The organism is Streptomyces sp. NPDC026575 (assembly GCF_055567415.1).
Window position 1 is genome coordinate 110857 of the sequence record NZ_JBVHQM010000020.1, and the last position, 45830, is coordinate 156686.

A 45830-nucleotide genomic window follows, 5' to 3' on the forward strand; every position below is an offset into this window, starting at 1 on the left:
TTCAGGACCCGGGAGTCCGGCTGCAGCTGGCGGCGGGTCATCTGGTCCGGCTTGAGCGCCGCCTCGAACAGCCGCGCCCGGCCCTCCCAGTTGAGGAACGTGCCGGCCTTCTCCACCACGGCCGCCACCGGCAGGACCACATCGGCCCGCTCGGTGACCTGCGAGGGCCGCAGCTCCAGGCTGACCAGGAAGCCGACCTCGTCCAGGGCGGTCAGCGCGCGCGCCGGGTCCGGTAGGTCGGCGACCTCGACGCCCGCTACCAGGAGCGCGCTGAGTTCACCGGTCGCGGCGGCCTCGACGATCTGGCCGGTGTCCCGGCCGTGCCGCTGCGGCAGCGTGGCCACGCCCCAGGCGGCGGCGACCTCGTCGCGGGCCCTCGGGTCGGTGGCCGGCCGCCCGCCGGGCAGCAGACCGGGCAGCGCGCCGGCCTCGACGGCGCCGCGGTCGCCCGCCCGCCGCGGGATCCACACCAGGCGGGCGCCGGTCGCGGCGGCGGCGCGCACCGCGGCGGTCAGCGCGCCGGGCACCCCCGCCAGCCGCTCGCCGACGACGATCACCGCACCGTCCGCGCGCAGCGCCTCGGCCGCCGACCGCCCCTCGCCCTCCAGGCCGACGCCGCCCGCGAGCGCGTCCAGCCATTCGGTCTCGGTGCCCGGTGCGGCCGGCAACAGGGTCCCACCGGCCTTGATCAGCCCGCGTGAGGCGTAACTGCCCAGCCCGTAGGTGCGCTGGCCGCTCTTGCGGTGCGCCTTGCGCAGCCGCAGGAAGACGCCCGGCGCCTCCTCCTCGGCCTCGATCCCGGCCAGCAGGACGGCCGGCGCCTGCTCCAGGGCGGTGTACGTGACCCCGCTGCCGTCCAGGTCGCGGCCCCGGCCGGCGACCTTGGCCGCCAGGAAGTCGGCCTCCTCGGCGCTGTGCACCCGGGCCCGGAAGTCGATGTCGTTGCTCTGCAGGGCGATCCGGGCGAACTTGGCGTAGGCGTAGGCGTCCTCGACGATCAGCCGGCCGCCGGTCAGTACGCCGGTGCGCCCCTTGGCCGCGGTCAGCCCGCGGGCCGCCGCCTCCAGGGCCTCGGGCCAGCTCGCCGGCTCCAGTTCACCGGACTCGGCGTTGCGCACCAGGGGGTGCTCCAGCCGGTCGCGCTGCTGGGCGTAGCGGAAGGCGAACCGCCCCTTGTCGCAGATCCACTCCTCGTTGACCTCGGGGTCGTTGGCGGCCAGCCGCCGCATGACCTTGCCGCGCCGGTGGTCGGTGCGGGTCGCGCAGCCGCCGGCGCAGTGCTCGCACACCGACGGCGAGGAGACCAGGTCGAAGGGGCGGGAGCGGAAGCGGTACGCGGCGGAGGTGAGCGCGCCGACCGGGCAGATCTGGATGGTGTTGCCGGAGAAGTACGACTCGAAGGGGTCGCCCTCTCCGGTGCCGACCTGCTGGAGGGCGCCGCGCTCGACCAGCTCGATCATCGGGTCGCCGGCGATCTGGTTGCTGAAGCGGGTGCAGCGCGCGCACAGCACGCAGCGCTCGCGGTCCAGCAGCACCTGGGTGGAGATCGGCACCGGCTTGGCGAAGGTGCGCTTCCTGCCCTCGAAGCGCGACTCCGGGTCGCCGACCTGCATGGCCTGGTTCTGCAGCGGGCACTCGCCGCCCTTGTCGCAGACCGGGCAGTCCAGCGGGTGGTTGATCAGCAGCAGCTCCATCACGCCGCGCTGGGCCTTCTCCGCCACCGGGGAGGTCAGCTGCGACTTGACGACCATGCCGTCGGTGCAGGTGATGGTGCAGGAGGCCATCGGCTTGCGCTGGCCCTCCACCTCGACGATGCACTGCCGGCAGGCGCCCGCCGGGTCCAGCAGCGGGTGGTCGCAGAAGCGCGGGATCTCGATGCCGAGGAGTTCGGCGGCGCGGATGACCAGCGTCCCCTTGGGGACGGAGATCTCGATGCCGTCGATCGTCAGGGTGACGAGGTCCTCCGGCGGGACGGCCGCCTCGCCGCCCCCCGAGGGACCCGCGGCGGAGCCGCTGTTCGACCCAGTTGTCGTGACGGTCATGCATTCACCCCCAGGTGAGCGTCGTTGTCGGCCCACAGGGTCGACTTGGCGGGGTCGAACGGGCAGCCCCTGCCGGTGATGTGCTGCTCGTACTCCTCGCGGAAGTACTTCAGCGAGGAGAAGATCGGCGAGGCGGCGCCGTCGCCGAGGGCGCAGAAGGACTTGCCGTTGATGTTGTCGGCGATGTCGTTCAGCTTGTCGAGGTCGTCCATCCGGCCGTCTCCGGCCTCGATGTCGCGCAGCAACTGCACCAGCCAGTACGTCCCTTCGCGGCAGGGTGTGCACTTGCCGCAGGACTCGTGCGCGTAGAACTCGGTCCAGCGGGTGACCGCCCGTACGACGCAGGTGGTCTCGTCGAAGCACTGCAGCGCCTTGGTGCCGAGCATCGAGCCGGCCGCGCCGACGCCCTCGTAGTCGAGGGGGACGTCGAGGTGCTCGTCGGTGAACATCGGCGTCGAGGAGCCGCCCGGCGTCCAGAACTTCAGCCGGTGGCCGCGGCGCATACCGCCGCTCATGTCGAGCAGCTGGCGCAGGGTGATGCCCAGCGGGGCCTCGTACTGGCCGGGGTTGGCCACATGGCCGCTGAGCGAGTAGAGCGTGAAGCCCGGGGACTTCTCGCTGCCCATCGACCTGAACCAGTCCTTGCCCCTGTTCATGATCGCGGGAACCGACGCGATGGATTCGACGTTGTTCACGACAGTGGGGCAGGCGTAGAGGCCGGCCACCGCGGGGAAGGGAGGACGCAGCCGGGGCTGTCCGCGACGGCCCTCCAGGGAATCGAGCAGCGCGGTTTCCTCACCGCAGATGTACGCGCCGGCGCCCGCGTGCACGATCACGTCCAGGTCGAGTCCCGAGCCGAGGATGTTCTTCCCGAGGAAGCCCGCCGCATGGGCCTCGCGCACGGCCTCGTGCAGCCGGCGCAGGACGGGTACGACCTCACCGCGCAGATAGATGAAGGCGTGGTTCGACCGGATCGCATGGCAGGCGATCACGATCCCCTCGATGAGGGAGTGCGGGTTGGCGAAGAGGAGGGGGATGTCCTTGCAGGTCCCGGGCTCCGATTCGTCGGCGTTGACGACGAGGTAGTGCGGCTTGCCGTCGCCCTGCGGGATGAACTGCCACTTCATCCCGGTGGGGAAGCCCGCGCCGCCGCGGCCGCGCAGGCCGGAGTCCTTGACGTAGGCGATGACGTCGTCGGGCGGCATCGCGAGCGCCTTGCGCAGGCCCTCGTAGCCCTCGTGCCGGCGGTAGGTCTCCAGCGTCCAGGACTCGGGCTGGTCCCAGAAGGCGGACAGGACGGGCATGAGGAGCTTCTCCGGGCTCGCCTCTCCCCCGGCGCGCGGCCGGGAGGTGCCCCCGTACTCGGCTGCCACTGTCATCACTCCCCCTCCTCTGCTGTGGGCCCGGCCGGGTGCTGGTCGTCGGAGGCCGAGGTCTCGTGCGGTGCGTCGTGGGAACTGGGGTGGCCCGAGGGCGCCTGCTCGGCGGAGTGCCCGGAATCGTCGCCGCGGGGCGAAGCCCCTCCATCTGGGGCGGTGGTGGGAGAGGGGCCGGCATCGTCCGTCGGGTGGTCGGTGGTCGTCCGCGGGGCGACGACATGACCGGCGCTGTCGGCGCCGCGGCCCGGTGCGGCCTCGCCCTTGGCCAGGCGCAGTCCGATCAGGGAGGCGGATCCGGCGCCGCCGGTGGCCTCGACGGCGCCCGGCCGCTCGTCCGGGAATCCGGCGAGCATCCGGGCGGTCTCCTTGAAGGTGCACAGCGGTGCGCCGCGGGTGGGCTCGACGGTGCGGCCCGCCCGGAGGTCGTCGACGAGCCGCCGGGCGGACTGCGGTGTCTGGTTGTCGAAGAACTCCCAGTTGACCATCACGACCGGGGCGAAGTCGCAGGCGGCGTTGCACTCGATGTGTTCGAGGGTGACGGCGCCGTCCTCGGTGGTCTCGCCGTTGCCGACGCCGAGGTGCTCCTTGAGCTCCTCGAAGATGGCGTCGCCGCCCATCACCGCGCACAGGGTGTTGGTGCAGACGCCGACCTGGTAGTCGCCGCTGGGCCTGCGGCGGTACATGGAGTAGAAGGTCGACACCGCGGTGACCTCGGCGGTGGTCAGGTCCAGCTGCTCGGCGCAGAAGCGGATGCCGGTGCGGGTGACGTGCCCTTCCTCGGCCTGTACGAGGTGCAGCAGCGGCAGCAGCGCCGAGCGCGCGCCGGGGTAGCGGGCGATCACCTCCTTGGCGTCCGCCTCAAGCCGGGCCCGCACCTCGGCCGGGTAGTCGGGGGCCGGGAGCATGGGCATCCCCAGGCTGGTGGGGGTTTCGGGGGTTCCGCCCCGAGAAGACGCGGTGGTCACCGGTCGACGCCTCCCATCACGGGGTCGATGGACGCGACGGCGACGATGACGTCGGCGACCTGGCCGCCTTCGCACATCGCCGCCATGGCCTGCAGGTTGGTGAAGGACGGATCGCGGAAGTGCACCCGGTAGGGGCGGGTGCCGCCGTCGCTGACCACGTGCACACCCAGCTCGCCCTTGGGGGACTCGACGGCCGCGTAGGTCTGTCCGGGCGGGACCCGGAAGCCCTCGGTCACGAGCTTGAAGTGGTGGATCAGGGCCTCCATCGAGGTGCCCATGATCTTCTTGATGTGGTCGAGGGAGTTGCCCAGGCCGTCCGGGCCGAGGGCCAGCTGAGCGGGCCAGGCGATCTTCTTGTCCGCGACCATCACGGGGCCGGGCTCCAGGCGGTCCAGGCACTGCTCGACGATCCGCAGCGACTGGCGCATCTCCTCCAGCCGGATCAGGAACCGGCCGTAGGCATCGCAGGTGTCGGCGGTCGGCACCTCGAACTCGTAGTCCTCGTAGCCACAGTACGGCTGCGTCTTGCGCAGGTCGTGCGGGAGTCCGGCGGAGCGCACGATGGGGCCGGTGGCGCCGGTGGCCATGCAGCCGGCCAGGTCCAGATAGCCGATGCCCTCCATGCGGCCCTTGAAGACGGGGTTGCCGGTGGCGAGCTTGTCGTACTCGCCGATGTTCTTGCGCATCTTCTTGACGAAGGCGCGCACCTGGTCGACCGCGCCCGGGGGCAGGTCCTGGGCCAGGCCGCCGGGCCGGATGTAGGCGTGGTTCATCCGCAGGCCGGTGATCAGCTCGTAGATGTCGAGGATGAGCTCGCGGTCGCGGAAGCCGTAGATCATGATCGTGGTGGCGCCCAGCTCCATACCGCCGGTGGCGATGCACACCAGGTGGGAGGAGAGCCGGTTGAGTTCCATCAGCAGCACGCGGATGACCGAGGCCCGGTCGGGGATGTCGTCGGTGATGCCGAGCAGCTTCTCCACGGCCAGGCAGTAGGCCGTCTCGTTGAAGAAGGGGGTGAGGTAGTCCATCCTCGTGACGAAGGTGGTGCCCTGCGTCCAGGTCCGGTATTCGAGGTTCTTCTCGATACCGGTGTGCAGATAGCCGATGCCGCAGCGGGCCTCGGTGACGGTCTCCCCGTCGATCTCCAGGATCAGCCTGAGCACGCCGTGCGTCGAGGGGTGCTGCGGCCCCATGTTGACGATGATCCGCTCGTCGTCGGACTTGACCGCGGCGGCCGCGATCTCGTCCCAGTCGCCGCCGGAGACGTTGTAGACCGTGCCCTCGGTGGTCTCGCGGCCCAGCGACTCCTGGGTGTCGAAGTCGCTTGAGGTGCGGTGGCCGTTCGAGGAGTGGGAGTGCGGTGCAGTAGTCATCAGCTGTACGACCTCCGCTGGTCGGGAGCCGGGATCTGGGCGCCCTTGTACTCGACGGGGATGCCGCCGAGCGGGTAGTCCTTGCGCTGCGGGAAGCCCTGCCAGTCGTCGGGCATCATGATCCGGGTCAGCGCCGGATGACCGTCGAAGATCAGGCCGAAGAAGTCGTACGTCTCGCGCTCGTGCCAGTCGTTGGTCGGATAGACCGCCACGAGCGAGGGCACGTGCGGGTCGGCGTCCGGGGCGGAGACCTCCAGCCGGATCAGCCGGTTGTGAGTGATCGAGCGCAGGTGGTAGACGGCGTGCAGCTCGCGGCCGGCGTCCCCGGGGAAGTGCACCCCGCTCACGCCCGTGCACAGCTCGAAGCGCAGCGCCGGGTCGTCGCGCAGGATCTTGGCGACGGCCGGCAGGTACTCCCGCTCGATGTGGAAGGTCAGCTCGTCGCGGTCCACGACCGTCTTGGCGATGACGTTCTCGGGGACCAGCCCCTGTTCGTCGAGGGCGCCCTCCAGCTCGTCGGCGATCTCGTCGAAGTCGCCGTAGCCGCCCCCGTCGGCACCCGGTCCGCCGTACGGCCGCTGGGACGCGCCGGGCAGCCGGACGGTCCGTACGAGGCCGCCGTAGCCGGTGGTGTCCCCGCCGTTGTCGGCGCCGAACATGCCGCGGCGGGTGGCGATCACCTCGCCGGTGTCGTCGCGCTGCGCCGGGACGGCCTCGTCCGGGGCGTCCGGACGCTCGGGGTTCGTCTGCTCACTCACCGCAGCAGCCCCTTCATCTCGATCAGCGGGAGCGCCTTGAGCGCCGCCTCCTCCGCCTCGCGGGCGGCCTGCTGCTGATTGACCCCGAGCTTGGTGTGCTGGATCTTGTCGTGGAGCTTGAGGATGGCGTCCATCAGCATCTCGGGACGCGGCGGGCAGCCCGGCAGATAGATATCGACGGGCACGATGTGGTCGACGCCCTGCACGATCGCGTAGTTGTTGAACATTCCGCCCGATGAGGCGCAAACCCCCATGGAGATCACCCACTTCGGGTTCGGCATCTGGTCGTAGACCTGCCGCAGGACGGGGGCCATCTTCTGGCTCACCCGGCCGGCCACGATCATCAGATCCGCCTGGCGCGGCGAGCCCCGGAAGACCTCCATGCCGAAGCGGGCCAGGTCGTAGCGCCCGGCACCGGTCGTCATCATCTCGATGGCGCAGCAGGCCAGCCCGAAGGTCGCCGGGAAGACCGATGATTTGCGCACCCAGCCCGCGGCCTGCTCGACAGTGGTCAGCAAAAAGCCGCTCGGCAGCTTCTCTTCAAGTCCCATGTGTGACCCCTAGTCCCATTCCAGGCCGCCACGACGCCAGACATAGGCGTAGGCGACGAAGACGGTGAGCGCGAAGAGGAGCATCTCGACGAGCCCGAACAGTCCCAGGGCGTCGAAGGTGACGGCCCAGGGATAGAGGAAGACGATCTCGATGTCGAAGACGATGAAGAGCATCGCCGTCAGGTAGTACTTGATCGGGAAGCGACCGCCACCGGACGGGTGTGGCGTCGGCTCGATTCCGCATTCGTACGCCTCAAGCTTGGCCCGGTTGTAGCGCCTGGGCCCGACGAGGCTGGCCATGACGACGGAGAAGATCGCAAAGCCTGCCCCTAGGGCTCCCAGTACGAGGATGGGCGCGTAAGCGTTCACCGTCCTCGCTCCCTTCAGTCGACGATGACTGGATGGCGGTCCGCTCGGGCCCTCTGATCGCCCCGTGGAGATCGTGCACATGTGAGGCAGTTCACAAGCCCGAGCCGCCTGCATCTTATGCCCGCTGGTGTGTGATCTGCGACACGGGGGTGGACAACGCCTTTGTGATCTCCACCACCCGGCGAAGGATCATGAAGTCGGATGAGCGGTGATCTTCATACGCGAAGCGCGCGAGTGATCACGAGAGGTGACATTCACGCGGGTTACCGCTGGTCAGGGCAGTGGTGTCATTATCAAGTAGTGGCGATCGCAGGCAAATTGGCGCTGGACGGCGCCAACTGCTAGGGGAGTCCGACCCGTCGGCGTGACCCGCTCGTGACCCGGCCGTGATCGTCGGTATGTGCTCCCGTTCACGAGCGGCCGCCCGCGCCAGATCACGGGAACATAACGGACACTCAAGAGTGACCTATCCCACGCGATTTCGGGACGTGAGTTCTTGACGCCTGGGAAGCCTTGGCGTGGCGCGTGAGGAAGTGATAGGCCCCCGCCGGACCCGCACGGAGCAGCAAATGCCGTGCGTAGGAACATGATCGCGAAATTCGGACATCGCGCCGGCGAGCCGACGGGTAGTCAAAAGTCCGTTTTGTTCGCCGTGTACGCGTCAAGTGTGGCGCACTGCACCTTTCTTGGCAGCAACCTCCGGCGCCTGATAGCCGTTATTCCCATGTCCCCGAACGCACTCATACCCAGCCACCGGAAGCCCCGCCGTTCCGCGTCCTCGCGGGCACTGCGTGCGGGCGTGACCGGTGGCTTCCTCACTCTCGCGGTGACCGGCGCGACCGTGCCGGCCAACGCCGCGGAAAAGCCCGTCTCCGAGACCCAGGAGATGCCGACGATCACGACGGCGCTGGCGACCAGCGCCGCCAAGAGCGCCGACACCGCCGAGCAGGTCGCGTTCAACTACGAGCGCCAGGCGCTCCAGGACAGCGTCTTCGCCAAGGCCGCCAAGGCCGCGGAGAAGGACAAGGCCGAGGCGGTAAAGAAGGCCAAGGCCGAGGCGAAGAAGAAGGCCGAGGAGGCCCGCAAGGCCGAGGAGGCCGCCGAGGCCCGCGCCTCGCGCTCCGATGAGCGGACCACCCTGTCCGCGCCGTCGACCTCCAACGCCACCGGCTCCACCGCCACCCTGATCGCCTTCCTCAAGGCGCAGCTGGGCAAGGCGTATGTGCTCGGCTCCACCGGCCCCTCGTCGTACGACTGCTCCGGCCTGACCCAGGCCGCGTTCCGCCAGATCGGAATCGACCTGCCGCGCGTCTCGCAGGACCAGTCCACCACCGGCACCCAGGTCGGCCTGGACAACCTGCAGGTCGGCGACATCCTCTACTGGGGCAGCGCGGGCAGTGCCTACCACGTCGGCGTCTACATCGGCGACGGCAAGTTCATCGGCGCCCAGAACTCCAGCACCGGCATCGTCGAGCGCCCGCTCAGCTACGACATGCCCACCGGCGCGGTGCGCGTCCTGTAGGACCGCCGCACACCAGGTGCTGAAAAGGACCGCCCCTCCCACAGCCCGGGAGGGGCGGTCCTTTGGCGTACGGCCTACGGGGCGGCGGGCCGCTACCAGCCCGCGCCCGCCGGCTGCTTGGTGGTCGCGTTGAGCCGGTTGAACAGGTTGGTGATCCCGATCATCAGCACGATCGCCGCCAGCTGCTGCTCGTCGAAGTGGTCGGCGGCGTCGTCCCACACGGTGTCCGGCACCGGGTCGGAGCTGTCGGCGAGCCGGGTGGCCGACTCGGTGAGCGCGAGGGCGGCGCGCTCGGCGTCCGAGAAGTACGGCGCCTCCCGCCAGGCCGCGACCGCGAACAGCTTGTCGTCGCTCACGCCCGACTTGCGGGCGCTCTTGACGCCGCCGTCGACGCAGAAGCTGCAGCCGTTGATCTGGCTGGCCCGCAGATGCACCAGCTCCAGCGTCTCCTCCGGAACCCCGCCCCGCCGCGTCGCCTTCACCACGTCGAGAAGGGGCTGCATGGCCTCGGGGATGACCACCGCGGGGTTCTTCATGCGTGCTTCCATCACTGCTCTCCTCCGAAGTGCCGTCCGGCGGGACCCCGCCGGGGCCGCGCGCCGGGAGATCCCGTCCGGGAATCTCCTCTCACCGCACTGACGGACGCCGGCCGGAGAATGTGACGGGAGCGGCCGGGAATCTCTCCCCGACCGCCCCCAAGGCCGCCCACCAGGGCTGCCACCAGGACGTCTACGCCTTCGGCGCGACCTTGGGATCACCTACGACACCGAGCTCTCCGGCATCCAGCGTTCGCGCACCTTCTCGGCATCGGATCAGCCGACGATTCGCGACCTGCTCGACAAGCTCGCCAGCGCCGACCGCGGTTTCGAGTGGCGAGTGCGCTGCTACCGCGACCCCGAGTCGGGCGCCCGTCTGAGGCAGCTCGACCTCGGGCACCCCATCCTCACCCGCCCCGGCGACGACATCGTGCTCACCCACCCCGGCCGCCCGCTCGCCTACGAATTCCCGACCGACGGGACGACCGTGGCGAACGTCTGGCAGGCCCGCGGCGCGAGCGACAACCGCAACCAGGCCGCCGCCAGTCGGCCGCTCTTGTCCGAGCCGATCGTCGCCGAGCAGGACCTCGCCGACCGCAGGTGATTCCCGAGATCACCGTGCACCTTGACCCGCAGATCAGCCCCGACCTCTCGGCCGGTACGTCCGGTTGCGCATCCGCGACGACTGGCACCCCGACGGACTCGACACCCGACACCGCGTCGTCGGCATCTCCGTCACGCCGCCCGAGCGCGGCAAAGCCGAGTCCGCCAAGCTCACATCGGAGACCCCCGCCGCACCCTGCGCACCATCGTGCAGACCCTGCTCGGCCTCGCCGCCGCCCTCCCCTTGATCATCTCCGCCGCGGGCATCCCACGGACCGCCATCGGTGTGGGAACCGCTCTTGCCGTAGCGGCCGGCGCAACCCGCGTCATGCAGCTCGACGCCGTGCAGCGGCTCATCCCCCGATAGCTGCGCACCGCCACCCCCGACCCCAGCAACGGCGCTGGCACCCCACCAAGGCCGACCGGCCCACGGACGGGGGCGCCGTGTGACCCAGCACGACGACGTCGCCCTCGAACTGGAGAGGCTCGCGGCAGCGTCGAGGCAGGGTTCGCCCGCCTCGACGGCCGCCTCGACCTCCTCACACAGAAGGACGACCAGACCGACAAAACCCTTGGCGACCACACGCAGCGCCTCACCGCCCTTGAGCGCGCACGCTGGTCCCTGCTGAGCCTCGCCGTTGGCGGTGCCGGCTGCGCCCTATCGGCATGGCAACTCTTCCGCTGAGGCCACGAGTGAACTGATTGCCAACATAGTCGTGCACGCAGCGCTAAGGACTCACCAGCCGCACACCGGCATCGTGGAGGGCGTTGGTTCGATCATTTTCTGTTCATGGGCTGGGGCCTTTCGTGATGGCGCCGCCCTGAAACGACCAACCATGTAGTGATCGCAACATCCATAGGGGGAATCAATGCGCACTCTCACATCAGCCGGAGCCCTCGTCGCCGCCGGCGGCCTCACCCTCGGTCTGATGGCCGCACCGGCATTCGCGGCGCCCGCCACCTCCGCGTCCACCGCTGCCGGCTCCGCGGGCTGGCACATCAAAAACGCGTGGGACGCCTCCGACACCGGTTCGCCGCGTCCGGGCCACAACGGGATTGTCTGCGTTTCGGTCAGGTCGGGCGGGGGCGCGACGAAGCACGGTGATGTGTGTTTCGAGCCGTACGGCGACAGGTTCTGGGTCAGGGACACCAGGGCCGACGGAATGAGCGTCTACATGCGCGCCCTGTACAGCGGCAACCCGCAAACCATCTTCGAGTGCAGGGATTCCCTCAGCACAAGCGCAGGCTGGACGGTTTGCGACTTCCCCAGCGAGATGAAGGAGGGCCGGCACATCAGCTTCATCGCCCTAGCCGTGAACGCAGACGGCCCCAAGTACAAGAGCGTGACCGCAGACGCACAGAACTGAACGACCGAGCGGGGGTAGGACCTCTTGGTGGCCCCCTTTGCCACCGGGTCCGCTGATTGCGGTAGGCAACGACGGGTCCGGCACAGTCGCCTACCGCACATCACTGTGCAGACCAATCAGGCAATCGCCCCCAGCCCACCACCCGCGCCAGTATCTGAGACGGTGCCGTTACGGAACAGCACAACGCCCCCTGTACGGCCCGCACGTGGGCCGTACAGGGGGCGTATTTCTGCGTTCTCGCGGTGACTCGGACGTAGGACGGAAGGGGCGCCCGCTGTGGCAGCGCGTGGCATCGTGTCCGACTAAGGCGGGTCCGTTAAATGCGAGCCCAGACTTCGACGGACGCCCGCCTGCTGAACCGCGACGGCGACGGTGATCCTGCTGATCACGCCGCCGTCGTGCGCCTACCCGGGCGTCACGATGACAGCAGCCCGTCGTCGTCCGCGCGGGCGAGCAGGACGCCGAGCACGATCGCCTCCACAACGCAGCGGTGTGCGGCCCACGGCCTGCCGCGACGACCGGTACCGGAGGGCGGCAGAGGTCGGATGCGGTCCCACTGCCGGTCGGTCAGCCGGGCGTAACGAGGCATCAGGACTAGACCGCAGAGGTGCTGCGCACCCGGGCCGGCGGCCCGGCCGGGATCAGTCAATCGTCTTGATCACCTGGGCGGGCACTCCCGCGACCACGGTGCCGGCAGGAACATCACGAGTGACCACCGCACCGGCAGCGACCACCGCACCGGCGCCGATGGTCACCCCCTGCGTGATCACGGCAGCCGTCCCGATCCAGACGTCGTCCTCGATGACGATCGGGGCGAAGGAGAGGTACTCGCGGCGCTCGGCCGGGGGCAGTGGATGGCCTCCGGTGATGAGGCTGACCTTCGGGGCGATCATGACGCCGTTCCCGATACGGATGCCTCCCTTGTCCATGAAGGTGCATCCCTGGTTGACGAAGACGTTCTCCCCGAACGTCGTGTTGAGCCCGTGCTCGGTGAAGAACGGCGGGTAGATCACCACCGACTCCGGCAGCGGGCCACCGAAAACAACAGAAAGTAGTTCCGCGCGGCCTTTGCTGTCGCTGAACGGAAGCACGTTCAGTCGAGACGTCGCGTCGGTCACCTCCATGATGCGGTCCGCATGACGCGCGAACTCGGGCGTCTGGACGTACATGACCTGCTCTGTGCGGGTAGACATGCGCTGATCCCAGCACCGCGCAGAACACTTGATCAAACAACCCCACACCACACCAGACACAACCAAGGGTTGTGGAATTAGGGTAGAGGCGTGGATGTTGCAGCGCTGCGGACGTTCGTGGCCGTCGCCGAGACCGGCCAGTTCCAGGCTGCGGCCGACGAGCTGGGGATCAGCCAGCAGGCGGTCTCCAAGCGGATCGCGGCCCTGGAGAGGCACATCGAGGTCACGCTCCTGGTGCGGACCTCCCGAGGCTCCCGGCTGAGCCTGGACGGGCAGGTCTTCTTGCCGCACGCCAAGAAGGTCCTGGTGGCCGTCGAGCAGGCCGAGCAGGCCGTGCGCCCCGGAAGCCGTCCCTTGCGGGTCGATGTCCTCAACCGGCGCATCTCCCCGGCCCAGGTCGTCTACCGGTTCTACCGCTCCCACCCCGGGACGGAGCTGGACGCGGTCACGCTGAGCCAGGAGAACGCCGCCCAGGCTGCCCAGGCGGTGCTCGAAGGGACCGTCGACGCGTCCTTTCGTGCCCTGCCGGCAGACCAGGTCCCGGCCGGGATCAGCGCCGAACGACTCCTGGACACACCCCTGGAGCTCCTGGTCGGACCCGGCCACCCGCTGGCCGACGTCTCCTGGGTCAGTCCTGCGGACCTGGGCGGTCACCGCATCTGGATCCCCGGGATCAGGCCGAGCACGGAGTGGGCGGCGTTCTACCAGGCGCTGTCCGGGGCCTTCGGTCTGAGCATCGACGCGCTCGGCCCCGACTTCGGCGACGAGGCCCTGATGGACACGCTGGCCGACTCGGCCTCGCTGGCCACCCTCGTCGGCAGCGGGGACCGGTATCTATGGCCCCAGACCCACGACCTGCGGCGCATCCCGTTGCACGACCCGACCCCGGTCTACCCGCATGTGCTGCTGTTCCGCAGCGGAGACCAGCACCCCGTGCTCACCGCGCTACGCGACCATCTGCGCACCGCAGGTCCGCCCAGCCCGCACGACGTGTGGGCACCGGACTGGGTGGCCCGCTGACCAGATGGCCGGATCAACAGACCCGCCCTGCCGCCGTACGGCATGGTTGCGGCAGGTCAACGCACTGCGGACGCTCGCGCTTGAATCATCATGAACGCGGCGCGACCTTCGACAGGCCGTTGATGATGCGGTCCATCGCGTCTCCGCCCGTGGGGTCGGTGAGGTTGGCGAGCATCTTGAGGGTGAAGCGCATCAGCAGCGGGTGGGTCAGCCCGCGCTGCGTGGCGATCTTCATGACCTTGGGGTTGCCGATCAGCTTCACGAAGGCGCGGCCGAGCGAGTAGTAGCCGCCGTAGGTGTCCTTGAGGATCTTGGGGTAGCGCTGCAGGGCCAGCTCGCGCTGGGCGTACGTGGCGCGCGCCTGGGCCTGGACGACGACCTCGGCGGCGATGCTGCCGGACTCCATGGCGTAGGCGATGCCCTCGCCGTTGAACGGGTTGACCAGGCCGCCCGCGTCACCGACCAGCAGCAGGCCCTTGGTGTAGTGCGGCTGGCGGTTGAAGGCCATCGGAAGGGCCGCGCCGCGGATCGGGCCGGTCATGTTCTCCGGCGTGTAGCCCCAGTCGGCGGGCATCGAGGCGCACCACGCCTTGAGGATCTCGCGCCAGTCCAGCTCCTTGAAGGAGGCGGAGGTGTTCAGCACGCCGAGACCGACGTTGCTCGTACCGTCGCCCATGCCGAAGATCCAGCCGTAGCCGGGGAGCAGCCGGTCCTGCGCGCCGCGCCGGTCCCACAGCTCCAGCCAGGACTCCAGGTAGTCGTCGTCGTGGCGGGGCGAGGTGAAGTACGTGCGGACGGCGACGCCCATGGGGCGGTCCTCGCGGCGGTGCAGGCCCATGGCCAGCGACAGCCGGGTGGAGTTGCCGTCCGCGGCGACGACGAGCGGGGCGTGGAAGGTGACCGGGGTCTTGTCCTCACCGAGCTTGGCGTGCACGCCGGTGATGTGCCCGGTCAGCTCGTTGATGATGGGGGCGCCCACGTTGCAGCGCTCGTAGAGCCGCGCGCCGGCCTTCTGCGCCTGCCGCGCCAGCTGCTCGTCGAAGTCGTCGCGCTTGCGGACGAGTCCGTAGTCCGGGAACGAGGCGAGGTCCGGCCAGTCGAGCTGGAGCCGGGAGCCGCCGCCGATGATCCGCAGGCCCTTGTTGCGCAGCCAGCCCGCTTCCTCGGAGATGTCGATGCCCATGGCGACCAGCTGCTTGGTGGCACGCGGGGTGAGGCCGTCGCCGCACACCTTCTCGCGCGGGAAGGCGGTCTTCTCCAGGAGGAGGACGTCCAGTCCGGACTTGGCGAGGTGGTAGGCGGTCGTCGAGCCGGCGGGCCCGGCGCCGACGACGATCACGTCCGCGCTGTGCTCGGAGCGGGGCGTGGTCTTTGACGCGGTCACGGACTCCGTCACGGCGAGGTCTCCCGGAAGTCGATATCTGGGTGCCGACCGGCACTGGGCACGTGCAGTCTATGGGGGCGTATGTGATCAGAACCTGAAGGGTTGGTCCATGAACAGACCTCCGCAGTCCCTCCCGGCCGTCGAGTTGCGCGTCCCCACCGACGAGGACGCGCTGAACTGGCACCGCGCCTTCGACGAGCCCGACGTGATGGAGTTCCTCGGCGGAGCATCGGCCGAGCTGTCCGTGTACGAGGAGCTGACCGCCCGCCAGCGGCTCCACGACGCGGAACGGGGCTTCTGCCTCTACACCATGCTCGACCCCGCGGACGGCGCGGTCATCGGCTTCACCGGCGCCCAGCCCTGGCCGCGCGAGTGGGGCCCCAAGGGCGAGATCGAGATCGGCTGGCGGCTGGGCCGGGCGTACTGGGGCAAGGGGTACGCCACGGCCGCCGCGCAACTCGCCCTGGAACGCGTACGGAAGGCCGGTGTGCGCCAGGTGGTGGCGGTGGTCGACGCCCGCAACGAGCGGTCCCTCGCGGTGACCCGGCGGCTGGGGATGCGGCGGGCGGAGACGGTGGTCACGCCCGACGGGCAGCGGACGGTCTACTGCCACCGGCTGGAGGTGTGAGTCCCGGCCCGACGCCCGCCCCGCGCCCGATCCGCGCCGCCACGCCTAGGGCCTGTCCGATGGGTCGGGGTCGGAAAGGCCGCGGCGTCTGGTGCGGTGCATCGCAAGGCGCCGGAGCGTCTCGATAGCGGAGCTATCGGGATGATTCGGCAACGCCGCGAGGTGCCGTGCCAGGCGTCGCGGGCCCGGCCAGGACCCATCGGACAGGCCCTAGTCGATGTCCGTGTCGCCGACGGACCAGGTGGCGAGCGCCGTGCTGAAGACCTTGTCGGCCTCCGGGTCGTACAGCGCCTCCAGGCACTCGTAGTAGATGCTGTACTCGGTGCCGTCGGCGGCGAGATACGCCTGGTCGACGGCGTGGACGGTGTTCCCCGTGTCGTTGACGTAGGTGAACTCCCAGCGGGCGCCCGGACGGTCCCGGAAGGTGTTCCGCTTCAGCTCCGTGCGCTGGTAGTTCGTCCGCTTCTCGGCGCCCTTCTCCATGGTCAGGAAGTTGTCGTAGGAGGACTGCGGGGCGTTGGCGATCACGCCGATGCGCAGGTACTGCTTGCCGACCGGAGCCTTGTAGTCGGTCTGGGTGCCCTTGGGCTCCCGCTTCCAGTCGTCCCGTACGGCGACCGAGAAGCCGTTGGGGTCGTACTTCTGGACGAAGCCGTCGGGCAGGCCGGCGGTGGGCCCGTCCGTGGGGGTGCCGGTCGGCTCTCCGCTCGCGGTGGCTCCGGGGGCCGGGGCCGGGGTCGCGGACGGGCCCGCTGTGGGCGGTGCGCTCTTGGCGGGGGCCGGCTTGTCGGCCTTCTTGTCGTCGGCGTGGTCGACGCTCCGGTTGTCGCCGCCGCGATGGTGGCTGAAGTACAGCGCACCGGCGGTCGCCGCGCCGCCGACCAGGAACGCCGCCAGCGCCAGCGCCAGCCACTTCAGCACCCGGCGGCGGGGCCCGGTCGGCTCCGGCGCCGGTTCCTGCCCGGACCGCACGAGCGGCAGATCGGGCGCGGTGGGGGTCGGCGGAGTCGGCGGAGCGGGAGGGGGAGTGGGCTCCTGGGGTGCGGCCGCCAGCGGCGCGCCCGGAGCGGCACCCGGGGCGTGGTACGGCGCGGCCGGGGCGGCGCCGTACGGGCCGGGCGCCGGTGCGGCCGGCCCGCCGCCGCGCCCGACCATCCGCAGCAGATACGGCACGACCAGCACCGCGCCGAACGTCCACAGCAGCGCGAACAGCAGCGTCTCGGCGCCGCCCGCGGCGAGTTCACCGTGCGCGCCGGCGAGGCGGCCGCCGTACCCGCTCCCGTAACCGCCGCCGTAGCCACTGCCGTAGCCGTCCCCGTAGCCGTAGCCGCCGCCGCTCCCGGCACGGAACGTCGCGCTCACGCTCGCGCCCGCGACCGGCACCAGCAGCACCAGCGAGACGACGAAGAAGCCCGCGGACAGCAGCTGTTCGCGGCGGTCGGCGCTGCGCCGTACGACCAGGAAGCCGACCAGCAGCGCACCGACCACAGCGCCGGCCAGCACGCCGAACAGCACCCAGCCGCCGCCCAGACGGCTCAGCTCGCCGTAGCCGAGCGACTCCCGGCCGGAGTCCAGGAACGGGAGGGCGGGGAGGTTCCACTCGGCGTGCACCGGCGCGCCCCAGGCCATCGCGAGCGCCAGCGCGCCGATGTTGGGCAGCAGCACCAGCGCCGCGACCACCTTGCCGCCGTCGAGGTCCTCGGCGTTGGTGAGCAGCACCACGACGGCCACGACGCCTGCCAGGAGGACGACGGCCGGCAGCGCGAGCAGCGCGGTGCGCAGCGCCCCGAGGGCGATCCGCCACCCGGGCCGGGCGGCGAGCCAGGCCCCCGCCCCACCGCGCCCCACCGTGGCGCCGCACACCGCGGCCGCCAGCAGGAAGGACCACAGCAGCGCGAGGAACGGCGCGGAGGACAACTCGACGCCGCTGTAGGAGGGCTGGGCCAGCAGGCCCAGGGCGAAGGTGCCGGCGCCGCAGAGCGCGGCCACCCGCAGCACGGTCTCCAGGACGGCGGTCCGGGCGCCGGGCGCCGGCCCCGTCAGCGGTGCCCCGGGAGCGCCGGCCGGGCGGACGGCGGCGAACCGGCGGGCGCCCGCCGCCAGCAGGCCCGCCCACGCCATCGTGACCACGAGCGGCACCAGCGACAGCGTCGCCTCGCCCGAGAGCCCTTCGCCGAACGGCCCCAGGGACGCCCCGGCGTCTCCGGCGAGGGTGACCCGGCCGCCGACGCTCTGCAGCAGCAGCGCCAGCGCGATCCGCATCCGCACGCCCCAGCCGAGCCCGCCCGAGTGCGCGTCGTCGGAGAAGAACATCGCCAGCACCGAGGCCAGTACCAGCAGCAGCAGCGTCGGCCCGGCGGCGATCTTGGCCGCCGATATCCAGTCGCCCCGCACCGTGCGGGCGAGCAGGGCGCCCACGGCCGAGGGCTGGGCGGGCGCCGGGTACCCGGGAGGGCCGGGCGGTGCGGCGGGGGCCGGCGGCTGCCCCGGGACCGGTGGCCGCGGCGGGGGCGGCGGCCCGTCGGGGGCGGTTGGCGCGACGGCCTGCCGCTCCCGGCCGCAGCCCATGCAAAAGCGTGCCTCGGGTGGCGAGGCGGAACCACAGTCCGGGCAGAACGACGACACAACGGGCTCCGGGAAGGTCAACGGGCAGCGCGATCAGCTGCCGCGGGCGAACGTAGGGACATCACCGCCCCACGCATGGTTCCCGTCGGTGCGCTCTGGGTGATGCGGAGTCACCCGAGCGAGTCCGAGCGGCTGTGCACCCGCCGCCGGGCCCGGGCGCCGCGGTCCGCCGGACCCGCCTCAGTTCGCCGGCTTCGTCCCCCGGTGCAGCGCCACGATCCCGCCGGTCAGATTGCGCCAGGCGACCTTGGTCCAGCCCGCGCCCTGCAGCCGGGCGGCGAGATCGGGCTGGTTGGGCCAGGTGCGGATGGACTCGGCGAGGTAGACGTAGGCGTCCGGGTTGCTGCTGACCGCGCGGGCGACCGGCGGCAGCGCACGCATCAGGTACTCGGTGTAGACCGTCCGGAACGGCGCCCAGGTCGGCTCGCTGAACTCGCAGATCACGACCCGGCCGCCGGGCTTGGTGACGCGGTACAGCTCCGCCAGCGCGGCATCGGTGTCCTGGATGTTGCGCAGCCCGAAGGAGATGGTCACGGCGTCGAACACATCGTCCGCGAACGGCAGCCGGGTCCCGTCGCCGGCGGTGAACGGCAGCCACGGATGCCGCTTCTTGCCCTCGCTCAGCATGCCGACGGAGAAGTCGCACGGCACCACGTACGCACCGGTCCGGGCGAACGGCAGCGAGGAGGTGCCGGTGCCGGCCGCGAGGTCGAGCACCCGCTCGGCGGGCCGGGCGGCCACCGCGCGATCCACTTCCTTCCGCCACAGCCGCGCCTGCCCCAGGGAGAGCACGTCGTTGGTGAGGTCGTACCGTGCCGCCACGTCGTCGAACATCGCGGCGACTTCGTGCGGCTGCTTGTCCAGGGATGCTCGGGTCACTCGGTTATTGTCCACCGTGCGACGGCGGCGCCCCGCACCGGGCACGGCCCTAGAGGGGTGTCTGGTCGGGGACGGCCGGCTGCCCCCCTCAGAACATCCGGGCGGTCGAGCGGTGCGCAGTGCAACGTGAGCGGCCGGCGCCGGCCGTCCCCGCGGCAACGATCCTGCCGCGCCGAATCCCTCGTTCCGCTTGCCTTGACGCCGCCCTGACGTGCGGCGGGGGCGCATTGACGGGGCCTTGACAGCACCGGCCGAGCGGCGGGGCCGCACGGCCGCGCTCAGCGGCGGCGGTGGACCAGGCGGCCGGCGAGGACGGTGGCCAGCGCGCTGCCGTCCGCCGCGAAGACGGCGAAGTCGGCCGGGCCGCCGACGGTCAGTGCGCGGGGCCCGGGGCCCGGCAGCTCCGCGAGCCCGGACCGCTGCACGGCGGTGCGGACCGCGGGCCGGGCGAACGGACCGGTCAGCGCCGTCGTCCCGGCGGCCAGCAGGCGCTGCAGCCCGCGGCGGGCGCTGGCGCCCCAGCGGGCGTCGGTCATGTCGAGGGCCGCGAGCGCCTCGCCCGTGATCGGCTCGCCGCCCAGCTCGTCGGCCTCGCGCGGATCGGGGTGGTAGGCGGCCTCCAGCAGCGCGGCACCGTCCGGTTCGTAGCGCCCGGGGGTCAGCACGCCGTCCCACTCGCGGATGCGCGCCCCGCCCCCGGCCCGCGCAGCGGGCGCGTAGGCCGCCAGCAGCTCCTCGTACGGGCCGATGGCGGCGAGGCGGGCGCCGTCCACGACGACCGCATGCCCTTCGGCCAACTCACCGTCGTGCACGAGCCGGACACCCCGCACACGGTGAAGTGTCAGCACCGCGGGCTCAGTTCGCCTCGACGAACTTCAGCTCGGGGTGGGCCGTGCCGCCCTCGATGGCCGTCGAGGACAGATGGGAGACGACCTTGTCGTCGACGGGGTCGTTGGCCGGGTCGTCGTGCACGAGCAGGTGCTCGTACGTCGTGGCGCGCTGCGCCGGGACCCGGCCGGCCTTGCGGATCAGGTCGATGATCTCCATGCGGTTGGAGCGGTGCTTGGCGCCGGCCGAGGAGACCACGTTCTCCTCCAGCATGATCGAGCCGAGGTCGTCCGCGCCGTAGTGCAGCGACAGCTGGCCGATCTCCTTGCCGGTGGTCAGCCACGAGCCCTGGATGTGCGCGATGTTGTCGAAGAAGATCCGGGCGATGGCGATCATGCGCAGGTACTCGAAGAGGGTCGCCTGCGTCCGGCCCTTGAGGTGGTTGTTCTCCGGCTGGTAGGTGTACGGGATGAAGGCGCGGAAGCCGCCCGTACGGTCCTGGACGTCGCGGATCATCCGCAGGTGCTCGATCCGCTCGGCGTTGGTCTCGCCGGTGCCCATCAGCATCGTGGACGTCGACTCCACACCCAGCTTGTGGGCCGCCTCCATGATCTCCAGCCAGCGCTCGCCGGACTCCTTCAGCGGCGCGATGGCCTTGCGGGGGCGGGCCGGGAGGAGTTCGGCGCCGGCGCCCGCGAAGGAGTCCAGCCCCGCGGCGTGGATGCGCTCGATGGCCTCCTCGACCGACACCTCGGAGATCCGGGCCATGTGCTCGACCTCGGACGCGCCGAGGGAGTGGATGACCAGCTGCGGGAAGGCCGACTTGATGGCGGAGAAGTGCTTCTCGTAGTACTCGACGCCGTAGTCCGGGTGGTGGCCGCCCTGGAACATGATCTGGGTGCCGCCCAGTTCGACGGTCTCCGCGCAGCGGCGCAGGATGTCGTCGAGGTCGCGGGTCCAGCCCTTGGCGGTGTCCTTGGGCGGGGCGTAGAAGGCGCAGAACTTGCAGGCCGTCACGCACACGTTGGTGTAGTTGATGTTGCGTTCGATGATGTACGTCGCGATGTGCTCGGTGCCGGCGTAACGGCGGCGGCGAATCGCGTCGGCGGCCCGGCCCAGCGCGTGCAGCGGCGCGGAGCGGTAGAGGTCGAGCGCTTCCTCCGGCGTGATGCGGCCGCCCTGGGCGGCGCGGTCGAGTACGGACTGGAGGTCGGCGTTCTCGGTCACCGGGGCGTCCCTTTCGCAGGCGGGCATCACGACGGAACCAGCGTACGTCAGGGGTCCGACAACCTCGTTGGCGGCCGGTCCGCCCGCGCCCGGCCCTCGTCCGGGCGCCCGTCCTGCCCCTCGGCCAGCCCTCGGCCAGCCCTCGGCCATCGCTTGGTCAGCGTCGCCTTCGGCGTACCGCCCGCGTCGTCGTCCGAGGTGAACGCGATCGTGGCGCCGCCCTTGCCGAGGGTGTACGTCACCCGGGACTTGTTGCCCGTGCAGCCCGGCCCCTGCTTGCCGTCCGGGCGCTCGACGAGCACCAGCCGGCCGGCCGTGGCCGACTCCAGCTTCGCCTTGGCCTCGCAGCGCACCAGCACCGCGTCGTACACCGTGTGGATGACGTAGTCGCCCTTGCCGCCGGCCTCGATGGTGCTGGTCATCGTGCCGTTGGGGATCCCGTGCGAGGTGGTGATGCTGCCGGTCCAGGTGCCGAGGAACGGCTTGGCGACGGAGGGTTCGGCCCCGGGGCGGGTCGGACCGGCCGTGGGCGTGCCGCCGGCCGGCGGCCTGGCGCCGGTCTGCGGTCCGGCGTCGGCGTCCGCGCCCGTCCCCGGCAGCAGGCGGAAGACGAACGCCGCGGTCGTCGCGGCGGCCAGCGCACCGGCCACCGACAGCACCAGCGTGCAGCTCACTCGCCGCGGCCGGTCCCGCCCCGCCACCGCACCGGTCAGCGCGATCCGCCGCTCCTTGGGCGCGGCGGACCCCGGAGCCCCGGTCGGCAGGTCGGCGATACCGGGGGCGGTCGGGGGATGGGCGGGCCCGGGCGGCGCCGCCCGGCCGCCGGCGGCAGGCCAGGAAGCGGGCCGCGGCGGAGGGCCGGGCGGCTGGGCGGGCGCCTGGGCGGGCGCCTGGGCGGAGACCCCCGAGGCACCCTCGACCTGGGCCTGCGCGTCGAAGGGCACCAGCCCCGACGCCGCCCCACCGGACCCGCCGGACGCGACGCCACCGGAGACGACCCCGCCGGCCGCACCGTACGAAGGATCCGGCGGCCCGAACACCCCGCCGGGCACCCCGGCCGCCGTCCCCGGGTCCGCGCCCGCCCCCTCCCCCGCGTCGAGGTTGAGCAGCTCCACCGCCTGCCGGCTGACCCGCTCCACCAGCGGTCCCGGCAGCCAGCCGGCCCGCACCAGCCCCGCCGCGCCACCGCTGCCCTCCCCCGCGAGACGGGCCGCCAGCGCCTCGGGCGCGGGCCGGTCCGCGGGGTTCTTCGCGAGGCAGGACGCCACTAGCTCCCGCAGCTCACCGGTGAGCCCCGGGCCCAGCTCCGGCTCCTCGTGGACGACCTTGTAGAGCAGTGCGGCGGAGGAGTCCCCCGGGAACGGGCTGGTACCGGTCGCCGCGAAGGCCAGCACCGCGCCGAGCGAGAAGACGTCGGCGGCGCCCGAAGCCCCCTTGCCGAGGATCTGCTCGGGCGCCATGTAGCCGGGCGACCCCACCGACACCCCCGTCGAGGTGAGCGAGGCCGTGCCCTCCATGGCCCGCGCGATACCGAAGTCGATCAGCAGCGGCCCGTCCAGTGTCAGCAGCACGTTGGACGGCTTGACGTCCCGGTGCACCAGCCCGAGCGCATGCACCGCGGCCAGCGCCTCGGCCAGCCCGGCGCCCAGGACCCGTACGGAGTGCTCGGCCAGCGGCCCGACATCGCCGACGGCCTGCGCGAGCGAGGGGCCGGCGACATAGCCGGTGGCGATCCAGGGGATCTCGGCGTCCGGGTCGGCGTCCAGCACCGGCGCGGTCCAGGCGCCGCCCACCCGCCGCGCCGACTCGATCTCCCGCCGGAAGCGGGCCCGGAACTCGTCGTCGACGGCGAAGTGCGCATGGACGACCTTGACGGCGACCGTGCGCCCGCCCGCGCTGCGCCCGAGGTAGACCCGGCCCATCCCGCCCGCGCCGAGCCGGCCCAGCAGCCGGTATCCGCCCAGGACCCGTGGGTCGTTCCCCGCCAGCGGCTCCATAGCGCCTCCCCCTCGATACGGCGCACCCAGCTTATGACCCATGTCATGCCCGGCCCCGTGAACCCGCTCCCCCGCTTTCCCCGTCAAACAGGGCGCAACTCGCCCTTCCTGCCTCCAGCGGCAGCGTGACCGTCCGGAGAGAACGAACCCGTGCACATCCGCAAGACCAGGAGACGGGCGCTCCTCATCGGCGCGATCCTCACGGCCCTGGGGCTCGGCGCCTTCCCCGTCGTCAAATACGGGAACGTCTTCCCCGACACCGGCGAGCCGATGTCCTTCGGCCGTCCGCTCACCGCCCCGCAGCCGCCGTTCCGTACGGCCGACACCCTCGCCGACGGCACCAGGATCGGCGTGACGACACTGCACGGGAAGAAGTCCGGCTTCACCGGAAAGGTGTGGGCCTGGGCGCCCAAGGAGTACTACGAGGAGCGCTACCGCCACAGCGCGTTCCCGGTCCTGATCGCGCTGCCCGGCGGCCGCGGCTACCCGACGAACTACTGGATGCGCGCCGACCTCAAGTTGCCCGGCACCCTCACCGACCTGACCGCGCTGGGCCGCACCAAGCCCTTCATCGTCGTCATGCCGGTCCTCAACCCCGACCGGCGCCACTACTACGACGGCAGCGACATACCGGGGCAGCCGAAGATGGGCAGCTGGCTCTCCGACGACGTCCCCGACCTGGTCAGGGCCACATTCCGGACCTTCCCCAGCCGCGACGGCTGGGCGTTCATGGGCTCCTCGTCCGGCGGTTTCGCCGGCCTCAAGCAGGTACTGCAGCACCCGGACCGCTTCCGGGCGGTGATCGCCAGCGGTCCGGACACCCGCCCGGACTCCCCCCTGTGGCGCGGCCACGAGAAGGAGAAGCAGGCGAACGACCCCGAGCGCCTCGCCGCCCGCCTCGCCCGCCGCCCCGACGCCCCGCCCGTCCACCTCCAGTTCCAGATAGGAACCAAGGAAGGCGGCCGGGCCAACCTGGAGCGCTTCATCCGCCGTTACGCCAAGGGCCCGATCACGGCCGACCTGCACGTCATCCAGGACGGCGGCCACAACGCCAAGGGCTACATCCGGGGCATGCGGGACGGGAGCCTGGAGGCCGTCAGCAAGCTCCTGCGCGGCCCGACACCGACGAACTGACCTCGGGCCTACCGAGCGCCTCCCAGCAGCTCCACCCGCACATCCGCCGGGAACCCGATCGTCGGCCCGACCCGCCGGGCGAACTCCGCCACGCCGCGCAGCTGATCGGCCCCGAAGCGGAAGTCCAGCGTGGTGAAGTAGCGCTCCAGCACCGGCTCGTCGAAGGTCTCCCACCGGGCCGCCTGCTCGGCGACCTTGGCGACCTCCTCCAGCGACAGGTCGCGGGAGGCGAGGAACGCCTCGTGCACCTTCTGCACCACGGCCGGCTCGCGCTCCAGGTAGTCGCGCCGGGCCGCCCATACGGCGAAGACGAACGGCAGGCCCGTCCAGTCCTTCCACATCTGCCCGAGGTCGTGCACCTCAAGGCCGAGCCGCGGCCCGTCGTGCAGATTGGCCCGCAGCGCCGCGTCCCCGATCAGCACCGCGGCGTCCGCCTCCTGCATCATCAGGCCGAGGTCGGGCGGGCAGGTGTAGTAGTCGGGCCGCACGCCGACCTTCTCGGCCAGCAGCAGCTGCGCCAGCCGTACGGAGGTCCGCGAGGTCGAGCCGAGGGCGACCCGGGCGCCGTCCAGCTGGTCCAGGGGCTTCTGCGAAACGATCACGCAGGACATCACCGGGCCGTCGCAGCCGACCGCGAGGTCCGGGAAGGCGACGAGATCGTCGGCGGCCCGCAGGAATTCCACGAGCGTGACCGGCGCGATGTCCAGCTCCCCGCGGATCAGCTGCTCGCTGAGCTTCTCCGGCGTGTCCTTGCTCAGGTCCAGATCGAGCAGGGTGCCCGTACGGGCGAGGCCCCAGTAAAGGGGCAGGCAGTTCAGGAACTGGATGTGGCCCACCCGCGGTCGGCTGCGACGGTGGTCGCCATCGACTCCTGCGGGCGTGTCTCCGAAGGTTGAATTGTCCACATGCGGAGGCTAGACCCGCCGCTCAAGGGCCGACGAGGCGGGGCCGCGTACGGACATGAGTGCTGAGTGTTAAACGTGATCTTTGGCTCTTCCGCCTCACGAGGGCCCCATGCTACGCTCAGCGCAAGTTGCAGTTTGGTTTCCCTTGCAGTACAGAGCCTGCGGAGCATGTGACCCGCAGGCTTTTGTAGTTTTCAGACTTGTTTGCAGGTTCTGGAGCAGGGCAACCCTTTGGCCCAAGGAGGGCTTATGGCTACCGGAACCGTCAAGTGGTTCAACGCTGAAAAGGGCTTCGGCTTCATCGCCCAGGACGGCGGCGGCCCGGATGTCTTCGTCCACTACTCCGCGATCAACGCCTCTGGCTTCCGCTCCCTTGAGGAGAACCAGCAGGTGACCTTCGACGTCACGCAGGGCCCGAAGGGTCCGCAGGCGGAGAACGTGACCGCGAGCTAAGTTGCCCGGCCCGGAATTCTTCCAGGTCGCTCCAATGTAGTACCTAAGGAGCCCCGCTCCGCCACTCCGGTGGCGAGCGGGGCTCCTGCCTTTTGTCCGCCGGGTGGCAAAGACCGCGGTGAACGGGAACGCGCCGCGGCGCAAAAATGGCAGCTACATGACATTTTCCCGCCCGCCCTATTGCGCACCGGGAAACACAAAACGCCAAACGGCCGGAACGCACGGAACGCACCACAATTCCGCCGACCCATCGGGATCCGCCCCTCCGGCACTCCGACCGCCCGGCACTCGCACCACCGGCACCCCCTCCGTCCGGCACTCCGGTGGCGCGCCCGCCCCGACCCCGCCGCCGCCCGCATCTCCAGGCGCCCGCGACCGGCCACTCGCCCTGCCCTTCCCCTCACTCCGTCCGCGTATCGAACCGATCACGGAAAGTGGTCACATCGGGACATGGGGCGGCCTACCGTGGGCAGAATGAGCGAGCACTTGCCCCCGCAGAAGCCCTGCCCCGATTGCAGCGGCAGAGGCACCGTGGTCTGGGAGACGCCGACCGGCGACGAGGTCATCACGCAGTGCTCCGGATGCGGTGGCACCGGAACCGTCCTGGCGTAAGAGGAGGCGGAGGCGACGTGGCAGCCTTCAGCAGAAACGGCAAGCCGGTCGGCCTGGACGCGCAGTACGTCGGCAAACTCCCCTGTTCCACCTGCGGCATACGGTCCATGAAGCTGCCCGGCCGCCAGGGCGGCGTCTGCATCCCCTGCTACGCCGACGAATGCGCGGCCGCCGGACGCCGGGCGGCGACGGCCGGCGCCTGGGTCGCCGCGAGCTTCGTCGGCGACCCGTGCCTGGCGTGCGGCTCGCGCTCCGTCGACGCCAACGGCTGGGCGTTCTGGTGCAACACCTGCGAGATGCAGACCGCGGTGGCCCTGCCGCCGCGCTAGCGGACGCCTCCACGATCTCCGCGATGCGGGCCGGGCGGTTGGTTGCCCTCTCAACGGGCGGTTTGGTTGCCCTCTCTACAGTTGCCGTGTCTACAACAGCCTTCCTGAGTAACGTAGATGGTGCGGGACGCACCTCGCCCGCACGGCTCCGGTGCGCTTCAGTGCCGCACCGCCGCACGATCCGAAGTCCGCCATGTTCAACGGCCGAGCCGAGAACGAACGCAGTCTGACGGCGCCACTGCCCGCTCCGCGCTTCCTCGCGTGGTGGGTGTGGAGCGCGGGGGGCTTCGCCGTTCTGATCGCCGCACTGGCGTCGGCGGGATCCGGCCGCAGGGCCTGGGACGGGCCCCTCGGGTTCCTCGGGCAGGTCTTCGGCGGACTGGGCGCGGTCTTCCAGCCGGGCGCCGGCAAGGGCGCCTCGATCGGCGCACGACTGGCGTTCCTCCTGGGTGTGCTGCTGCTCCTGTACGTGCTGTGGAGGGCGACCCGCGCCTGGCTGGCGTACAAGCCCGGAGCGGTGGACGTGCAGCAACTGGAGGACGCCACCCCGGAGGGCACCCCCAAACCGTCCGACGCCGACCTCACCGCCAAGCTGCGCCGGCGCCTGTCCGACAGCAGCATGTACCCGCCGGCCACGCTCCCCGCCCAAGCCCCCGCCGAGTCCTTCCTGGAACTGCTCGGCGACATCGAGATCGACCCCGACAAGCTGGGGACCGCGCTGCCGAAACTGCTCGGCCGGCTGCGCCCGAAGCTGGCCTACCGGGTCGGCGGACTCCTCCAGTTCCGCGACACCGGCCCGGACCAGTACGGCATGACGGTCACCGTCACCGCGTTCCTCTTCGGCGGCTCACGCGCGGCCACCGTATGGGGCAGCGACTGGGACGACGTCATTCGCCAAGCGGGCAACTGGATCGTCAGCACGCTGTTGCCGGTGACCCGCGCCGGAAGGCTGCCGCCCTGGCGCCAATGGTGGGGCCGGGAGATCAAACCCGAGCTCTACGAGGCGTACCAGGAGGCGAACGAGCTGAGCCGCGCGGGACGCCACCACGAGGCCCTGGAGCAGTACTTCACCGCGATACGACTCGACCCCACGAACTCCTATCTGCGGGCCGAGCTGGCCGAGACCCAGGAGAAGATGGGACTGCACATCGATGCGCTGGACACCTGCCAGCGGTCACTCACTCTCGACGGGCAGGATGCCCGCGCGTACCGAAAGCGGCTGTGGCAAAGTCGCTGGAATCCGCACTGTCGCCGATTCCGCTACTTCCGGCACCCACGCCTCTACCGCGACCTCCTCGGCCTGCGCTATCGCAACTCCATCATCCTCGGCACGTCCGAGGCGACGGCCCGGCAGTGGTGCCGGCGAAAGGGAACCACCGGCGCATCCACACACGAGCAGCTGATTCCCCTCCTCGTGGATCGCTACTGGCCGACCGCCGTCGCCCTGGACGCCCCCCACGCCCCCCAGGGCCCGAAAGAGCGGGAGGAATTGGGCCGGCAATCACTGAGGCGCACGCTGCGGAAGAGCGCGGACGAAAAAGAGGTCCGTCTGGTGTTCCAGAGAGCCGCGCTGCAGGAGACGTATCGCCTCGCCGCGGATGACGCCTGGGCCCGGGTCTGGCTCTACTGGCCGGCTTCGCTGTGGAGCTTCGTCCGACGTATCTGGCCTGCCGCCTATTACCAGAGCGTGCGTGGCCCGCAGCAACCCGTCACCCGTGGCGCCTTCCGGGTCAATCGGGAGGTATGGGCACCGCTGCGCCTGGCCTGGGCGAGCTGGCAGTACGGGAAAATCGCGGCACCCCAGAAATGGCGAGAGCCCTACGCCCGGCGACGCCCCCGCAAAGAAATGAGCTGGACGGATCTGGAGCCCGAAGCCCTGCGCAACTTCCTTGTCCGTGTGCCGGGAAGGCGGTCGCGTCGTGACTGGCTCACCCGCTACAACGCGGCATGCGTCTACGCCGTCGCCATGCATGCCAACCGCCGCAACCACGCCTACCAGCAAGACCTCGCCCGGCTCGCCGTGGAGCAGCTGGAGTGCGCGGTGCTGTCCACGCGGGGGAGCTTCGCGGTGGTGGAGCGGTCATGGATGGTCGAGGAGGACCCCGATCTGGCCCTGCTCCGCGAGGAGGACCTCTTCAAGAATTTCGTGCGGACCGCATACCCGAGCGCGGAGACCCTCCAGCGGATCTCTCCCAGCATGCGGTCCGACGAACAGCTCAGGGAGTACGACTACCGGCTGCTTGAGGAGATCGCCAAGGTGATGCAGGAGGTCTGGACCCGGCGGAGCGAAACACACGGGATCGACATTCAGTGTGCGACGGAATGGCTTCGTATCGAGCGGAAGATCTGGAAGTCCATACGGCAGATCTCCGACGACGCGAACATTCGCAAGTGGCAGGACCGGGTGAGCCTCATCCGCTACCTCCAGACCAACTGCCCGTCGGCCTCCGCCTCTTCACCGGGCTTCCCGCCCCCGCTGGCGCCGGTTGAGACCATGTCGCCGAACGGCCTCCCGGATGCGGAGAAGATTCATCAGACCCTCTCGGACCTGAAACAGGACGTGGACGCGGAGGACGCCCACTCGCTCAGCGACGAGGGCCAGAGGGTGCTGCGGGAGGCCGCCGCGGACGGCGTCGCCCGGTTGAACGCGCGGACGGTCCGCCTGCTGTCCACGGGGTACGCGGCGGCCTGGCAGACCCTCGACGACTGGCTGGAACGGGAGGTCGAGGACCACCGGCCGTTCCGCCAGGCCCTGGAGGACGTTCCACAGCTGACGCGACGGGTCCCCACCCCACCGCACGGAAGGCGGCTCCTGCCGGTGTGACGCGCTAGCGGAGCGAGTCGGCCTTCACGGCGGTGATGAAGTGGCGCCAGGCGACGGCGGGGAGGATGAGGGCCCCGCCCTCGGGGTTCTTTGAGTCACGTACGGGGACGAGGCCGGGGATGCCGTCTGCGACCTCGACACAGTCGGCACCATCGCCGTTGCTGTAGCTACTCTTGCGCCAGTGGGCAGCGCTGAGATCAATCCTGCTGCTGCGCTTCATCTCTGTAACCCCTTGCCGCGTCTTCGATGATGGCCAGGGACGCCTCGGGCGGCAGCGCCATGGCCCTCAGCAGATCGTACGACTTCCGAAACTCCGTCACGCGCGGCGGATAGTCGATGGCTTCACCGTTGAACTCAGCTTCCGTCCAGACCAGCGGCGGGGCATCTGGGAAGGTCATGATCTTGGCCATGCCCATCATGAGCGGGTGAGCGACGGTCGTTTCCGGGATGACTTGAAGAACGCTGCGGGTGGACGTGATCACGTCGACGATGTGCTGCAACTGCTCGGCCATCTGCTGCGCGGGAATCAGCGGCCTACGGATCAGTTCCTCGCGCAGGATCGCCCAGTACGAAGGCCGTTCCTCCTTCTTCCAGATGTCGGCACGCTTGCCCCGCGCCCGGACCCTTTTCTCGATCTCCTCGGGCTCATCCCACGGCTTCGCCGTCTGGCAGAGCTTGCGGACGTACGGCGCGGTCTGCAGCAGGCCGGGGATGACAGCCGGCACCCAGTCCTCGATGGTCGTCGCGCTCTTCTCCATGTCCGGGATATCCGCGAAGTACTGCGGATGCCCAACGCTGCGCGCCCTGCGCGCATCTTCACACCGCCGCGCGAAAAACCCGTCCGTCTTCAGCTTCTCGTCGACGTGGCGGGCCAGGTCCTCCGGCATGCGGCGCTCGCCGCGTTCGATCTGGCTGAGGAAGGAGACGCCGCGGAAGCTGCCCTCCGCGAGCTGTTCGAGCGTCAGGCCCGCCTCCTCGCGCTTGTAGCGCAACTCCGCGCCGTAGAAGGCCGGAACGCTGGCCGAGCCGTCGGGGTCTTTACGAGGAGGCATAACTCACCGCCGCTGTCCGCAAGTTGCGCTGCGCAACCCGATCGCCTTCCACGCTACGCCCGGCCACGTCAAGCTGTGAGCAGTTCGTCACCAAGCGCACAGGAAGGCGTACGCACATGCCCAGCCACCTCCACGACGACCAGCCGCAGGGACTCGACGTGCACAGCTGCACCGAGCGGCTGCGGGCCGCACTCAAGGACAACGGGATCACACTGCCGTCGCTCGGTGTGGAGCTGCCGTCGCTCGCCGGTACCTACCTGCCGGCGCTGGTCGCGCTCGGTAACTGCAATACGGCCACGGCGCGCAAGCTCACCGAAGCGCTCCGCAAAGCAGCCGCGGGGTGAAGAGGCCGGGAAACCGGAAAAGGGCAGGCAAAGAGGCCCCGTGCCACCTCCCCCACAGAGGTGACACGGGGTTCCAGTTTGACGCGCCGAGGGCTTTCGCTCCAGAGCAGATGTGCTTCCGTTGTCACCTCGTTTCGTAAAGCGCCGCTATGTCTTTGGCGAAGTCACGGGTCACCGCGGTACGCCGGAGCTTGAGCGAAGGGGTCAGATGCCCCGATTCCGGGGTGAAGTCCGCGGGGAGGACGGCGAAGCGGCGGATGGACTCGGCGCGGGAGACCAGTTCGTTCGCGTCGTCGACGGCGCGCTGGAGGTCGGCCAGCAGCCGCTCGTCGCGGACCAGCGCCGCCAGCGGCACATCCCGCTTCTTGTGCATCTGGCGCCAGTGGGCCAGGCCGTCGGGCTCCAGCGTGATCAACGCGGTGATGTACGGGCGGTTGTCGCCGACGACCATGCACTGGCCGATCAGGGGGTGGGAGCGGAGGCGGTCCTCCAGGGGCGCCGGGGCGACGTTCTTGCCGCCGGTCGTCACGATGATCTCCTTCTTGCGGCCGGTGATCGTCAGATAGCCGTCCGCGTCCAGGGCCCCGAGGTCACCGGTGGGCAGCCAGCCCTGCTGGTCGGTCGCGGGGCGGGCCGCGCCCAGGGCCGGGTCCCAGTAGCCGGCGAAGACGTGGCCGCCGTGGAGCAGGATCTCGCCGTCGTCGGCGATGCGTACGGCCGTACCGGGCAGGGGCCAGCCGACCGTGCCGATGCGGGGGCGCTGGGGCGGGGTGACGGTCGAGGCGGCCGTCGTCTCCGTCAGGCCGTAGCCCTCGAAGACCTCGATGCCGGCGCCGGCGTAGAAGGCCGCCAGGCGGTGGCCGAGGGGCGAGCCGCCGCAGATGACATAGCGGACCCTGCCGCCCAGGGCGGCGCGGATGCGGCGGTAGACCAGGGGGTCGTAGAGCTTGCGGGCCGCCTTGAGGGCGACACCGGGGCCCGGGCCCGCCCCGTGTTCGACGGCCTCGACGGCCTCGCCGTAGGAGCGGGCGACGCGGGCCGCGCGGTCGAAGGAGGAGGCGCGGCCCATCTTCTCGGCGGTGGCCCGGCCGGTGTTGTAGACCTTCTCCAGGACGTAGGGGATGGCGAGCAGGAACGTGGGGCGGAAGGCCGCCAGATCGGCCAGCAGGTCGTCGGTCTGGATGCTGGGGGCGTGGCCCAGGCGGACGCGGGCGCGCAGGCAGCCGACGGCGACCATCCGGCCGAAGACATGGGAGAGCGGCAGGAAGAGAAGGGTGGAGGCGGGCTCCGCGCTCACCGACTTGAAGACGGGGTGGAGGAGTTCGACGGCGTTGTCGACCTCGGCGAAGAAGTTGGCGTGGGTGAGGGCGCAGCCCTTGGGGCGGCCGGTGGTGCCCGAGGTGTAGATGAGGGTGGCCAGCGCGTACGGGCCGGTGGCGGCGCGGCGCTGGTCCACCGCCTCGTCCGGGAGGTCACGGCCCGCGGAGACGAGGTGGGAGACGGCGCCGGTGTTGAACTGCCACAGGTGGTCGAGGGCGGGGAGTTCGGCGCGGATACCGCTGATCAGCCGGGTCTCCTCGACGTTCTCGACGACGCAGGCGCGGGCGCCGGAGTCGCGCAGGATCCACTGCGCCTGGTGGGCGGAGGAGGTCGGGTAGAGGGGGACGGTCACCAGGCCGGCGGCCCAGGCGGCGAAGTCGATCATCGTCCACTCGTAGGTCGTGCGGGCCATGATCGCCAGGCGGTCGCCGGGGCGCAGGCCGTAGGCGATCAGGCCCTTGGCGACGGCGCGCACCTCGGCGGCGAACTCGGCGGTGGTGATGTCGCGCCAGGCGCCGCTGGGCTGCTTGCGGGCGAGGGCGGTCTCGGTGGGGGCCTCGGCGGCGTTGGCGAAGGGGAGATCGCCGAGTGAGCCGCGGTCCACGGGCGGGACGAGCGGGGGGACGTAGACCTCGCGGACTGCACCGTTGTGGACGGATATCCGGGGCTCGACGGGGGCGGGGACGGGGGTGGAGACGGGGGTTTTTCCCGGGTTCTTCTCCGGGTCCCTTCCCCGGTTCTCTCGGGGAGTGGTTCCGGGGGCGCGTCGGGGGGTTCCGGCGGATGCACTTTCCTGGTGGGACACGAGCGGCTCCTCGGTTCTCGTGCGGAGTGCGATGTGGTTCCTGCGGAGTGCGGTGAAGGGCGCGCGCCGGCCGCCCTGGGGAGGCGGCGCATGCGGGCCAACTGCCTGACGCCGCCGCGGAGTTGCCCCCATACTCCTGACGCGTCAGTAACCTTACTTCGCAGTAAATTTACGCGAGGAGCGGGAGCGGGCCAATGCCCCGGACGCAAAGTCCGAGACTTCAGGCCCGGCCCCAAGGGGCGTGACCTGGCCCTTCCGGCCGGGTGGGCGGGGCGGACACTGACCAGCCGCAACGCGCTGCGTGCCACCGTCGTCGCGGTGCTCCTCGCCGGGGCGGCGGCCCCGGTCGGCGCGTTCGCCGTCGGAGGGGGCTCGCATCCCACGGGCGTGCAGGCTCAGATCTCCTACCTCGGCAAGCAGCCGGAGGAGGAGCGCAAGCCGCCGGAGGTGGAGGAGGAGCCGGAGGAGAAGGGGTCCGGGCGCCCGGCGAAGCGCGGCGGGCGGCGGGCGGCGGCGGGCGTCCTGCACCGCAAGCCCACCGCTCCCGGGCCCGCGCGACCGCCGCCCGCGGGGCCGCCGCACTGGCCGGTGGCGGCGGACTGCCCACCACCGGCCAGCGGGGCGATCGGCGCTAGGCGGTGCCCTCCTCACCCATGGGCGCCGAGTGGCCCTCGCGACCGGCGAGTCCGCCCGGCGTCCAGCGTTTGCCGCCCATCAGGCTGCCGAGGCCCGCCCAGGCGAAATTCATCATCGTGGCCGCGGCGTCCCTCGCCGTCGGATGCTCCCGCTCCCCCGAAGGCCCCTCGTCCGTACGGACGTTGGCCCATTCGGCGAGCGACTCGGCCGCGCCCACCAGGGCGTGCGCCAGGCCCGCCACCTCGCGGTCGGCCAGTTCGCCGGCGCACCCCGCCTCCTTGGCGGCCATACCGATGACCTCCGTGACGAAGGCGACGATGTCCGCCCGCAGCGCGGCCACTTCGCGGGCGAACGGCTCACCGTGCGTCCGGGCCTGGTGGTGCAGTACGGCCCAGCCGTCCGGGTTCTCGGCGGTGTGCGCGAAGAAGCCCTGCAGGCCGCTCCACAGCTGGCGGTCGGCCGTCGCCGCCGGCTCGACGGCCGCCGTCACGGCCGCCACCAGCGCCGCGGCCTCCCGCCGGATCACCGCACTGAACAGCTCTTCCTTCGAATTCAGGTAGAGATAGACCAGCGGCTTGGAGACTCCGGCCATCTCGGCGATCTCGTCCATCGAAGCAGTCCGGTAACCGCGCCGCGCGAACGTCAGCACCGCGGCGTCGAGCATCTGCTGCTCCCGGATCGCACGTGGCACCCGCTTGCTCTTCACAGCTCCCACCCCTGGAAGTCCCTCCATCCCACCCCGTTACTGACGAGTAATTTTACGATCTTCGCCTCCCACCCCTGGCTCCTTGACGGAATCCCCACCAAACGAGACGATACGTCTCGTCGCACTGCCTGATGGCCGTGCGCCCTTACCCCTGCCTTGGAGGACAGACCGTGCAGCAGTTCATCGACGCCGCCCCCGGCATCCGGCTGTGGACCGAGCAGCGCGGCGCCGCCGACGCACCCCCGTTGCTGCTGATCATGGGTGCCCAGGCCACCGGGGTCGGCTGGCCGGATCCGCTGGTCGACGCGCTGGCGGCGCACCACCGGGTCATCCGTTACGACCACCGCGACACCGGCCGCTCCACCTGGCCGTTCGAGGAGCGGCCCTACCGGATCGCCGATCTCGCCGAAGACGCGATCGCGGTCCTGGACGGGCTGGGCATCGAGCGGGCACACATCGTCGGCATGTCATTGGGCGGCATGCTGGCCCAGATGCTGCTCGCCGACCACCCCGACCGAGTACTCAGCGCCACTCTCTTCGGCACCTGCGCCCTCAGCACCACCTCCTACACCCGCCCCGACGGCAGCACCGTCCCGGTCGGCGAACTCCCTGGTATCGCGCCCGAGGTCCTGGAGTTGTGGTCCCGCCCGATGGAGGATCACGGCCCGGAGGCGGAGGTGCGGCGCCGGCTCGAACACTGGCGGGTACTCGCCGGTGACCGGCTCCCCTTCGACGCGGACTTCTTCCGCTCCCTGGAACAGGGCGTCATCGCGCACACGGGGCACCACCGGGTGAGCACCGCACACGCCCGCGCGGACGACTCCGGGATGCTCCGCACGGAACAACTCGCCGCCAACCGCGTACCGGTCCTCGTGCTCTCCGCACCCGCCGAACCGGTCTTCCCGCTACCGCACCCCCAGCACCTCGCCCAGTGCGTCAACGGCGCATCCGTGGCCGAGATCCCGGGCATGGGGCACGCGCTGCCGCCGGCCGTACACGGCCCTCTGGCCGACGCGATCCTGTCGCACACGGCGGCGGTCCGCTGAACCGGCCGGCGCCCGGCCGTACGAAACGGCGCCCCCGCAGCCGGTGTGCACTGGCTGCGGGGGCGCCGTTCGGTATGCGCCGGAGGTCAGCTCGCGGCGGCCGCGGCGGGGACGGCCGCGGGCTCCGGCTCGGCGGTCGCGATCGCGCCGCTGTCGCCGTCACCGATGCGGATGCTGGTGGCCGCGGCGTACGCCTCGCGGTCCAGGATCTTCTCCTTGGCGGCGACCAGGATCGGGATCAGCGCCTGGCCTGCGACGTTGGTGGCCGTGCGCATCATGTCCAGGATCGGGTCGATGGCCATCAGCAGACCCACGCCCTCCAGGGGCAGACCCAGGGTGGAGAGGGTCAGGGTCAGCATGACCGTGGCACCGGTCAGACCCGCGGTGGCGGCGGAACCGATGACCGAGACGAACGCGATCAGGAGGTAGTCGCCGATGCCGAGGGGGATGTCGAAGATCTGCGCGATGAAGATCGCGGCGATCGCCGGGTAGATCGAGGCGCAGCCGTCCATCTTGGTCGTCGAGCCGAACGGCACCGCGAAGGAGGCGTACTCACGCGGCACGCCGAGGCGCTCGGTGACCTTCTGGGTGACCGGCATGGTGCCGACCGACGAGCGGGAGACGAAGGCCAGCTGGATGGCGGGCCAGGCACCGCGGAAGAACTGCAGCGGATTGACCTTGGCGACGGTCGACAGCAGCAGCGGGTAGACGCCGAAGAGCACCAGGGCGCAGCCGACGTAGATGTCGACGGTGAAGGTCGCGTACTTGCCGATCAGGTTCCAGCCGTACGTCGCGATGGCGTTGCCGATCAGGCCGACGGTGCCGATCGGGGCGAGCCGGATGACCCACCACAGGGCCTTCTGGAGCAGCTCCAGGAACGAGCGGCTGACCTTGAGGACCGGCTCGGCCTTCTCGCCGAGCTGCAGCGCCGCGATGCCCGCGACGGCCGCCATGAAGACGATCTGCAGGACGTTCAGCTCGGTGAACGGCGTGATGATGTCGGTGGGGACGATGCCGGTCAGGAAGTCGATCCAGGAGCCGGCGTGCTCGGGGAGCTTGCCGTCCTTGGGGGTCAGACCGGTGCCCGCGCCGGGGTGGGTGAGCAGGCCGATCGCCAGGCCGATCGCGACGGCGATCAACGAGGTGGCCATGAACCACAGCAGGGTGCGGGAGGCGAGCCGGGCGGCGTTGTTGACCTGCCGCAGATTGGTGATCGACACCAGGATCGCGAAGAAGACCAGCGGGGCGACGGCCAGCTTCAGCAGCTGGACGAAGAGGTCGCCGATGTGCGCCAGCGTGGAGGTCAGCCAGCCGATGTCACCGCTCTTGGCTATCCCGCCGAGCAGCACGCCCAGGGCGAGGCCGGCGAGGATCTGGGCCCAGAACGGGACCTTGGGTATTCGGGAGGACTTGGGGGCCTGAGGGGTCTGTGCGGACGGGGAGGTCTCGGCAGACGTGGACAACGGACACACTCCGGGGACAGGTAAGACGTGGGGAAAACGGCAGAAAAGAGCGCCAGGAGGTCCGTGCTTCAGACAGGATCTCCGGCCGCTGGACGAGGTCGGTCAGCGGCGGCAACAGGCCGCGGACATACAGCGGCAAAGATCGACGTGCAGGCGCGCCACGAGCGGAACGCTCATGGGGTACGGGGGCGCGGCTGCGGTCTTCATGGCAAGTACGTTAACACTTGAACTTTGAGAGACCCAAAGAAAATCTTTGAGTTCCGGTGGCGCGGGAGGGCGGGGCGGAGCGACCCGAGGGCGTTGCGGCCGTCCGCCGAGGAGCGCGGCGGCAGCCGGAATCCGTCAACGACGCGGCAGGCGCCCGTCCGTGGAGCGATGCCCACGGCGACGGGCGCCTGGAAGGTGTCGTGAACTGCGGCGGCGGGGTGCGCGCCGACTGTGAGGCGTCTTACAGAAAGGTCTGTACCACGCGGAGGGGATGCGCCGCGCGAGCGCGGTGCGGCACGCGAGAGCCAGGTGCCGCGCGGGCGGCCGCTAGAGCAGGCCGTCCTCCTGGCCGGCGTTGGCCGCGAGCCGCTCGCGCTGCCGGTCGACCTTGGCGACGATCTGCTCGGACATCGCATCCCGCTGCCTGCGCAGCAGCACGAAGCTCAGCGGCGCGGAGATCACGATGGCGAGCAGCAGCATCCACACGGTGTTGGACGCGCCCACGGCGAGCGGGATGACGTGCAAGTAGGCCAGCACCCACACCACCGCGAAGCAGGCGACGAACAGGCCGATGCGAAGGGCGGTGTAGCGGAGTGTGGCGAACTTGGGGCTACTCACGGACGGGACCTTCTTCTCAACGGCAACCGAAAGGTTCTTCTTCCAGTCAAGCACAGCGCCACCGGCGATCTTCCGGGCCCCCGCCCGGGTCAGCCCGGCGTCCGGGTCAGCCCGGCGTCCGGGTCAGCCCGGCGTCCGGGTCAGCCCAGCTCCAGCCACATCGTGACGTCGTCGCGGAAGTCGTCGTCGGCGACCTTGATCGCGCCGGGCACCCGGCCGACCTCCTTGTAGCCGCAGGACTCGTAGAAACGGCTCAGGCCCGTGCCGCCGCGGCAGGTGAGCCGGATGCCGGATATGCCGTCGATACCGCGGGCGGTCCCGGCGACGGCGGCCATCAGCCGGCGGCCCGCGCCGCGGCCCTGGAGGGAGGGGTGGACCATGACCGTGTAGACCCACAGCCAGTGCCGCATCAGCCGGTGGGTGTTGAGGGTGAGGAACGCCGTCGCCACGACCCGGTCGTCCGTGTCCCGCCCGACCAGCAGGCGCGCCCGCCCCTCGGCCATGGCCGTCAGATGTCTGAGCAGCTCGGGGCGGACGTCCTGCTCCGTCACCGGCGGGACGAAGCCGACGGCGCCGCCGGCGTTGGAGACCTCGGCCCACAACGCGCAGATTCCGTCGCGGAGTTCGGGGGTGACGCAAGGGTCCGGGTCGAAACGCACGCTCATACCCCGGACCCTAACCCCACCCTCCGACAATCGGCTCCGACCAGCTCAGACGCGCATCGGCTGGGGCGATTCGCGGCGCTCGGCGTCCGGGCCCGGGTACTCGCGGATGGCCTCGTAGCGGGTGTTGCGCTCGACGGGGCGGAAGCCGGCGTCGCGGATCAGCTCCAGCAGGTCCTCACGGGTCAGCTTGTTGGGCGTGCCGTAGTTGTCCGCGTCGTGGGTGATCTTGTACTCGACGACCGAGCCGTCCATGTCGTCGGCGCCGTGCTGCAGGGCGAGCTGGGTGGTCTGCAGACCGTGCATCACCCAGAAGCACTTGATGTGCGGGACGTTGTCGAACAGCAGGCGGGAGACGGCGAAGACCTTGAGCGCCTCGGCGCCGGTGGCCATGGTCGTACGCGCCTGGAGGCGGTTGCGGACCTTGCCGTCCTTCATGTCCACGAAGTCGTGCTGGTAGCGCAGCGGGATGAAGACCTGGAAGCCGCCGGTCTCGTCCTGGAGTTCACGCAGCCGCAGCACGTGGTCGACGCGGTGGCGGGGCTCCTCGATGTGCCCGTAGAGCATGGTCGAGGGGGTCTTGAGACCCTTCTCGTGCGCGAGGCGGTGAATGCGCGACCAGTCCTCCCAGTGGGTGCGGTGGTCGACGATGTGCTGCCGGACCTCCCAGTCGAAGATCTCCGCGCCGCCGCCCGTCAGCGACTCCAGGCCGGCGTCGATCAGCTCGTCGAGGATCTCGGAGGCGGACAGGCCCGAGATGGTCTCGAAGTGGTGGATCTCGGTGGCGGTGAAGGCCTTCAGCGAAACGTTCGGCAGGGCCTTCTTGAGCTCGCTCAGCGACCGCGGGTAGTACCGCCACGGCAGATTGGGGTGCAGCCCGTTGACGATGTGCAGCTCGGTGAGGTTGTCGTTCTCCATCGCCTTGGCGAGGCGGACGGCCTCCTCGATGCGCATCGTGTACGCGTCCTTCTCGCCCGGCTTGCGCTGGAAGGAGCAATAGGCGCACGAGGCGGTGCACACGTTGGTCATGTTGAGGTGGCGATTGACGTTGAAGTGGACGACGTCGCCGTTCTTGCGCGTGCGCACCTCGTGGGCCAGGCCGCCCAGCCACGCCAGGTCGTCGGACTCGTACAGGGCGATACCGTCCTCGCGGGTCAGCCGCTCCCCCGCGTGGACCTTCGCCTCCAGCTCGCGCTTGAGGCCCTCATCCATCGACGCAGCCATCCGGTCGCCTCCCAGTCTCTGCCGTATTCTGTGCCGCTTCTGTGCAGGAAACGGGCTTCGTCGAGCGTACTCCCCCGTAATGACGGCGGACGGGGCCCCTTGGCGCACCCGTCCGCCGTGCCGCGTCCCGCCTGGATCCGGTGGCCTACTCGACCTCTTCGGGCAGCTCGCCGACGCGGTTCTCCCACTTGGTGGAGAGCACGATCGTGGTGCGCGTACGGGAGACGCCCTTCGTGCCGGACAGCCGCCGGATGGTGCGCTCCAGGCCGTCCACATCGCCCACCCGCACCTTGAGCATGTACGAGTCGTCGCCGGCGATGAACCAGCAGTCCTCGATCTCGGCGAGGTCGCGCAGCCGGCGGGCGACGTCCTCATGGTCGGCGGCGTCCGACAGCGAGATGCCGACCAGCGCGGTGACGCCGAGGCCGAGCGAGGCGGCGTCGACCGTCGCCCGGTAGCCGGTGATCACACCGGCCGCTTCGAGGCGGTTGATCCGGTCCGTGACGCTGGGTCCGGAGAGGCCGACGAGCCGGCCGAGCTCCGCGTACGAGGCCCGGCCGTTCTCGCGAAGTGCCTGGATGAGCTGCCTATCCACCGCGTCCATGCCCTCAAGCCTTCCAATCTTTATGCATTTTCGGGTTCTACATGTAGAATCTAAGGCACACAGGGCCTAGACCCTGCGAATCTTCTAAACGATCAAAGACGATCTCACAGGAGCTGTCACCGTGTACTCGATCGAGATGGCCTACGCCCGCATGCGCGAGCTGCAGGACCAGGCCAATCGTTCACGTGCCCACAAGCCCGCTGAGCCGCGGGCCCGGCGCCGCTTCGGCCGCATCGCCGCGGCGAAGAAGCGCTGACCGACCGAAGAAGCGCCGACTGGGGCGCCGACTAGGGAGCGTCCGGGGCCTCCTCCTCTTCCTTGGAGCCACCCCGAAGCTCCCCCTCCCAGCGCCGGTACAACCCGTGCGGCACCTCCGCCGCGTCGAGGACCCGGCCCGCGACGAAGTCCACCAGATCCTGGATATGCGTCGCTCCCGCGTAGAACGCCGGCGAGGCGGGCAGCACCACTGCGCCCGCCTCGTCCAGCGCCACCAGATGCTTCAGCGTCGGCCCGTTCAGCGGGGTCTCCCGCACCGCCACCACCAGCCGCCGCCGCTCCTTGAGCGTCACGCTCGCCACCCGCTGCAGCAGATCCTTCGACAGCCCGAGCGCCACACCGGCCACACAGGCCGTGCTCGCCGGGACGATCAGCATCCCCTTCACCGGATACGAGCCCGACGACGGCCCGGCCGCCAGATCCCCGGCCGCCCAGTAGCGCACGTCCGCCAGGTCCGCCTCCGTCACCGGAAACGTCGCCGGTTTGCCGTCCGCCCCGCGCGCCAGCCACTCCCGCAGATCGGCGCACCAATGAGCATCCCGGAACGCGATCCCGGTCTCGTCCAGCAGCGTCAGCCGCGACGCCCGGCTGACGACCAGGTCCACCGCCTCCCCCGCGGCGAGCAGCCCGCGCAGCACCGAAGCCGCATACGGCGTCCCGGACGCGCCGGAGATCCCCACGACCCACGGACGGCGTCGGCCGGAGTCCTGCTTGCTGGTGTTGTTGTGCGGCGGCTCCACGCATCGAGCCTATCCGGCGGAACCACAGACCCCGTCACGGCCGTTGTTACCTGTGCGCCCCTCGCGCTCGGACCCGCCGGGGCCGACCGGGGAGGCCGCCCGCGGGGCTACCCGCCGGGGGAGGAGAGGGAGGGCCGGGGATGACCGCACGAGCCAAGCCCGCGATCTGCCTGATGCTGGGCTGGGTCGCGCTGCTGTGGGTGCTGGAGGGCGTCGACTTCGTCACCGGGGGCGCGCTGGACACCTTCGGCATACAGCCGCGCGAGCCCGCCGAGCTGGTCGACGTGGTGCCCGCCGCCTTCCTGCACTTCGGCTTCGGCCATCTGGCGGCCAACACCCTGCCGTTGCTGCTGCTCGGCTTCATCGCCGCACTGCGCAGCGGGGTCCGGCGCCTCCTCGCCGTCGTCGCGCTGATCATCCTGGCCAGCGGACTGGGCGTCTGGCTCACGGCCGCCCCGTACAGCAACACCGCGGGCGCCTCCGGTGTGGTCTTCGGCCTCTTCGGCTACCTCCTGGTGCGCGGCTTCATCGAGCGCAAGCCGCTCGACATCGGCATCGGCCTGGTGGTCGGCGCGGTGTACGGCTCGATCCTGTGGGGTGCGCTGCCGACCGACAGCGGCATCAGCTGGCAGGGCCATCTCTTCGGCCTGATAGGCGGCGTGGTGGCGGCCTTCGCCTTCCGGGAGCGCCCCCGCGGCGCCACCGCCGCGACCGCTGTCCGACCCGTCCCGTAGCCTCGGAACGAACGGGAGCCGCCGAGGCGTGACGCGACACCACGCACCGCGGGCGAAGCACGCAGCACACACGGGGTGAGCAGACCATGTCCGACTACCACCAGCCGGGTTACGGACCGCACAGCGGCGGCCCCCAGCAGCCCTACGGGTCTCCCGGGTGGCCGAACGGCGCCACACCCGGCGGCGGTTACGGCTACCCCTCCGATCCCGGTTACCAGCAGCCCGGACCCGGTTACCAACAGCCCGGCCCCGCGTACCAGCACGCCCCCGGATACGGCCCGACTCCCGGGTACGGCACCCAGCCCCCGCCCAGCCCCTCCACGAGCCCCGCCATGTGGTCCCATCTGGGCGCGCTGCTGACCGTCACGGCCGGCTCCATGGTGTGCTGCGGCCTCGGCGCGTTCGTCGGCTGGATCCTCCCGATGTCCATCCGCGCCAACGAGCGCCACAAGCACGACCCGTACGTCCGCCACCACGCCACCCAGGCGGTGAACTTCGGTATCACCCAGGCCGTCATGGCGGCCCTCGGCGCGGTCCTCTACTTCGCCAGCGCCTTCATCTTCGCGGCGGCCGCCGACGAGACCCAGCGCAACAGCTCCGGACTCGCCGTCCCGCTGCTGACCGTCCTCGGCATGATGGCCGCCTACAGCATCTCCGGCATGGTCTGCGCCATCATCGCCACCGTGAAGGCCACCCGCGGCGAACTGTGGACCTACCCCCGCCTGATCGCCTGGCCGGTCAGCAAGGGCTGACGCCGGCGGTGGCGCCGCGGGCGCCCTCCCAGCCCGCCAGGAACCGATTACTCTCCGTAATCGTTGCCGGATATAAGGAGGCGCACAGGCACACCAGGCAGCGGCGCCGGACCGACCAGCAGCACGCCGGCCCGACGCCGCGTCAGACCGCCCGACGCCCCGTCAGACCGCCCGACGCCGCGTCAGACCGACAGCCCGCGTACGACCAGATCCAGCAGCGCGCAGACGAAGAGCGCGATGCCGATGAAGCTGTTGACCTGGAAGAAGGCCCGGTTCAACCGCGAGGTGTCGTGCGGGCGGACGATCGCGTGCTCGTAGCAGAAGGCCGCGACGACGATCACCATCCCGAGCCAGAAGAAGACACCGGCGCCGATGACGAGGGCGTACCAGACCAGCAGCGCGGTCGTCACGACGTGGCACCAGCGCGCGCCCCACAGCGCGCCCGGCACACCGAAGCGGGCCGGCACGGACAGCACGCCGTTGGCGCGGTCCGCCTCGACGTCCTGGCAGGCGTAGATCAGGTCGAAGCCGCCGATCCAGATGCCGACCGCGAGGCCGAGGATCACCGCCGCCCAGGACCACTCGCCGGTGATCGCGATCCACGCGCCGACCGGCGCCATCGCCTGGGCCAGGCCGAGGATCGCATGCGGGAAGTTCGTGAACCGCTTGCCGTACGGATAGACCACCATCGGGACCACGGCGACCGGGGCCAGCGCCAGGCACAGCGGGTTGAGCAGGGCCGCCGCGCCCAGGAAGACGACGACGGCGACCAGCGCGCCGGTCCAGGCGGACTTGACCGAGACCGCGCCGGTGACGAGTTCGCGTCCGGCCGTGCGCGGGTTACGGGCGTCGATCTCGCGGTCGATGATGCGGTTGACGGCCATCGCGAAGGTGCGCAGACCTACCATCGCGAGGGTCACCAGCAGCAGCGGGACCCAGTGGATCCGCTTGTCGAGCTGGTACATCGCGGTGAACGCCGCGATGTAGGCGAAGGGGAGCGCGAAGACCGAGTGCTCGATGACGACCAGGCGCAGGAACGCCCTGGTCCTGCCCGGCTGCGGTACCGCGGCGGCGGAGGCGCTCACAGGCCGTACTCCTTCCAGCGGCGGTCGACCAGGGCCGCCGTGCGGGGGTCGGACTCGACCATGTCCGGCCAGCCGCCGTCTCTGACGTAGCCCTCCTCGGGCCACTTCTTCGTGGCGTCGATACCCGCCTTGCCGCCCCAGAACTGCTGGTAGGAGGCGTGGTCGAGGTGGTCGACGGGGCCTTCGACGACGGTCAGGTCGCGGGCGTAGTCCGTGTTGCCCAGGGCGCGCCAGGAGACCTCGTGGAGGTCGTGGACGTCGCAGTCCGCGTCCACGACCACGATCAGCTTGGTCAGCGACATCATGTGCGCGCCCCAGATGGCGTGCATGACCTTCTGTGCGTGCTTGGGGTACTTCTTGTCGATCGAGACGATCGCGCAGTTGTGGAAGCCGCCGGACTCCGGGAGGTGGTAGTCCACGATGTCCGGCACGATGATCTTGAGGAGGGGGAGGAAGAACCGCTCCGTCGCGCGGCCGAGCGGGCCGTCCTCGGTCGGCGGGCGGCCGACCACGATCGACTGGAGCAGCGGCCGCTTGCGCATCGTCACGCAGTCGATGGTCAGCGCCGGGAACGGCTCCTGCGGCGTGTAGAAGCCGGTGTGGTCGCCGAACGGGCCCTCCGGGAGCATCTCGCCGGGCTCCAGCCAGCCCTCGATCACGACCTCGGCGTGGGCCGGCACCTGCAGCGGGACGGTCTTGCAGTCGACCATCTCGATCCGCTTGCCCTGGAGGAAGCCGGCGAAGAGGTACTCGTCGATGTCGCCGGGCAGTGGGGCGGTGGAGGCGTAGGTGACGGCAGGCGGGCAGCCGAAGGCGATGGCGACGGGCAGCTTCTCGCCGCGCTTGGCCGCGACCTGGTAGTGGTTGCGGCTGTCCTTGTGGATCTGCCAGTGCATGCCGATGGTGCGCTTGTCGTGGCGCTGGAGCCGGTAGAGGCCGAGGTTGCGTACGCCGGTCTCCGGGTGCTTGGTGTGCGTCAGCCCCAGGTTGAAGAAGGAGCCGCCGTCCTTGGGCCAGGTGAACAGGGCGGGGAGCTGGTCGAGGTCGACCTCGTCGCCGGTGAGCACGACCTCCTGCACCGGGGCGCTCTCGCTCCTGACCTTCTTCGGCGGCACGTGCGTCATGCCGGCGAGCTTGCCGAACGCCTCGCGTACGCCGACGAAGCCGTGCGGCAGCTCCGGCTTGAGCAGGCCGCCGATCTTGCCGCTGATGTCCTCGTACGCCTTCAGGCCCAGCGCCTTCAGCAGCCGGCGGTCGGTGCCGTAGACGTTCATGGCGAGCGGCATGGCCGAGCCCTTGACGTTCTCGAAGAGCAGCGCCGGGCCACCGGACTTCTGCACCCGGTCCACGATCTCGCCGACTTCCAGATTCGGGTCGACCTCGGCCTTGATGCGCTTGAGATCGCCTTCGCGCTCAAGTGCGCGCAGGAACGAGCGGAGATCGTCATAAGCCATGCGTTCCAGTATCGGGTACGCACTACCCTGGGCGGGTCACCGGGCCCCGCCGAGGGTCCGCCTTCGCTCGCAGGGGGCTCGTTCCGCAATGCTCAGGTATCTGCCGTTCCTACTGGTGCTGGCGCTGTGGATCTACGCGTTCATCGACTGCCTCAACACCCCCGAGTCACAGGTGCGCGGCCTGCCCAAGGTGGTCTGGGTGCTCATCATCCTGCTCTTCGGCGAGGTGCTGATCGGGCCGATCGCGTGGCTGGTGGCGGGCAAGCAGCGGCAGCCGGTGGGGGGCGGCGGCAGCACGCCCTCCGAATGGCACCGCAACCACCGCTCGACGTTCGTCGCGCCGGACGACAACCCCGAGTTCCTCAGGTCCCTCAAGGACGAGAACAAGAAGGACGAGGCCCTGCTCAAGGACTGGGAGGCCGATCTGCGCCGCCGCGAGGAGGAGCTGCGGCGCAAGAGCGGCGAGGCGGCGGACGGCCCCGAGGACACCCCGCCGGCCAAGGGCTAGGTGTACTCAGTCATGACCTTGGTGACAGTCGGCTGATCGGGGGCTGTCCTGCGAGCGCGGTGTGTCGGCGTCGAGTGTTGTAGAAGTTCAG

The 45830-nt window shown here is 70.6% G+C and carries 46 protein-coding genes (1 of these 46 running past the window's edge); 17 read left to right on the plus strand and 29 right to left on the minus strand.

Going from position 1 to position 45830, the window contains the following annotated elements; translation table 11 throughout:
• The 7 genes in view from ACZ4NB_RS26490 to ACZ4NB_RS26520 are tightly spaced (at most 50 nt apart) and all read right to left on the minus strand, a layout consistent with a single transcriptional unit that may run on beyond the window.
• A protein-coding gene (locus tag ACZ4NB_RS26490) for an NADH-quinone oxidoreductase subunit G (RefSeq protein ID WP_467665354.1) crosses the window boundary here: on the minus strand, window positions 1-2042 show its 5' portion. It extends 490 nt beyond the left edge of the window; the window shows 2042 of its 2532 coding nt (coding positions 1-2042); the start codon lies at window positions 2040-2042; the stop codon falls past the left edge of the window.
• On the minus strand, window positions 2039-3421 hold the full coding sequence (nuoF, locus tag ACZ4NB_RS26495) for an NADH-quinone oxidoreductase subunit NuoF (RefSeq protein ID WP_467665356.1): 1383 nt from the start codon (window positions 3419-3421) through the stop codon (window positions 2039-2041). The genes ACZ4NB_RS26490 and nuoF overlap by 4 nt, the downstream gene beginning before the upstream one ends.
• Window positions 3421-4332, minus strand: coding sequence for an NADH-quinone oxidoreductase subunit NuoE (gene nuoE / locus ACZ4NB_RS26500; RefSeq protein ID WP_467665358.1), 912 nt, complete (start codon window positions 4330-4332; stop codon window positions 3421-3423). Before nuoE ends, nuoF begins: the two co-directional genes overlap by 1 nt.
• Window positions 4333-4382: 50 nt before the next feature.
• Window positions 4383-5759 carry an NADH-quinone oxidoreductase subunit D gene (locus tag ACZ4NB_RS26505; protein WP_467665360.1) on the minus strand — a complete coding sequence of 459 codons (1377 nt, stop codon included), beginning with the start codon at window positions 5757-5759 and terminating at the stop codon, window positions 4383-4385.
• Window positions 5759-6517: an NADH-quinone oxidoreductase subunit C gene (locus ACZ4NB_RS26510; protein ID WP_467665362.1), complete on the minus strand. Its 759-nt coding sequence runs from the start codon at window positions 6515-6517 to the stop codon at window positions 5759-5761. The genes ACZ4NB_RS26505 and ACZ4NB_RS26510 overlap by 1 nt, the downstream gene beginning before the upstream one ends.
• Window positions 6514-7068, minus strand: a complete 555-nt coding sequence (locus tag ACZ4NB_RS26515) for a NuoB/complex I 20 kDa subunit family protein (RefSeq protein WP_030416193.1) — start codon at window positions 7066-7068, stop codon at window positions 6514-6516. The genes ACZ4NB_RS26510 and ACZ4NB_RS26515 overlap by 4 nt, the downstream gene beginning before the upstream one ends.
• 9 nt (window positions 7069-7077) lie before the next feature.
• Window positions 7078-7437 carry an NADH-quinone oxidoreductase subunit A gene (locus tag ACZ4NB_RS26520; RefSeq protein WP_467665364.1) on the minus strand — a complete coding sequence of 120 codons (360 nt, stop codon included), beginning with the start codon at window positions 7435-7437 and terminating at the stop codon, window positions 7078-7080.
• Between the two features lie 724 nt (window positions 7438-8161).
• Here ACZ4NB_RS26520 and ACZ4NB_RS26525 point away from each other — a divergent pair.
• A complete protein-coding gene (locus ACZ4NB_RS26525) occupies window positions 8162-8959 on the plus strand; it encodes a C40 family peptidase (protein WP_467665366.1) in 798 nt (265 codons plus the stop codon).
• A 92-nt stretch (window positions 8960-9051) separates the two neighbouring features.
• Here the strand turns inward: ACZ4NB_RS26525 and ACZ4NB_RS26530 are convergent, their stop codons facing one another.
• On the minus strand, window positions 9052-9507 hold the full coding sequence (locus ACZ4NB_RS26530) for a carboxymuconolactone decarboxylase family protein (protein ID WP_467665368.1): 456 nt from the start codon (window positions 9505-9507) through the stop codon (window positions 9052-9054).
• Window positions 9508-9835: 328 nt separating this feature from the next.
• Between ACZ4NB_RS26530 and ACZ4NB_RS26535 the strand changes: the two genes are divergently transcribed.
• From ACZ4NB_RS26535 to ACZ4NB_RS26545, 3 genes are all read left to right on the plus strand, one after another.
• On the plus strand, window positions 9836-10099 hold the full coding sequence (locus tag ACZ4NB_RS26535; RefSeq protein ID WP_467665370.1) for a hypothetical protein: 264 nt from the start codon (window positions 9836-9838) through the stop codon (window positions 10097-10099).
• Between the two features lie 207 nt (window positions 10100-10306).
• The gene (locus tag ACZ4NB_RS26540; RefSeq protein WP_467665371.1) at window positions 10307-10465 is read left to right on the plus strand and encodes a hypothetical protein; all 159 of its coding nucleotides are present in this window, start codon (window positions 10307-10309) and stop codon (window positions 10463-10465) included.
• A gap of 502 nt (window positions 10466-10967) precedes the next feature.
• On the plus strand, window positions 10968-11465 hold the full coding sequence (locus ACZ4NB_RS26545) for a hypothetical protein (protein ID WP_467665373.1): 498 nt from the start codon (window positions 10968-10970) through the stop codon (window positions 11463-11465).
• Window positions 11466-11880: 415 nt separating this feature from the next.
• On the opposite strand, the gene ACZ4NB_RS26550 is transcribed toward ACZ4NB_RS26545, so the two are convergent.
• Both ACZ4NB_RS26550 and ACZ4NB_RS26555 read right to left on the minus strand, forming a co-directional pair.
• A complete protein-coding gene (locus ACZ4NB_RS26550; protein ID WP_467665375.1) occupies window positions 11881-12054 on the minus strand; it encodes a hypothetical protein in 174 nt (57 codons plus the stop codon).
• Between the two features lie 52 nt (window positions 12055-12106).
• Complete coding sequence (locus ACZ4NB_RS26555; protein WP_467665377.1) at window positions 12107-12634, minus strand: sugar O-acetyltransferase; 528 nt, start codon at window positions 12632-12634, stop codon at window positions 12107-12109.
• A gap of 114 nt (window positions 12635-12748) precedes the next feature.
• Here ACZ4NB_RS26555 and ACZ4NB_RS26560 point away from each other — a divergent pair, with 114 nt between their 5' ends.
• Window positions 12749-13678 carry a LysR family transcriptional regulator gene (locus tag ACZ4NB_RS26560; RefSeq protein WP_467665379.1) on the plus strand — a complete coding sequence of 310 codons (930 nt, stop codon included), beginning with the start codon at window positions 12749-12751 and terminating at the stop codon, window positions 13676-13678.
• A gap of 88 nt (window positions 13679-13766) precedes the next feature.
• On the opposite strand, the gene ACZ4NB_RS26565 is transcribed toward ACZ4NB_RS26560, so the two are convergent.
• Entirely contained in the window at window positions 13767-15074 is a 1308-nt protein-coding gene (locus ACZ4NB_RS26565) for a geranylgeranyl reductase family protein (RefSeq protein ID WP_467665381.1), read from the minus strand.
• Window positions 15075-15171: 97 nt separating this feature from the next.
• Here ACZ4NB_RS26565 and ACZ4NB_RS26570 point away from each other — a divergent pair, with 97 nt between their 5' ends.
• Window positions 15172-15690, plus strand: a complete 519-nt coding sequence (locus ACZ4NB_RS26570) for a GNAT family N-acetyltransferase (protein WP_467665383.1) — start codon at window positions 15172-15174, stop codon at window positions 15688-15690.
• A gap of 210 nt (window positions 15691-15900) precedes the next feature.
• Here ACZ4NB_RS26570 and ACZ4NB_RS26575 read toward each other — a convergent pair whose 3' ends face one another.
• The 5 genes from ACZ4NB_RS26575 to ACZ4NB_RS26595 all read right to left on the minus strand — a co-directional run bounded on the left by ACZ4NB_RS26575 (window position 15901) and on the right by ACZ4NB_RS26595 (window position 23246).
• A complete protein-coding gene (locus ACZ4NB_RS26575; protein WP_467665385.1) occupies window positions 15901-18108 on the minus strand; it encodes a PT domain-containing protein in 2208 nt (735 codons plus the stop codon).
• A gap of 387 nt (window positions 18109-18495) precedes the next feature.
• The gene (locus ACZ4NB_RS26580) at window positions 18496-19194 is read right to left on the minus strand and encodes a demethylmenaquinone methyltransferase (protein ID WP_467665387.1); all 699 of its coding nucleotides are present in this window, start codon (window positions 19192-19194) and stop codon (window positions 18496-18498) included.
• Between the two features lie 278 nt (window positions 19195-19472).
• On the minus strand, window positions 19473-20042 hold the full coding sequence (locus ACZ4NB_RS26585) for a hypothetical protein (protein ID WP_467665389.1): 570 nt from the start codon (window positions 20040-20042) through the stop codon (window positions 19473-19475).
• A gap of 7 nt (window positions 20043-20049) precedes the next feature.
• The gene (mqnC, locus tag ACZ4NB_RS26590; RefSeq protein ID WP_467665391.1) at window positions 20050-21249 is read right to left on the minus strand and encodes a cyclic dehypoxanthinyl futalosine synthase; all 1200 of its coding nucleotides are present in this window, start codon (window positions 21247-21249) and stop codon (window positions 20050-20052) included.
• 47 nt (window positions 21250-21296) lie between these two features.
• The gene (locus tag ACZ4NB_RS26595; RefSeq protein ID WP_467665393.1) at window positions 21297-23246 is read right to left on the minus strand and encodes a serine/threonine-protein kinase; all 1950 of its coding nucleotides are present in this window, start codon (window positions 23244-23246) and stop codon (window positions 21297-21299) included.
• Between the two features lie 150 nt (window positions 23247-23396).
• Between ACZ4NB_RS26595 and ACZ4NB_RS26600 the strand changes: the two genes are divergently transcribed.
• Complete coding sequence (locus ACZ4NB_RS26600) at window positions 23397-24380, plus strand: alpha/beta hydrolase (protein WP_467665395.1); 984 nt, start codon at window positions 23397-23399, stop codon at window positions 24378-24380.
• 8 nt (window positions 24381-24388) lie between these two features.
• Here the strand turns inward: ACZ4NB_RS26600 and ACZ4NB_RS26605 are convergent, their stop codons facing one another.
• Window positions 24389-25285, minus strand: a complete 897-nt coding sequence (locus ACZ4NB_RS26605; protein WP_467665397.1) for a menaquinone biosynthetic enzyme MqnA/MqnD family protein — start codon at window positions 25283-25285, stop codon at window positions 24389-24391.
• A 249-nt stretch (window positions 25286-25534) separates the two neighbouring features.
• On the opposite strand from ACZ4NB_RS26605, the gene ACZ4NB_RS26610 reads away from it, so the two are divergent.
• The 4 genes from ACZ4NB_RS26610 (at window position 25535) to ACZ4NB_RS26625 (ending at window position 29503) form a co-directional block, all read left to right on the plus strand.
• A complete protein-coding gene (locus ACZ4NB_RS26610; protein ID WP_360956489.1) occupies window positions 25535-25738 on the plus strand; it encodes a cold-shock protein in 204 nt (67 codons plus the stop codon).
• Window positions 25739-26212: 474 nt separating this feature from the next.
• Complete coding sequence (locus ACZ4NB_RS26615) at window positions 26213-26350, plus strand: hypothetical protein (RefSeq protein ID WP_467665399.1); 138 nt, start codon at window positions 26213-26215, stop codon at window positions 26348-26350.
• 17 nt (window positions 26351-26367) lie between these two features.
• On the plus strand, window positions 26368-26679 hold the full coding sequence (locus ACZ4NB_RS26620; RefSeq protein ID WP_407286974.1) for a hypothetical protein: 312 nt from the start codon (window positions 26368-26370) through the stop codon (window positions 26677-26679).
• Window positions 26680-26872: 193 nt separating this feature from the next.
• Window positions 26873-29503 carry a hypothetical protein gene (locus tag ACZ4NB_RS26625; protein ID WP_467665401.1) on the plus strand — a complete coding sequence of 877 codons (2631 nt, stop codon included), beginning with the start codon at window positions 26873-26875 and terminating at the stop codon, window positions 29501-29503.
• Window positions 29504-29507: 4 nt separating this feature from the next.
• On the opposite strand, the gene ACZ4NB_RS26630 is transcribed toward ACZ4NB_RS26625, so the two are convergent.
• Both ACZ4NB_RS26630 and ACZ4NB_RS26635 read right to left on the minus strand, forming a co-directional pair.
• Complete coding sequence (locus tag ACZ4NB_RS26630) at window positions 29508-29723, minus strand: DUF397 domain-containing protein (RefSeq protein ID WP_467665403.1); 216 nt, start codon at window positions 29721-29723, stop codon at window positions 29508-29510.
• Entirely contained in the window at window positions 29701-30555 is an 855-nt protein-coding gene (locus tag ACZ4NB_RS26635) for a helix-turn-helix domain-containing protein (protein WP_467665405.1), read from the minus strand. The genes ACZ4NB_RS26630 and ACZ4NB_RS26635 overlap by 23 nt, the downstream gene beginning before the upstream one ends.
• 116 nt (window positions 30556-30671) lie before the next feature.
• Here ACZ4NB_RS26635 and ACZ4NB_RS26640 point away from each other — a divergent pair, with 116 nt between their 5' ends.
• On the plus strand, window positions 30672-30899 hold the full coding sequence (locus ACZ4NB_RS26640; protein WP_467665407.1) for a hypothetical protein: 228 nt from the start codon (window positions 30672-30674) through the stop codon (window positions 30897-30899).
• 124 nt (window positions 30900-31023) lie between these two features.
• On the opposite strand, the gene ACZ4NB_RS26645 is transcribed toward ACZ4NB_RS26640, so the two are convergent.
• Window positions 31024-32880, minus strand: coding sequence for an AMP-dependent synthetase/ligase (locus ACZ4NB_RS26645; RefSeq protein ID WP_467665431.1), 1857 nt, complete (start codon window positions 32878-32880; stop codon window positions 31024-31026).
• Window positions 32881-33655: 775 nt separating this feature from the next.
• Entirely contained in the window at window positions 33656-34393 is a 738-nt protein-coding gene (locus ACZ4NB_RS26650; protein ID WP_467665409.1) for a TetR/AcrR family transcriptional regulator, read from the minus strand.
• 143 nt (window positions 34394-34536) lie between these two features.
• Here ACZ4NB_RS26650 and ACZ4NB_RS26655 point away from each other — a divergent pair, with 143 nt between their 5' ends.
• The gene (locus ACZ4NB_RS26655) at window positions 34537-35412 is read left to right on the plus strand and encodes an alpha/beta fold hydrolase (RefSeq protein WP_467665411.1); all 876 of its coding nucleotides are present in this window, start codon (window positions 34537-34539) and stop codon (window positions 35410-35412) included.
• Between the two features lie 86 nt (window positions 35413-35498).
• Here ACZ4NB_RS26655 and ACZ4NB_RS26660 read toward each other — a convergent pair whose 3' ends face one another.
• The 5 genes from ACZ4NB_RS26660 to ACZ4NB_RS26680 all read right to left on the minus strand — a co-directional run bounded on the left by ACZ4NB_RS26660 (window position 35499) and on the right by ACZ4NB_RS26680 (window position 40190).
• A complete protein-coding gene (locus tag ACZ4NB_RS26660) occupies window positions 35499-36875 on the minus strand; it encodes a dicarboxylate/amino acid:cation symporter (RefSeq protein WP_467665413.1) in 1377 nt (458 codons plus the stop codon).
• A 534-nt stretch (window positions 36876-37409) separates the two neighbouring features.
• Window positions 37410-37700 carry a DUF4229 domain-containing protein gene (locus ACZ4NB_RS26665; RefSeq protein ID WP_467665415.1) on the minus strand — a complete coding sequence of 97 codons (291 nt, stop codon included), beginning with the start codon at window positions 37698-37700 and terminating at the stop codon, window positions 37410-37412.
• 140 nt (window positions 37701-37840) lie between these two features.
• Window positions 37841-38365 (minus strand): GNAT family N-acetyltransferase, encoded by a 525-nt coding sequence (locus ACZ4NB_RS26670; RefSeq protein ID WP_467665417.1) that lies wholly within the window; start codon window positions 38363-38365, stop codon window positions 37841-37843.
• Between the two features lie 45 nt (window positions 38366-38410).
• Window positions 38411-39574, minus strand: a complete 1164-nt coding sequence (gene mqnE, locus ACZ4NB_RS26675) for an aminofutalosine synthase MqnE (protein ID WP_467665433.1) — start codon at window positions 39572-39574, stop codon at window positions 38411-38413.
• Window positions 39575-39731: 157 nt separating this feature from the next.
• Window positions 39732-40190, minus strand: coding sequence for an Lrp/AsnC family transcriptional regulator (locus ACZ4NB_RS26680; protein WP_384441617.1), 459 nt, complete (start codon window positions 40188-40190; stop codon window positions 39732-39734).
• Window positions 40191-40311: 121 nt separating this feature from the next.
• On the opposite strand from ACZ4NB_RS26680, the gene ACZ4NB_RS26685 reads away from it, so the two are divergent.
• Window positions 40312-40446: a hypothetical protein gene (locus ACZ4NB_RS26685; protein WP_467665418.1), complete on the plus strand. Its 135-nt coding sequence runs from the start codon at window positions 40312-40314 to the stop codon at window positions 40444-40446.
• Between the two features lie 31 nt (window positions 40447-40477).
• Here ACZ4NB_RS26685 and ACZ4NB_RS26690 read toward each other — a convergent pair whose 3' ends face one another.
• Window positions 40478-41206, minus strand: coding sequence for a UbiX family flavin prenyltransferase (locus ACZ4NB_RS26690; protein ID WP_467665420.1), 729 nt, complete (start codon window positions 41204-41206; stop codon window positions 40478-40480).
• Between the two features lie 140 nt (window positions 41207-41346).
• Between ACZ4NB_RS26690 and ACZ4NB_RS26695 the strand changes: the two genes are divergently transcribed.
• Together ACZ4NB_RS26695 and ACZ4NB_RS26700 are read left to right on the plus strand one after the other, a co-directional pair.
• Window positions 41347-41940 (plus strand): rhomboid family intramembrane serine protease, encoded by a 594-nt coding sequence (locus ACZ4NB_RS26695; RefSeq protein ID WP_467665421.1) that lies wholly within the window; start codon window positions 41347-41349, stop codon window positions 41938-41940.
• 86 nt (window positions 41941-42026) lie between these two features.
• Window positions 42027-42692: a DUF4870 domain-containing protein gene (locus ACZ4NB_RS26700; RefSeq protein ID WP_467665423.1), complete on the plus strand. Its 666-nt coding sequence runs from the start codon at window positions 42027-42029 to the stop codon at window positions 42690-42692.
• A gap of 182 nt (window positions 42693-42874) precedes the next feature.
• Here the strand turns inward: ACZ4NB_RS26700 and mqnP are convergent, their stop codons facing one another.
• Complete coding sequence (gene mqnP, locus ACZ4NB_RS26705) at window positions 42875-43777, minus strand: menaquinone biosynthesis prenyltransferase MqnP (protein ID WP_467665425.1); 903 nt, start codon at window positions 43775-43777, stop codon at window positions 42875-42877.
• Window positions 43774-45231 carry a menaquinone biosynthesis decarboxylase gene (locus tag ACZ4NB_RS26710; protein ID WP_467665427.1) on the minus strand — a complete coding sequence of 486 codons (1458 nt, stop codon included), beginning with the start codon at window positions 45229-45231 and terminating at the stop codon, window positions 43774-43776. Before ACZ4NB_RS26710 ends, mqnP begins: the two co-directional genes overlap by 4 nt.
• A gap of 88 nt (window positions 45232-45319) precedes the next feature.
• Here ACZ4NB_RS26710 and ACZ4NB_RS26715 point away from each other — a divergent pair, with 88 nt between their 5' ends.
• Window positions 45320-45739, plus strand: coding sequence for a PLD nuclease N-terminal domain-containing protein (locus ACZ4NB_RS26715; protein ID WP_467665429.1), 420 nt, complete (start codon window positions 45320-45322; stop codon window positions 45737-45739).
• The last annotated feature ends 91 nt before the right edge of the window (window positions 45740-45830 follow it).

Coding starts and splice junctions, on each gene's coding strand:
- nuoF (WP_467665356.1), bottom strand. CDS start 3,421: ATGACAGTGGCAGCCGAGTACGGGGGCACCTCCCGGCCGCGCGCCGGG.
- nuoE (WP_467665358.1), bottom strand. CDS start 4,332: ATGCCCATGCTCCCGGCCCCCGACTACCCGGCCGAGGTGCGGGCCCGG.
- ACZ4NB_RS26505 (WP_467665360.1), bottom strand. CDS start 5,759: ATGACTACTGCACCGCACTCCCACTCCTCGAACGGCCACCGCACCTCA.
- ACZ4NB_RS26515 (WP_030416193.1), bottom strand. CDS start 7,068: ATGGGACTTGAAGAGAAGCTGCCGAGCGGCTTTTTGCTGACCACTGTC.
- ACZ4NB_RS26525 (WP_467665366.1), top strand. CDS start 8,162: ATGTCCCCGAACGCACTCATACCCAGCCACCGGAAGCCCCGCCGTTCC.
- ACZ4NB_RS26530 (WP_467665368.1), bottom strand. CDS start 9,507: ATGGAAGCACGCATGAAGAACCCCGCGGTGGTCATCCCCGAGGCCATG.
- ACZ4NB_RS26545 (WP_467665373.1), top strand. CDS start 10,968: ATGCGCACTCTCACATCAGCCGGAGCCCTCGTCGCCGCCGGCGGCCTC.
- ACZ4NB_RS26550 (WP_467665375.1), bottom strand. CDS start 12,054: ATGCCTCGTTACGCCCGGCTGACCGACCGGCAGTGGGACCGCATCCGA.
- ACZ4NB_RS26555 (WP_467665377.1), bottom strand. CDS start 12,634: ATGTACGTCCAGACGCCCGAGTTCGCGCGTCATGCGGACCGCATCATG.
- ACZ4NB_RS26570 (WP_467665383.1), top strand. CDS start 15,172: ATGAACAGACCTCCGCAGTCCCTCCCGGCCGTCGAGTTGCGCGTCCCC.
- ACZ4NB_RS26595 (WP_467665393.1), bottom strand. CDS start 23,246: ATGGAGCCGCTGGCGGGGAACGACCCACGGGTCCTGGGCGGATACCGG.
- ACZ4NB_RS26610 (WP_360956489.1), top strand. CDS start 25,535: ATGGCTACCGGAACCGTCAAGTGGTTCAACGCTGAAAAGGGCTTCGGC.
- ACZ4NB_RS26615 (WP_467665399.1), top strand. CDS start 26,213: ATGAGCGAGCACTTGCCCCCGCAGAAGCCCTGCCCCGATTGCAGCGGC.
- ACZ4NB_RS26625 (WP_467665401.1), top strand. CDS start 26,873: ATGTTCAACGGCCGAGCCGAGAACGAACGCAGTCTGACGGCGCCACTG.
- ACZ4NB_RS26630 (WP_467665403.1), bottom strand. CDS start 29,723: ATGAAGCGCAGCAGCAGGATTGATCTCAGCGCTGCCCACTGGCGCAAG.
- ACZ4NB_RS26635 (WP_467665405.1), bottom strand. CDS start 30,555: ATGCCTCCTCGTAAAGACCCCGACGGCTCGGCCAGCGTTCCGGCCTTC.
- ACZ4NB_RS26640 (WP_467665407.1), top strand. CDS start 30,672: ATGCCCAGCCACCTCCACGACGACCAGCCGCAGGGACTCGACGTGCAC.
- ACZ4NB_RS26650 (WP_467665409.1), bottom strand. CDS start 34,393: ATGGAGGGACTTCCAGGGGTGGGAGCTGTGAAGAGCAAGCGGGTGCCA.
- ACZ4NB_RS26670 (WP_467665417.1), bottom strand. CDS start 38,365: ATGAGCGTGCGTTTCGACCCGGACCCTTGCGTCACCCCCGAACTCCGC.
- mqnE (WP_467665433.1), bottom strand. CDS start 39,574: ATGGATGAGGGCCTCAAGCGCGAGCTGGAGGCGAAGGTCCACGCGGGG.
- ACZ4NB_RS26680 (WP_384441617.1), bottom strand. CDS start 40,190: ATGGACGCGGTGGATAGGCAGCTCATCCAGGCACTTCGCGAGAACGGC.
- ACZ4NB_RS26695 (WP_467665421.1), top strand. CDS start 41,347: ATGACCGCACGAGCCAAGCCCGCGATCTGCCTGATGCTGGGCTGGGTC.
- ACZ4NB_RS26700 (WP_467665423.1), top strand. CDS start 42,027: ATGTCCGACTACCACCAGCCGGGTTACGGACCGCACAGCGGCGGCCCC.
- ACZ4NB_RS26710 (WP_467665427.1), bottom strand. CDS start 45,231: ATGGCTTATGACGATCTCCGCTCGTTCCTGCGCGCACTTGAGCGCGAA.
- ACZ4NB_RS26715 (WP_467665429.1), top strand. CDS start 45,320: ATGCTCAGGTATCTGCCGTTCCTACTGGTGCTGGCGCTGTGGATCTAC.